At 41.0% G+C, this 45,222-nt stretch carries 32 protein-coding genes and 1 pseudogene; 15 read left to right on the top strand and 18 right to left on the bottom strand.

What is annotated here, in order from left to right; translation table 11 throughout:
• Nucleotides 1–60 precede the first annotated feature (60 nt).
• The 6 genes from IQ246_RS12095 to IQ246_RS12070 all read right to left on the bottom strand — a co-directional run bounded on the left by IQ246_RS12095 (nt 61) and on the right by IQ246_RS12070 (nt 8,925).
• Nucleotides 61–2,655: a hypothetical protein gene (locus tag IQ246_RS12095; RefSeq protein WP_194003286.1), complete on the bottom strand. Its 2,595-nt coding sequence runs from the start codon at nt 2,653–2,655 to the stop codon at nt 61–63.
• A gap of 2 nt (nt 2,656–2,657) precedes the next feature.
• Nucleotides 2,658–4,103 carry a cache domain-containing protein gene (locus IQ246_RS12090; protein ID WP_194003284.1) on the bottom strand — a complete coding sequence of 482 codons (1,446 nt, stop codon included), beginning with the start codon at nt 4,101–4,103 and terminating at the stop codon, nt 2,658–2,660.
• 172 nt (nt 4,104–4,275) lie between these two features.
• Nucleotides 4,276–5,094 carry a response regulator gene (locus IQ246_RS12085; protein ID WP_194003282.1) on the bottom strand — a complete coding sequence of 273 codons (819 nt, stop codon included), beginning with the start codon at nt 5,092–5,094 and terminating at the stop codon, nt 4,276–4,278.
• A gap of 66 nt (nt 5,095–5,160) precedes the next feature.
• Nucleotides 5,161–5,547, bottom strand: coding sequence for a response regulator transcription factor (locus IQ246_RS12080; protein WP_194003279.1), 387 nt, complete (start codon nt 5,545–5,547; stop codon nt 5,161–5,163).
• Nucleotides 5,548–5,859: 312 nt separating this feature from the next.
• Nucleotides 5,860–7,176 carry a PAS domain-containing sensor histidine kinase gene (locus tag IQ246_RS12075; protein ID WP_194003277.1) on the bottom strand — a complete coding sequence of 439 codons (1,317 nt, stop codon included), beginning with the start codon at nt 7,174–7,176 and terminating at the stop codon, nt 5,860–5,862.
• A gap of 1,452 nt (nt 7,177–8,628) precedes the next feature.
• On the bottom strand, nt 8,629–8,925 hold the full coding sequence (locus tag IQ246_RS12070; protein ID WP_194003274.1) for a hypothetical protein: 297 nt from the start codon (nt 8,923–8,925) through the stop codon (nt 8,629–8,631).
• 1,087 nt (nt 8,926–10,012) lie between these two features.
• Here IQ246_RS12070 and IQ246_RS12065 point away from each other — a divergent pair.
• The 8 genes from IQ246_RS12065 to IQ246_RS12030 all read left to right on the top strand — a co-directional run bounded on the left by IQ246_RS12065 (nt 10,013) and on the right by IQ246_RS12030 (nt 22,688).
• On the top strand, nt 10,013–10,906 hold the full coding sequence (locus IQ246_RS12065; protein ID WP_194003272.1) for a DUF2382 domain-containing protein: 894 nt from the start codon (nt 10,013–10,015) through the stop codon (nt 10,904–10,906).
• Nucleotides 10,907–11,032: 126 nt separating this feature from the next.
• A complete protein-coding gene (locus tag IQ246_RS12060) occupies nt 11,033–11,470 on the top strand; it encodes a hypothetical protein (RefSeq protein WP_194003270.1) in 438 nt (145 codons plus the stop codon).
• 64 nt (nt 11,471–11,534) lie between these two features.
• Nucleotides 11,535–12,056, top strand: a complete 522-nt coding sequence (locus tag IQ246_RS12055; RefSeq protein WP_194003268.1) for a hypothetical protein — start codon at nt 11,535–11,537, stop codon at nt 12,054–12,056.
• A 126-nt stretch (nt 12,057–12,182) separates the two neighbouring features.
• Nucleotides 12,183–15,338, top strand: a complete 3,156-nt coding sequence (locus IQ246_RS12050) for an MFS transporter (RefSeq protein ID WP_194003267.1) — start codon at nt 12,183–12,185, stop codon at nt 15,336–15,338.
• 280 nt (nt 15,339–15,618) lie between these two features.
• A complete protein-coding gene (locus IQ246_RS12045) occupies nt 15,619–16,818 on the top strand; it encodes an RNA-guided endonuclease TnpB family protein (protein WP_208492131.1) in 1,200 nt (399 codons plus the stop codon).
• 68 nt (nt 16,819–16,886) lie between these two features.
• On the top strand, nt 16,887–20,186 hold the full coding sequence (locus IQ246_RS12040) for a PAS domain-containing protein (protein ID WP_194003264.1): 3,300 nt from the start codon (nt 16,887–16,889) through the stop codon (nt 20,184–20,186).
• Between the two features lie 128 nt (nt 20,187–20,314).
• Nucleotides 20,315–20,812 (top strand): response regulator, encoded by a 498-nt coding sequence (locus IQ246_RS12035; protein ID WP_194003261.1) that lies wholly within the window; start codon nt 20,315–20,317, stop codon nt 20,810–20,812.
• Nucleotides 20,778–22,688 carry a response regulator gene (locus IQ246_RS12030; RefSeq protein ID WP_194003259.1) on the top strand — a complete coding sequence of 637 codons (1,911 nt, stop codon included), beginning with the start codon at nt 20,778–20,780 and terminating at the stop codon, nt 22,686–22,688. Before IQ246_RS12035 ends, IQ246_RS12030 begins: the two co-directional genes overlap by 35 nt.
• A 37-nt stretch (nt 22,689–22,725) precedes the next feature.
• Here the strand turns inward: IQ246_RS12030 and IQ246_RS12025 are convergent, their stop codons facing one another.
• The 4 genes from IQ246_RS12025 to IQ246_RS12010 form a co-directional block, all read right to left on the bottom strand.
• The gene (locus tag IQ246_RS12025) at nt 22,726–25,443 is read right to left on the bottom strand and encodes a tetratricopeptide repeat protein (RefSeq protein WP_339379263.1); all 2,718 of its coding nucleotides are present in this window, start codon (nt 25,441–25,443) and stop codon (nt 22,726–22,728) included.
• A 136-nt stretch (nt 25,444–25,579) separates the two neighbouring features.
• A complete protein-coding gene (gene pyrR / locus IQ246_RS12020) occupies nt 25,580–26,116 on the bottom strand; it encodes a bifunctional pyr operon transcriptional regulator/uracil phosphoribosyltransferase PyrR (RefSeq protein WP_194003257.1) in 537 nt (178 codons plus the stop codon).
• A 204-nt stretch (nt 26,117–26,320) separates the two neighbouring features.
• On the bottom strand, nt 26,321–27,292 hold the full coding sequence (gene cbiB / locus IQ246_RS12015; RefSeq protein WP_194003256.1) for an adenosylcobinamide-phosphate synthase CbiB: 972 nt from the start codon (nt 27,290–27,292) through the stop codon (nt 26,321–26,323).
• Nucleotides 27,293–27,488: 196 nt separating this feature from the next.
• Nucleotides 27,489–27,932 carry an Rrf2 family transcriptional regulator gene (locus tag IQ246_RS12010; protein ID WP_194003254.1) on the bottom strand — a complete coding sequence of 148 codons (444 nt, stop codon included), beginning with the start codon at nt 27,930–27,932 and terminating at the stop codon, nt 27,489–27,491.
• A gap of 420 nt (nt 27,933–28,352) precedes the next feature.
• Here IQ246_RS12010 and IQ246_RS12005 point away from each other — a divergent pair, with 420 nt between their 5' ends.
• Complete coding sequence (locus IQ246_RS12005) at nt 28,353–28,766, top strand: AbrB family transcriptional regulator (protein ID WP_194003252.1); 414 nt, start codon at nt 28,353–28,355, stop codon at nt 28,764–28,766.
• Between the two features lie 92 nt (nt 28,767–28,858).
• Here the strand turns inward: IQ246_RS12005 and IQ246_RS12000 are convergent, their stop codons facing one another.
• The gene (locus tag IQ246_RS12000) at nt 28,859–30,763 is read right to left on the bottom strand and encodes a chloride channel protein (RefSeq protein ID WP_194003250.1); all 1,905 of its coding nucleotides are present in this window, start codon (nt 30,761–30,763) and stop codon (nt 28,859–28,861) included.
• A 477-nt stretch (nt 30,764–31,240) separates the two neighbouring features.
• On the opposite strand from IQ246_RS12000, the gene IQ246_RS11995 reads away from it, so the two are divergent.
• Together IQ246_RS11995 and IQ246_RS11990 are read left to right on the top strand one after the other, a co-directional pair.
• Nucleotides 31,241–31,627, top strand: a complete 387-nt coding sequence (locus IQ246_RS11995; RefSeq protein WP_194003248.1) for a hypothetical protein — start codon at nt 31,241–31,243, stop codon at nt 31,625–31,627.
• Nucleotides 31,628–31,687: 60 nt separating this feature from the next.
• Nucleotides 31,688–31,846, top strand: coding sequence for a hypothetical protein (locus IQ246_RS11990; protein ID WP_194003246.1), 159 nt, complete (start codon nt 31,688–31,690; stop codon nt 31,844–31,846).
• A 259-nt stretch (nt 31,847–32,105) separates the two neighbouring features.
• Here IQ246_RS11990 and IQ246_RS11985 read toward each other — a convergent pair whose 3' ends face one another.
• Complete coding sequence (locus IQ246_RS11985; protein WP_208492130.1) at nt 32,106–33,122, bottom strand: hypothetical protein; 1,017 nt, start codon at nt 33,120–33,122, stop codon at nt 32,106–32,108.
• A 60-nt stretch (nt 33,123–33,182) separates the two neighbouring features.
• On the opposite strand from IQ246_RS11985, the gene IQ246_RS11980 reads away from it, so the two are divergent.
• Complete coding sequence (locus IQ246_RS11980; RefSeq protein ID WP_194003244.1) at nt 33,183–33,401, top strand: hypothetical protein; 219 nt, start codon at nt 33,183–33,185, stop codon at nt 33,399–33,401.
• A 64-nt stretch (nt 33,402–33,465) separates the two neighbouring features.
• Here IQ246_RS11980 and IQ246_RS11975 read toward each other — a convergent pair whose 3' ends face one another.
• Together IQ246_RS11975 and IQ246_RS11970 are read right to left on the bottom strand one after the other, a co-directional pair.
• Nucleotides 33,466–35,085 carry a glycosyltransferase family 39 protein gene (locus tag IQ246_RS11975; RefSeq protein WP_194003242.1) on the bottom strand — a complete coding sequence of 540 codons (1,620 nt, stop codon included), beginning with the start codon at nt 35,083–35,085 and terminating at the stop codon, nt 33,466–33,468.
• 538 nt (nt 35,086–35,623) lie between these two features.
• Complete coding sequence (locus IQ246_RS11970; RefSeq protein ID WP_194003240.1) at nt 35,624–36,916, bottom strand: recombinase family protein; 1,293 nt, start codon at nt 36,914–36,916, stop codon at nt 35,624–35,626.
• Nucleotides 36,917–37,035: 119 nt separating this feature from the next.
• Between IQ246_RS11970 and IQ246_RS11965 the strand changes: the two genes are divergently transcribed.
• Nucleotides 37,036–37,395: a VOC family protein gene (locus IQ246_RS11965; RefSeq protein WP_194003289.1), complete on the top strand. Its 360-nt coding sequence runs from the start codon at nt 37,036–37,038 to the stop codon at nt 37,393–37,395.
• 38 nt (nt 37,396–37,433) lie between these two features.
• Here the strand turns inward: IQ246_RS11965 and IQ246_RS30845 are convergent, their stop codons facing one another.
• Nucleotides 37,434–37,559, bottom strand: coding sequence for a hypothetical protein (locus tag IQ246_RS30845; RefSeq protein ID WP_255515527.1), 126 nt, complete (start codon nt 37,557–37,559; stop codon nt 37,434–37,436).
• A gap of 559 nt (nt 37,560–38,118) precedes the next feature.
• Here IQ246_RS30845 and IQ246_RS11960 point away from each other — a divergent pair.
• The gene (locus IQ246_RS11960) at nt 38,119–39,825 is read left to right on the top strand and encodes a PAS domain S-box protein (protein ID WP_194003238.1); all 1,707 of its coding nucleotides are present in this window, start codon (nt 38,119–38,121) and stop codon (nt 39,823–39,825) included.
• A gap of 121 nt (nt 39,826–39,946) precedes the next feature.
• On the opposite strand, the gene IQ246_RS11955 is transcribed toward IQ246_RS11960, so the two are convergent.
• The 3 genes from IQ246_RS11955 to IQ246_RS11945 all read right to left on the bottom strand — a co-directional run bounded on the left by IQ246_RS11955 (nt 39,947) and on the right by IQ246_RS11945 (nt 43,268).
• Nucleotides 39,947–40,798: an SGNH/GDSL hydrolase family protein gene (locus tag IQ246_RS11955; protein WP_339379262.1), complete on the bottom strand. Its 852-nt coding sequence runs from the start codon at nt 40,796–40,798 to the stop codon at nt 39,947–39,949.
• Nucleotides 40,799–40,937: 139 nt separating this feature from the next.
• On the bottom strand, nt 40,938–42,332 hold the full coding sequence (locus tag IQ246_RS11950; protein WP_370588490.1) for an ammonium transporter: 1,395 nt from the start codon (nt 42,330–42,332) through the stop codon (nt 40,938–40,940).
• A gap of 612 nt (nt 42,333–42,944) precedes the next feature.
• Nucleotides 42,945–43,268, bottom strand: a complete 324-nt coding sequence (locus IQ246_RS11945; protein WP_194003234.1) for a YnfA family protein — start codon at nt 43,266–43,268, stop codon at nt 42,945–42,947.
• A gap of 231 nt (nt 43,269–43,499) precedes the next feature.
• Here IQ246_RS11945 and IQ246_RS11940 point away from each other — a divergent pair.
• A pseudogene (locus tag IQ246_RS11940) lies at nt 43,500–44,514 on the top strand (transposase).
• Nucleotides 44,515–45,222 lie beyond the last annotated feature (708 nt).

Raw genomic sequence — 45,222 nt, 5'->3', positions numbered from 1 at the left:
GGCATGGGGGATGGGGCATTGGGCATGGGGTTTAGTAGTCTCAGTGATCGCCATATTCACTTATTTACTTAGCTCTGGAAAGGTAAATTTTAACCAGCAATGATCGCTAAGAAGTGGTAGCAGAATTCGTCCACTGGATAACTGCAAGTTAAACTGCATATTCTTATTTCCACTCTCGACTTCTACAAGTGCAGGCAAACTTTTAGAGTCAACCTTGAAGTTGCTTTTATGTGTCCACACTCTAAGTTCTTTTTCTTGCTTGTTTGATAAGCGGAAGGTGGCATAGTGCAGAGATGAGAGTGATGGAATTTCAACACTGGCTGCTTGGTGGTGTTGCTCACCATCGGCATATCCCAGCACTACTTCTGCGATTTTTGGTTGCCCGCCAGCAGTAATTGTGAATATGGAACTACCTCCTGGGTATTGATCTTCTCGTAGTTCTACAACTACACGAGAGGCGAAGGCTCCATACTGTTTCATCACTAAAGTTGCTCCTAAAGATAGTACGGCAATGCTCAATGCAATGATCCGCGCTAGAGAATTTTCCCAAATGAATAGGCCGTGGATGAGTAAAATGCCCAAGAATAAACTATATACACCTACACTGAACAACGGATGGTTGAGAATATTCAAGACTACTCCAGGTATAAGCTCCCCCTTACGTCGGCTAGAAACCAACAATAAAACTGGGAAAATACCTCCAACAAGGGAGTTACCAAGTACACCAGCAAAGGCGAGTACATCTGTAAAGGATTGCGTACCAGCTAGAAAAAGCCACTCTGTTAGTAAGAAGACTAATATTAACGGACTAATAGATAGGAAGAAGCGACTTTGCTTGAGTAGGGTTGTCCAAAACCTTTTTGTCTGACTCTGATACTCAAAAGCAAAATTTTCGGTATCAGCTTTTAAGCCTCCTTCGTAAACTAAGAGCATAGGTGAAATAACTTGTAGATAGACACCATCCTGGTTAGCTGACCTTACTTTGAGAACCAAACGAGTATCCCACTTGTGTAAATCGGGGAATTGATTGAATACCTCTTTAATGTCCCAATTTTCAGCTATGGCAATTTCTACAGAGTGAACTTTGCCGCTTAATTGAATATCCAGACGAAACTTAGACTGAGTGTTTAACTGTCCCAAGTAGGTCAAACCAATATGGGGAACCTGACTCGATTCACCAGAGGGGTGTAGTATTAATAGTCCTTGCTGGCGAAGCAACCTCAAAACAGGTTTGGGTCGATTTGGCAACCATTCCTTAGCTAAGTTCACTAGGAGACTGGAACTACGTAGCCAAGCCATTCCCAAAAGTAGGGTGACTAAAACTGCTCCTAAAACTGTGACGATGGAACCTACTTTTAGTGCAAGTGGTTCTAAGGCTGTACCTGATTGTCCAGCTAGTAATTGTGGGGCGATCGCTCCATTGACTGCTAATACCCAAATGCAAAATAAAACAGTTAAAAAAGCTGTTCCCGCTACACTACCCCAAATTAAGGATGTGGCACTAGAGTCACGAGGAAGTACAATTTTACCACATTCTCCGACATAGACGTGTCCGAAGTAGAGCATGAGGCTCACACCCAGAATCCGTTGTAGTATCATCGGTTGGAAAGAATGACCATTAACAAAGGGCAAGTTCACATATAACAGGTTGTCTAGTTGAACATGACCCAATGCCAGCATTGAAATAATCAGCAGCAAACTAACGTTAATTACTGCCAGAAATACCAGCAAAGCAACGGTGAAGTTCAAGGATTTTCGCGATCGCAAGTATAATCCTCCACTAAATAGCACCACTGCCCACAATGCCGCTGGTATAGATGTGAAGCTTGCCATTGTCACCGATAAACCAATATAGCAAGCCAATGCAATCAAAAAAACACGGATGCCAACTGCAATAGAAAGTATATTGGAACCTGTATTTCCTAAATAATTAGATACTAATTGTTTGATAAAAGAATTGCCATAACGGAAGTCGCCACTGCGGCTAACAGCTTCTGCCATACAAGCCATTGTCAAAATGTTGATCGCACCGATGAGCAACAAAAAGGCAATAGTAACTAATGGCCCGACATCGGCCACTGCAATCGGTAAGGCTAAGAACGCTTGGGGAAGACCCAAAGCAACAGTGAGTATGGAGGCTAACCAGAAGGGGGGAAGAGATTCTAGACGTTGGGCAACAGCTGCACTCATCCAGCGCCACTGATCGAACAGTGGCATTTTAGATGCAAAAATAGTCAATAGTTGCCTTCTGTAGAGGCGGGAGTAAGCTACCTGTACCGCTTTCTCATCCAAACCCAAAGCTGTCCGAATCTGAGGGACTGTTTGAGCAGTGAAAGTGTATTTCTGTCCCAGAGCATGAGCAATAGCAGCTTTGAGTTTAGGGTTTTCCGGTACGAGGGATGCCCATTGACTGGCGTAGCGTTCCAAGTGCTGGATCGTGGGGTGGAGTGGTGGGGCATTTCCCAAAGCAAATGCTTCTAAAAAGGCTAAATCGCGTTCATTGGCAGCTTGTTCTGTTAGAGAAAACTCCAACAGCGATTGCGCCACTATTTGCGCCGTCCGACTCTCGATCAAAAATAGTATAGTGTTCGCTCGTCTAGCTGGTAAACCCGCTAGTACCTCTTCGCGCGATATCAGCTCATCATCTGATGACATATCTATACCTCACTGGTGAGCGATCGCTCTTTGAGAGATTGCACCTTACTCTGCAATCTCTGGTAGTACTCCGTCTCAGTTTCACTCACAGTTACTGTCTGTTCTCGGAGCTTTTGGATTTTTATTTGTAACTGCTGAAAGTGATCATTTTCCGTAATTTCCGCAACATTACTGGCTCTTTTGGTTTCATCAATTTCAATCCGAAGTTCTTGGACTTGCATTTTTAGCTTCTGGTTTCGCATTCTGACTTCTTCAGACATCTTCAAGAAAACACGTACTAATTGACCGATGTCATCTTGGCTATGAGTTGATTTCGCTAAACTCTGATGCAGTTCCAGTACATAAGAATCAAAATCATCATGTTCTAGTTCTAGTGCTTGGGCTGCACTTGTAAGGGCGTGAATCGGTCGAGAAATTTTCCGTCCTAGGAATAGTGCAATCATTCCGGTGATTCCACCTACAACCAGCACACTGCTGGCGTGCAGCCAGATCAGGTGATTTAAGGGAGCAGCAAATTGTGCTTTTGGCTTACTTATCCCTAATACCCAAGGTTGTTGTTCCAAGGGAGCAAAGCCAACTATCCTTGGCATCTGGTGCGGTGAATAGCGATAGGTAGTGTGACCTATTTGTTTGGCTTTCACCATCACCTTTAATTCTGGAATGTTCAAGCTCTGAATCTGCTCCAGACCATAACGCCTGTCGGCCACAATCTGTTTTAAAGTATCTAAGGGTAGGGAAATCAGGCTATGGTACAGAAGAGATTTATCCGCATGACTGATGATGACTCCTTGCTGGTCAATTAGAAATGCGTAGCTTTGATAGCCTACTTGTAAAGCATTGACAATCGCCCAAATATCTGCACCCCTGATTTTAAGTACCAATACTCCGACGATTTCACCACTAGGCGATCGCACTGGGTGAGAGAAAAACATTCCTGGTCGTTTGGTCGTTTCACCCACCAAGATACTAGATATGTAAGAGTTTCCCTTGATGCTGGAGCGAAAATATTCACGGAAAGCGTAATTTTGACCAACAAATGTGGGATCAGTCGCCGCAACAGCACGCCCATTTTTATCCATGACAAAAATAGCATCAAAATCTGGATTAGATCGGAAGACGTTTTGTAGCGTTTGTTGCATATCATTACGCAAACCTACTCGTTTTCCAGAGGAGTTAGCAGCGAGGAAATTTACCACATTGCGATCGCTGCTAACTTGAACCACAATACGCTGAATATCAATAATTAATTGGTCAAGTCGGCTAGCAACACTAGTAGCTAACAGTTCTAATTTGCGGTATTCTCCAGCCTCTACACTATCTAAGCTCTGTCGCAGGTTGTAATAGGTAATGAAGCTCATCGGTATCAGCGCCGCCGCAACCAATGCTGCCGAAATTTTAGCAGCGATCGGCCAAGCTGGAGGGTAAAAAAAACGATGAAAATGCTTCATTTTAAAAATGTAATACCTGTTGAGGTAGAAAAATTGTTACATAACCGTATAAATAGGAAGCTTCAATCCCAAAACTCTTTTACTGCTATTCATGCTTAGCAGCTTAGGAAAGGTAACTAACTACTTCAATGCACAATCTTTATATAAGACTCACATTTTTTTAGTTTTTACCTCATATAACTGTACTTCCGACTTCGGACTTGTTTAATAATTGAGCCTTTCTCCAAGCTTTGGGAGTAGTGTTGTAATACTGGCGAAACTGGCGGAAAAAATGACCCTCATGCTGATAACCGACTGTTTCAGCAATCTGATTCACGCACATATTACCTTCCATTAGCAAGGTACGTGCGGCTGCCATTCGGCGTTCGATAATCCAATGATTCACCGTTTTTCCTGTATGACGGCGCACTAAGTCAGTTAAATAAGCGGGACAGTAACCAACTGCAAAAGCTACATCTTGCAAGCTAATCGGTAGATAGTAATTTGCTTCAATGTACTCAAATACTTGGCTCAGATTCGAGTCAGAAGGGAATATCGAATGAGGGTTTACCGATTTAGCCTTTTCTAATAAAGGTGGTACGGAAACTTGCTGAAACTGAGTAGCGTAATACGCCTTTACATGAGCTTGTTTTTTTAGGCGAGTTGCGATCGCTCGCAATAATTCCTCTACTGTGGAGGGTTTTGTCAGATAGTCATCAGCCCCCAAATCCATACCTTGACGAATTTCAGCCTTAGTAGCCTTAGCAGTCATAAAAATGAATGGGATCATTGCTGTAGCTGGATATTGGCGTATAGTTGAGAGAACGCCATAACCATCAAGTTCTGGCATCATAATATCGCAAAGCACCAAATCTGGTAAATTTTCTAGTGCCTTCTGCACACCAACAAGGCCATTTTTTGCACCGATGGCTTCAAAACCTTCTGTCTCTAAGCTATCTAGAAAGATATCTCGGATTTCTGCTTCATCTTCAATTACTAAAACTTTTGTCATAGTTGGCTCTGATGTTAACTGAATGAATTATTAATCAGTCAAAAGCACAAAGACTATACATAAAAATCAATTTGATTTTAACGTCGTGCAAAGTCCACAAACTTTAGCGATCGCTGCAAGTAAACCCTCTACTGTACAAGGTTTAGTAACATACGCATTTGCTCCTATATCCATGCCATAATAACGTTCCAAATTGGTAGTTCTAGCAGTCAAAAAAATCACCGGAATTTTCTCGGTCAAAAAATTTTGGCGCAGTGTAGTTAGAACACCGTAACCATCTAATTCTGGCATCAGAATATCGCAAATTACTAAGTCAGGTAAGTACTCTTGTGCTTTCTTGACACCAACACGACCGTTTTCTGCACAAATGGTATCAAATCCTTCTACTTCCAGACTTTCTACTAATATGTCTCGCGTTTGTGCCTCATCTTCAATTACTAAAATCTTTGTCATTATTTCTCTGGCTATCAATCTTTTTTAGATTAGCTAATGCCAAACTCAATAACAATCCCTTTTCTTTAAACGAGACTACCTCTTTTTTAGCTTTCCTGTTAAAAGTCTCGTCTGATTTGGTGTTAGTCCACACAGGTGGTGAGACAGCGCTACGGGAGGGTTAGCCCAACCCAGGCGACTGCGAACCCGAAGGGACTAAGCTTTGTGTAGTAGCGAATTATATTCGCCTAGGACTTTTCAAACAACCTCTTAACGAATTATTGCATAACCAAATACGTTATAGACAGGAACAAAACTGCAAAACATTTTTATTCATAGTGGTTGTTTTAAAAATAATGTAATTGTAAAAGTAGTACCTTTGCCAACTTCACTTACCACGTCAATTTTACTGTAATGCAAGTCTAAAAGCTTTTTTACAATTGCTAACCCCAATCCATTACCTGGTATGTCACCTACATTTTCACCTCGGTAAAATGGCTTGAATAACTGTTCTTGATCTCTTGGCGTAATGCCAATTCCCTGATCCTTAATTTGGAATATAACTTTTTCATCTTGGTAAGACAGTATTAAATCAACTTTAGTATTTTTGGGAGAATATTTGATAGCATTTGAAATTAAATTGGTCAGAACTGGCTGGAGCAGTTTTTTATCTACCCATATTGGTTTACAATTACCTTGGCTAACAAAGTTAACTGTACTTAAGCTATTTGTTTGCAAGTTCATCTCTGCCAATATCTCACGACAAAATAAGTTTAAATCAAGTGGTTTTAACTCACACTGGAGCTTGCCAGCCTCCGCACTCCCAATCATAAGAACTTCATCCATTAATTGACTAATCTGTTCAGTTGCTGTTTGAAGACGCTGTAAATACAGTAGTTTCTTTTCATCACTCCAGTGGTGACTATGACGTTTTAATAAACTAGTAGAATATGAAATGATGTTCAGGGGGCTGCGGAATTCATGAGAAACCATAGAGACAAACTGCGCTCTATCTTCAGCAAGTTGTTTTTCTTGTTCTAGAACTCGGCGAATTTTTTCTTTTGCTTGTTGGCATTCAGTAATGTCCCGGAAGCTCCATACTACCCCAATAATTTCTTCACCGAGCCGCAGAGGTTTACTGTATCGTTCAAAAACTCTCCCATCTTTCAATTCTAAAGTATCACAGCTTTCAAAATCCTTTTGACTATCGAGTTGGTAGACATCTGTGCAAAATTTTTCTTGGTCTTTAATTTGGTTTTTATAAAAAGTCAGATATTGATTATGGTTGCGTGAAGTAATAATAGAATCTGGAATCTGCCACATCTGCAAAAACTTCTGATTAAGACTAACAATATCTCCATCGCATCCGATCGCAACAACACCGTCAGTGATAGATTCTAGGGTTGCTTGAAGTAAGGAAATAGAATTATCCAGTTTTGTTTTTACCAACTTGCACTCTGCCCTTTCATGAGATAATTGCCGATTGACATAATTTGATTCAATTAGATCATCTGGTGTTATCCAGAAAACTGCATCTGTTAAGCGTTCCATTAAAAATTTGGTAAGCTGCAACTCTTCTTCTAATCGCAACAATCGCAACGTACTGACTTGAGAAGTTTGTAGCTCAGAAAACTTGTTCTTGAAAATCATAAGTTTCAATACTAATAATTTACGAGGAACGTCAGTTATTCTATGGCATGGGAAAATTATTGGCGGTAGGAATAGCCTGGGATACTTAAATTGATTGTTTTATTTAAATCACAAAGAAATGATCCAGCTCTGCCGAGTTAGTTCAATAGAACAATACTTTTTTCAACAAGCTGAGAATGTATTTTGCCTAGGTTTTATAAAAATCCACTCATAAACATACAGCTATTTGACTGTTAATGCAATAATTTTACAGTAATATTACGGTTTGCAAACAATATGTATAGTACGATTTGATTCGTGAACTGACTCGTAGAGACACCGAATGGAGAATGGGGCATGGAGAAGAAGTAATAAAGATGTACTGAATTTTTTTCCCAAATCAAATACTAGCCCTATAGTACGATTTGATTCGTGAACTGACTCGTATAGACAGGGAATGGGGAAGGTGGGGCCCCCTCTGGGGATAAGAGGCAATGGGCAACAGGAAGAAAGGGAGTTAGAGGTGTACGCAGTTTTTTCAAAAATCAAATAGGAATACTATAGTCTTTTCGGAAAATACTTAACCTGAACTTATTTGGGTACTAATGTACTAAAAAAATTTTAATTTTTATTATGCAATTAATCTAGCTCCATTAGCCAATTACAGCAGTTAGCATTTTCATGAATCATAAGTAGAGACGTTACATGTAGAGACGTTACATGTAACGTCTCTACAGGGTTTTGGGTTTTATTTATGTACTTCATATACCTGAAATCTGCTGTATTTGAAGAATTGACAACTATCTATGCAGTAGCATCCTACATTGATCAGAATTTACTCTGGAAGCAAATTATTATGGATTAATTTTTGCTCGCTAAATAAAAACTGGGATACTCCCATTGCACAAAAACTACAAGTATTGTTTATGGTCTATGTTTTAATAGAGTTGGCGACAGCTATAACTCAGCAATACTGGGTAGCGTTACGTTGCATAGTCTAAACTCCAGACTTTAGACAGGTACAAAACAATGCTGACGATGCTATCATCGAAGCGCATTAGTTCGGGTGTGAACTCATTAACTCCCAATAAACTTGTCCCTAGTTCTGGCTTAAATTCTGACTGAGGTTCATCGTTGCTTGAGTGAGCCAGTGCGCTTTATAGCGGCTCATCAGCTAAGTTGCTATGGACAAGAAATTACATTCCTCGGCTTCATCGACAACTGACTCATAGAAACATTATGTCGTACTCATTTATTATTTATCTGGGGATAACAGTTTACTTAGTGATGGCTTACTTTATCTTCACTGAATGGCTATTTTTTTTACTGAACGATAAAGAAATGAATCTAGAACAGCGCTTTTGGTCTCGAATCATTTTGGTTATGGCCACTATTGCCTGGCCTATAATAGTTCCCTTTGCTTATTTAGAATTATTAAGATTTCATAAAAAATATAAAAAAGATATTGATTTACTAATATCCCAAACAGACAAACAGATATAACAATCCGATTTGATTCGTGAACTGACTCGTAGAGACAGGGAATGGGGGAAAGGGAACTTGTACTGAGCGTAGTCGTTGGCGTAGCCTCCCGTAGGGAAGGGCAAAGCCGTAAGAGTTGCTGCCAACGTCTGAAGCTTCGTTATGAACTGGAACAATCACGCAGATTTCACAATATTGTGATGGTGGTGTTTGAACTAAATGGGAAAAGTATTTTTGGAGTTGTGCAGCCGGAAAGTCAGCAGCAAAAATCAAGTGCTTACTTTCCATAAAAACCATTTTTCCAACTCCAGGAAATTAAACACAAAATACTCATTCAATACTTAAAAACTATTAATACTTATGAATCTATTATAAGTATTTTATCCTTTGGTTTAAATCTACCTACAGCATGACTCGATGCTAATTCAAACTCTGTCAATAGATACAACCAAATTTTCAGGATAAATTTAGCGCATTTCTGCTTCCAGACTGTTGCCAATTGGCTATTATCCAAGCGATGTTAGAAGATTCAATTACATCCCTACTGAATCTACTTATGCAAGATTGATGCTATTGCATGTTGCAAAAACGAATGTACGCTCTATCATTAACAATGTTGTAGAAACTATGCAGCCTTTAGCAGATAAGCAAGGACTAAAGCTACTGCTGCTGAATTGTGAAGACGCACCAATGTAAGCATTTTTAGAGGATGTTTTAAAAGTTATCGGCGAATATAATTCGCTACTACACAAAGCTTAGTCCCTTCGGGTTCGCAGTCGCCTGGATCGGGCTAACCCTCCCACAGCGCTGTCTCACCACCTCCGTGGACTAATAACCAAATCAAGGGTTTGTCAAGGGTTCTCCAACTTGTAGCAAGTGGCGCGCGATTTCTAATCGCCAGGATACATGAAAACTGACTTTTCAAACATGCTCTAAGATTAAATTCTCATCAATCTCTTGGAATAAATTATGTCTTTCTCAAGATTGATCAAAGAATGATTGTAAGTAAAAAAAACAAAGCTAAAAAATGAAGTGATTTTTCAATTAAATGTAAGGTTATTATTAAAAGATTTAATTAGCATAAAGTCCGGCAAATATATAGGTTTGCTTAACTTAAAACCTTACATTTATCACTAGTAGCTGGTCATAAAAATGCTAGAAACTAGTCACAAAAATAGTAAAATCAATTCTTATCGCCCTAAGTACATAGGTACTATATAATAGCTTTAAATATTTTTTTACTTATTCAATTACGCGTAATTCATACCTTTGATTAAACATCAAAGTCATTGAAGTCAATCTTCAGAGAGAAGCTTTATCTTAACTAATTTCTTAGTCTAGATATGAACAGCAAAAGTTTTTAGGGGATAAGATAATGCCACTCCATAGAATAAGTGAATTCGACCCAGACTACCACAACACTATTCAGGGTAAGGACATCAAAGGAATGGGTGTCTATGTCCAAGGAACTGATGAGAAGATTGGCACAATAAGTGATGCTGTAGTAGATGACCAAGGAGCATTCCGCTATTTAATTGTTGACATAGGCTTTTGGATTTTTGGCAAGAAGGTATTGCTACCAATAGGTAAAGCGCGTATTGACTCTACAGTAGACCGTGTATATGTTGTTGGTATTACAAGAGAGCAAGCAGAAAATTTACCTGAATATCAAGAGCATACATCGCTAGACTACGACTATGAAGAACAGGTGCGCGGAGGATATCGCACACAGTCATTAGAAAGCTCAGCGCCTCTGGACGCAACATCTACGGCTGCGGTAGCATCAACAGTTGGGCAAAGTGCTCCTAGTTACGATCGCAACAATTATACCTACGAGCAAGAGCCAGATCTATATGATGTCAGCGCTCACGAAGACCAAACCTTCAAACTCTACGGGGAAAGACTGGTTGCTAGCAAACAGCGTCGTAAAACTGGAGAAGTAGCCATTGGTAAGCATGTTGAAACTGAAACTGCAAGAGTTGCTGTTCCAGTGGAAAAAGAGCGAATTGTAATTGAGCGAGTCACTCCTCAAGATGCAGGTAAAGTTGTGTCTGCTGAAACAGCTAACTTCCGTGAGGGCGAAGTAGCTCGTATGGAAATTCATGAAGAAGTTGCTGATATCCACAAAGAAGCTTTTTTACGCGAAGAAGTCAGAGTGCAAAAAGTTGTAGAAAAAGAAACCGTCGAAGCTCAGGAAACTATTCGACGCGAAGAATTAGATGTTGACACGGATGGAACTCCAATAGTCAATAAAACTGATCGGATTTAACTTACCTAAACCAGGTTAAGTCTATTACGGTTTGAGTTAGTAGGATCAGGTTATCTATCTGTTTCTACGCCAAATATTTTGAGTAAATTGATGTTGTAAAAGATAGCGTTAGATGAGGAGGTCAAAGTGAAGATAATTCAACAGTTGCGCCGAATTGTAACAGCTTTAGTATTGACTTTAGTACTAACAACCACTGTTGCTTGTAGCGCTGGAGTTCAAGCTAAACAACCCACTCAATTACCACCGGGAATCAGTCGTAGTGGTGATTATGCCCTATTAGAACGGGGTAACAGTGTACAAGGTCAGGATTTTGGTAATTGGGTTATCGGTACAGCAAAGGGAATTGTTCAAGATGCTTATGTACGTGATAACAACAAATTAGGTGTTGTGATTACGCCTCAAGTTCGTCCAACAGAAGTACGACCATTAGCAAAATCGTTACTTCAAGGTTTTCACAAGAATTTCCCCAATCAAGACTTAACAGTTTTGATGTATGCACCAGATAAAAAACTGATTTTGACGGCTCAATATGATACGCAAACCAATCAGATTGAGTACAAGTAATTACTCAGTTTTCAAAAGTCAAAGAAGATTCAGTTGATTGGAAATAAAACAGGAGACAATTAAAATGAGCAGCAGTGATAAATATAAACGCGAAATCATGAACGATTTAGCTCATGGTAATACAGAATCTTTAGATGATGTTTCATCTGACCCAAGCAAGGATTACCAAAGCTTTGATGATTTTGCTCAACGTTCATCCCATGAAGAACGTCGTCAATTATTTGGTCGGTCTTTCAACCACAACAGCATTCCTCCCAGCCAGATGGAGCCAGAATTGCAGAAAGCGATCGCCCAGATTAAGCCTAACGAGCGGGATGATGTTGCACGGGCATTTTTCAAGCACTTAAAGCAAAGAGGTTTGGATGAGCGCCATCTAGAGCGAGATTTGGGACTTTCTACCCACAATCCGAACCGGATGAATGCAGATGATCTGAGCAAACTAGCATCTTTCACATATCATAGCCATCCTGACATCTTTCAAGAAGTGATGGCTGAGCAACCAGCGCTGATTAAGTTTCTCAGTAATCCAGTGGTAGGTGCAGCTTTGGGAGCGATCGCAGCTAAGTGGTTTGGTGGTCGTAAATAAGCGATCGCTCTAGATATATGCATTCCTAATTTTAGAAAAACTTAACACTAATTTAAGTGACTTTAATTAGGAATGCGAGAGATTGTAGCCACAAATTGTAAAAAAACTCCAAGTGAGAGAAATATTATGTTTCATAATGTGATTACTGCAATTAAATGGAATTTCCCGGAAATAGCACAAATTCCAGTAACGAGTGATGTTTTAACTCCAGAACAAGCATCACTTGTTTTTTCTGGGCCGAAATTTTTGGTAGCATTACTTGCTGGTGTCTTGATGGCATTTGCCTTTCAATTACTATTAACAAACTTCTCAGTAGCTGTAGGAATTTCAGCTTTGGGCGGTAGCTCCAATTCTGATGAATCTGAAAGCTTGGGCGGAACGATTCGCAAAGTTGAAACAGCTGCTGGTCTTTGGGTGCTTGTTACCGCAACCATTGCATTATTCAGTGCTAGCTTCTTAGCGGTTAAACTTAGCTTAATTGAAAGTGCGCTCTTAGGGGCAATTATTGGTGTAGTTATCTGGTCTGCCTTTTTCACAGTCATCATGTGGCTAGGTTCAAGTGCAGTCGGCTCTTTAATTGGTTCTGTTGCTAGTACCGTTACAAGTGGTATGCAAGGAATCATGGGTACAGCAACTGCGGCTTTGGGTGCTAATGCTGCTAAAAATCAAATGGTTTCGACTGCTGAGGAAATCACCGCCGCCGTTCGTCGAGAACTCACATCGGGTTTTGACCCAGATAGTATCAAAAATACATTACAAAGTTCTTTATCTGCTGTACAGTTACCTCAACTCGATACCAAACAAATTCGCTCTCAGTTTGAGAAGCTGCTCAAAGAAGGAGACTTACAATCGATTGCTGATAGCGACCTCCTCAAAAATGTTAATCGACAAACTTTTGTCGATTTAATTAGCTCTCGCACAGACTTTTCCAAGTCAGATATCAATGGGATTGCAGACCAATTACAAGGGGCTTGGAACCAAGTTGTCAAAGGACAAAATTCCACCGACCAAGTAATTAATTTACTTCAGCAAGCCTCTCCCGAAGAACTGCAACCGGAAAAATTAGTTGAAAAAATTCAACAACTGGCGACAGTCGGTGGTGGAAATGGTAAGCAAAGAAATGGAATAGTTAAGCAAGCTATTGAAGCTGGCTTAGGTGTGGCTTTACCTACGGTGTTGAAGCGGCTAGACTTTTCAGAAATAGATGTAGAAAAAGTTACCCAACAGTTACAACAACTGAAAGGAAAAGCTCAGGAAGTAGATGTTGATAAAATTACACAGCAGTTGCAACAATTTAAAGATCAAGCAACCCAGCAAGCAAGAAAACTTGGTAGTTCTGTAGCTCATAAATTGCCTGCAATTCCGAATAATACCGTCAAGGCAGATGTTGAAGAATACATCCTGAATTCCTTTCCTTGGCACTTTAATCGCATCACCATCAAAGATGAATTTAAAGAAGTTATCTATGACCAGAATGCTAACCCAGGAACTGTAATCCGGCAATTGGAGGAACTAACAAGAGAAGATTTCACTAACTTGCTCAAGCAACGGGGAGATATTAGTGAAGCAAAAGTTAAAGATATTTCCGAGCAGATGGAAAGCATTCGCACCGAAGTTTTACAAACTGTCAAGCAAGCGAACGCAACAGAAAAATCACAAGACCTCCGCACCCGTTTAGAAGATTACCTGCGTTCAACTGGAAAAGCAGAACTTAACCCAGAAGGTATTGAGCGAGATTTGACAAAGTTGCTGGAAGATCCAGAAGCTGGCGTTGAAGATTTGAGTCAGCGATTTTCGGAAGTTGACCGCGATACTTTAGTTAAGCTATTAGCCTCCCGCGAAGATATCTCAGAAGAGGAAGCTAATAATATTGTTGGTCAATTTGAACGTACTCGCGATCATGTTATAAACCGAGCACAAGAGCTACAAGAGCAAGCAAGAGCAAAAGCTGATGAACTGCGCCAAAGGGTAGAAGAATATCTGCGGAATACCAACAAAGAAGAACTCAATCCTGAAGGTATCAAGCGCGATTTTGGAACGCTGTTAGCAGACCCACAAGCAGGACTTTCCGCCTTAAAAGGAAGATTATCACAAGTTAATCGCGATACTTTGGTTAAATTACTGAGTCAGCGTCAAGATTTAAGCGAGGAACAGGTAAACCAAACCATCGACCAGCTACTAAGCGTACGAGATAACGTTTTGCAAGCTCCGCAAAAAGCCGCCGAAACAGCAAAACAGCAGTACGAGAAAACCACGAGCGCGATTAGTGAATATCTCCGCAATACTAACCTGGAAGAACTCAATCCAGAAGGTATTCAACAAGATTTGCAAAAATTACTAGCTGATCCTAAAGAGGGTGCTGATGCACTCAGAGAGCGTCTTTCGCAGGTAGATAGGGAAACTTTAGTCAAGCTGCTGACACAACGGGGAGACTTGAGCGAGGAGCAAATCAATCGCATCATTGACTCAACACAACAAGCCATTAATAACATAGTCAAAGCACCGCAACGCTTAGCAAACCGCGCTACTCAAAAAGCGCAGGAGTTTGAAGCTTATCTAGAAAACTATCTGCGGAACACCAATAAAGAAGAACTTAACCCGGATAGTATCAAACGCGATTTGCAATTGTTGCTGTCTTCTCCCCGTGCTGGCGTGTCTTCTTTAGGTGAGCGCGTCTCTAAATTTGACCGTTCTACAGCTGTGGCTTTGTTGTCCCAGCGTGAGGATATCTCAGAAGAGGAAGCTAACCGCATTGTGGATCAAATCGATTCTGTGCGTAACTCAATTGTCGAACAATATCAGCAGATTCAGCAAAGAGTGCAATCAGTGCTTGATGGTGTTTTCGGTTCTGTTCGCAACTACCTCAACTCATTAGAGCGTCCCGAACTCAACTACGAAGGTATCCAGCAAGACTTTGGCAAATTGTTTGATGATCCACAAACAGGATTTGAGGCTTTGCGCGATCGCCTATCTTCAGTAGACCGTGATACCATAGTTGCTGTCCTTAGCTCTCGTGAGGATATTTCCGAAGCGCAAGCTAACAAGATTATCGACAAAATCGAAGGTGCACGGGATACCGTACTGCACCGAGCCGAACGCATCCAGCAAGAAACTCAAAAGCGCCTGAATGCAATCAAAGAGCAAGCACAAAAACAAGGAGTTGAAACCAAAAAAGCAGTTGCAGGTGCTGCTTGGTGGTTGTTTAATACAGCTTTTGTTTCTTTGGCGGCTTCAGCGATCGCCGGAGCTTTAGCAGTAACTGGCCCTAACCTATTCGGTTAAGTATTTTACGAGTTCATAAAAAAGCCTCTCTTAGAGAGAGGCTTTTTTATGAACTGATAAGCGTAAGTTGACGACTTTCCTAGATTTTATGTGCGTAGCACGAGAATCTAGGACATGGAGGAAACGAGCAATTTCTAAGTTTTTTTTTGGCGTCTCTTGAGCTTCGATTACTAAGTGAACTTTTAGGTCACTTACAGACCTTCCAATAGACAACAAAATCATTTTTAATGTTTCTGTAATTGATCTACAAATCAGTATATACTCAAACAGTAACACTGAAATGTTCAAACAAGTGAGAACATCTTACCAGTACCGCTTAAAGCCTACCAAAGAACAAATAAAAATAATTGACAACACACTAGACATGTTGTGTTGTCAGTATAATTATCAGCTTGGGCAAAGGTTTGAGTGGTTAGAGCAAAATCGCTGTTCTGTTGATAAATGCTCACTAGTTGTTTGCCACCTTCCAGAGTTAAAAGAAAAGCCTAATCGCTTTAGCCAGCAAGCATCTCTAATTCAACTAAAAAAAGACCGAAGTTGGTACAAAGATATTCACTCTCAAGTCTTACAAGAAGTGCCAAAAAAGGTTGAGATAGCTTTTGACCGCTGGCTCAAAGGTGATAGTAATGGCAGACGTAGCGGTAAACCTAGATTCAAAGCTTTTGGTCAATACAAAACTTTCACCTATCCACAATTCCAAAGGAAACATTTTCAAAATGATCAAATCACGCTGTCTAAAATTGGTACTGTAAAAGTTATTGTTCATCGTCAGATACCAGATGGTTTTGAGATAAAAACGGTTTCCATTACCAAAAAAGCAGACGGTTTTTATGTAACTCTAAGCCTTGACGATCAAACAGTTCCAATAATTCAGCCTGATTTCAAATATGATAAGATTGTTGGCATTGATATAGGTTTGATTGATTTTATTGTCACTTCCGATGATGACCGGATAGAAGCGCCTAAGTTTTTACGCAAAGCCGAACGTCAGCTAAAATCAGCACAGCGTCGTGTTGATCGTAGAAAAAAAGGCTCTAAGCGTCGCCAAAAAGCAATCAAAAAGCTGGGTATTCAGCACAAGAAAGTAGCTGATACTAGAAAGGATTTCCATTTTAAAACTGCTAATAATCTACTGAAAAAGTATGATGTTATCTCAGTAGAAAAACTGAATATCAAAGGATTAGCTAAATCAAGATTGGCTAAAAGTGTAAATGATGCTGGATGGGGACAATTTATTTCAATACTTACTGTCAAAGCCGAAAATGCTGGACTGAAAGTAGTTGCTATAAATCCAAATGGCACTAGTCAAGAATGTTCTAGCTGTGGACAAAAAGTTAAAAAGCCGCTATCTCAAAGAATGCACAATTGTCCTAATTGTAAAGCAAATTTGTGCAGAGATTTGAACGCGGCTAGAAACATAAAGGCGCGTGGGACGCACGCCCTAAAAGCTCAAATTATGTCCTCATCGAGGAGTCTTTGAGAAGCCTACACTTACTCGTCAGAGAAGTGTAGGTACGTCACGAACTATTGACTCATGACTCTTAACTCATGACTAAAAAAAATTCTCCCCTCATTCTGGTTGTAGACGACGACGATTTAACCCGCATACATCTGTGTAAGCTAATAGAAGAAGCGGGGTATGAAGTGGCACAAGCAAGTGATGGTTCAGAGGCCCTAGCTATCTACACTTGCCTACAACCAGATATAGTACTGCTTGATGCCATAATCCCTGTGATCGACGGTTTTCGTTGCTGTGCTCGATTGCAAGAACTCCCCAATGGCAAAGACACACCCGTGTTGATGATTAGCGCACTTTATGATCCAGCATCTGTGGAGCAAGCTTTTGCTGTGGGTGCAACTGATTTTATTACTAAGCCAATTCAATGGCCAGTTTTACGTCAAAGATTGCGTCGTCTTTTAGAAGCTCATTGTGCTATGAAAGAATTGCGACGGCAAACGGCACAGGCACAACTGCGAGAAACACAACTCAGGATGGCATTAGACGCTGCTCGCATGAGCGTTTGGAACTGGGATCTCCTGAGTCACAAAATTACTTGGTCAGATAACCTGGAAGCGCTTTTTGGATTAGATAAAGGCGTTTTCATTGACACTTACGAAGCTTTCATTAACTTGGTTCATCCCCAAGATCGCGATTTCGTCAACCGATCGCATCAGCAAGCGATTCGAGACGGAGTAGAATGTGATATCGAATTTCGAGTTATTTTACCTAGTGGTAGTATTCGCACTTTAGCAAGCAAAGGAATAGTTTTTCGGGACACATCTGGGGTAGCTGTGCGAATGTCTGGGGTAGACATGGATATCACCAAACGCAAGCAAACAGAGGAGTCTTTGGAAATTCATGCCAGCCAGCAGGCGATTGTAGCAGAACTCAGTCAAATGGCATTAGCTGGTACAGATTTAACCAGGTTGATGAACTCGTGTGTGACAATCGTTGCCCAATGCCTAAAAGTTCAGTCTTGCAAAGTTTTGGAATTGCTACCAAACGATAAAGGATTAACCCTACGTGCTGGTATAAGTTTTCAACAAGACCTAGCAGGACAACAAACCCCCACCACTGGAATATATTCGCCAATCAAGTGTACCGCGCTTTCCCCTGAGCCAGTTATTACCGCTCATCCCAGCCAAGTAGTTAGTGGTATGAGTGTAGTGATTCATGGCAAAGAGCGCCCTTTTGGCGTCTTAGGAGCACACACAACCAAACAGCGTACCTTTACCAGAGATGATATTTATTTTCTCCAAGCTGTAGCTAATGTCTTAGCTACAGCTATTGAGCGCCACCGGGTGGAAGATGCACTTAAAAAAAGTGAAGAACGCTGGCAATTAGCAGTACAAGGTAGTAATGATGGCATTTGGGACTGGAACATTAAAAATAATGAAGTGTTTTTCTCAATTCGCTGGAAGGAGATGCTTGGTTACGAAGACCATGAGATTTCTAATCAATTAGATGAATGGTCAACACGAGTGCATCCAGATGATATGGACTCGGTGACACAAGCCATTTCTGACCACTTTGCAAAAAAAACCTCATTTTACATCAACGAACATCGAGTCCAGTGTAAGGATGGCACATACAAATGGATTTTGCATCGCGGTCAGGCAGTGTGGAATGAAGATGGTAATGTAGTGCGGATGGCAAGTTCTCATACTGATATCACTAAACGTAAATTGGCAGAAGAACAACTGCGCCAGAGTGAAGAACGTTTCCAAATAGCTGCTCGCGCTACCAGTGATGTTTTATGGGACTGGGATTTGCTAAGAGATGAAGTATGGTGGAATCAATCTTTACAGACACTCTTTGGATACTCCAAAGAGCAAGCAAATTCTAATGCAGCTTGGTGGAGCGAACGCATACATCCAAACGATAGGCATAAAGTCGTTTCTAGTGTAGGCGCTGTGATCAATAGCGGTAGACAATTCTGGTCAAATGAATACCGTTTTCGCTGTAACGACGGTTCTTATGCTTACATCCTTGATCGCGGTTATGTTGTCCATGACAAGACAGGTAAACCAATACGGATGATTGGCGCGATGATGGACATGAGCGATCGCAAGCGTACACAAGCAGAATTAGAACGGCAAAACTTGCGATCGCAATTATTCGCCGATATCACTCTAAAAATTCGTCAGTCTTTACAAATCGATGAAATTCTTAAAACCAGTGTTACAGAAGTGCAAAAGCTGCTGCACGCAGACCGTGTATTAATCTTGCGCTTACGATCAAACGACTCTTTTATCGCGGTTCAAGAGGCAGTAGTTCCCGGTTTACCCGTTATTCTAGGGCAGCAGATTACGGACTCTTGTTTTGACAAAGATTACATCCAGCAGTACTGCAAAGGGCGAATTAGCGCTATTGCCAACATAGAACAAGCTAACATTCAACCTTGGCACGTCGAATTTCTGCAACGATTTGCCGTCAAAGCCAACCTCGTCGTCCCGATTTTCCTGAAAAATCAACTGTGGGGGCTGCTAATTACCCATCAGTGTGCTCATCCCCGCCACTGGACTGATTGGGAAACTGAACTTTTGCGTCAGTTGGCGGATCAAATCGGCATTGCCGTAGCTCAGAGTCTGATCTTAGAGCAAGAGACTCGTCAGCGGCAAGAACTCAGCCGTTCCAATGAAGAACTGCAACAATTTGCATTTGTCGCTTCTCACGATTTGCAAGAGCCATTGCGTAAGATTAAGACCTTTGGCGAACGACTCAAAGCTAGCTGTGGTAACAACTTAAGCGAACAAGAGCATGATTACCTAGAACGGATGCAGAATGCAACCTTGAGAATGCAGACATTAATTGAAGATTTGTTGAGACTTTCACGAGTTACTACTAGGGCACAGCCTTTTGTATCAGTGAATCTGGTACAGATCGTCCAAGAGGTACTGTCTGATTTAGAAGTGCGTATCCAGCAAACCGGAGCACAGGTGCATGTAGGGGAGTTACCCACAATTACAGCCGATCCTCTACAAATGCGTCAATTATTACAAAATTTAATCGGCAATGCCCTCAAATTTCACCGCCCACAAGTACCGCCTGTCATCAAAATTTTTAGTCAATCCTCAGAAAATTCATCAGATAAAGCCTGTAATTGTTGTGAACTCTGTCAAATTATTGTTGAAGATAATGGCATTGGTTTTGAAGAAAAGTATCTTGATCGCATTTTCAATGTTTTTCAACGTTTGCATAGTCGCAGAGAATACGAAGGCACTGGCATAGGCTTGGCTATCTGCCGGAAAATAATTGAACGTCATCATGGTAATATCACAGCACAAAGCAAATCAGGTCAAGGAGCAAGATTTATTGTTACATTACCCATCACTTACCACACCTAATTTTTATTCCTGGAGAGGGATTACTATTAGACCTAAATAGAAGGTTAATTATACAATTGTGTCTGATAATTCATAACAGGTTAAAAATTAATTCATACTAATAAAAACCACAAAGGAGACTATTCAGCGTGCAGGGTCGGCAAAAAACCGTCACTATTTTAATGGCTGATGATGATGAAGACGATAGTATGTTGGTTAGTGAGGCATTAGCAGAAAGTCAATTGCCAATCGAAGCATATATTGTCAGGAATGGTGAGGAGTTGATGGATTTTCTGTATAATCGTGGTCGGTACGTTGACAAAAGCAGTGCGCCGCGACCGGACTTGATCTTATTAGATTTAAATATGCCCAAAAAAGACGGTATTGAAGCACTCAGAGATATTAAAAATGACCCAAAATTGCGGCGGATTCCTGTTGTCGTACTGACAACTTCCGGGGCACAGGAAGATATAGATAATGCCTACGATTTAGGTGCGAACTCCTTCATCATTAAGCCAGTGACTTTTGATTCTTTCGTTGACGTGATGAAGACCCTAGAAAAATACTGGTTTGAAATTGTAAAACTGCCGTTAGAAGGAGTGGGAGACGAAAATGGACAACAGCCCAATCAAAGTTCTTTTGATTGATGATGATGAAGATGATTATATATTAACTCGTGATTGGTTCTGTGAATTTCAGGTGGCCGGCTGTGAATTGGAATGGGTGTATAGTTATGAAGCGGCAAGAGATGCGATGTCTAAGACGGGCTACGCCTACGCTCACCTCCAACATGATATTTATCTTGTAGACTATCGTTTGGGCGAACACAATGGACTGGAACTATTGCGTGAAGCAATTGCCAACGGCTGTTCTTCTCCAATTATTTTACTCACAGGTCAGGGAGATCGAGAAATAGATTTGGAGGCAATGAAAGCCGGAGCCGCCGATTATCTCGAAAAAAGCCAGTTGACTGCACCTTTACTAGAGCGCTCGATTCGTTACGCCATAGAGCGCAAACAAACAGAACATAAAATCCGCGAACAAGCTGCTTTACTAGATATCGCCACCGATGCAATTCTGGTACATGATTTAGACGATAAAATCTTATTTTGGAACAAAGCATCTGAGCGTCTGTACGGTTGGAAAAAGGAAGAAGCGATCGCTAGAAAGACACAGAAGCTTTGGCAAGAAAAAAATTTGTCTCAATTACAAGAGGCACTCGTCACATTAACAAAAAATGGCTCTTGGGAGGGTGAGTTACATCAAATAACAAAATCTGGCAAAGAAATTATTGTTGAAAGCCGTTGGACACTAGTACGTGAATTCAGTCACAAAGCGCAATCAATTCTGGTCGTTAACACTGATATCACACAAAAAAAACAACTAGAAGCGCAATTTCTCCGTGCTCAGCGATTGGAGAGTATTGGCACTCTAGCAAGTGGTATTGCCCATGATCTCAATAATGTTCTTGCTCCTATTCTAATGACAGCGCAACTTTTGGAGGCACAAGTACATGATGAGCGTTCTCGGCGACTACTACCAATATTAATCACTAACGCTAAACGTGGAGCCAATTTAGTCAAGCAAGTACTCTCTTTTACGCGAGGGCTTGAAGGCGAGCGTACTATTTTACAGATCAAACATTTGATAGTCGAAATTAAGCAAATTATTAAAGAAACTTTTCCCAAATCAATTGAAGTTTTCACCCAAATTCCGCAAAATCTTTGTACTGTATCTGGTGATGCTACTCAACTGCATCAAGTATTGATGAATCTTTGTGTTAATGCTCGTGATGCTATGCTTAATGGTGGAACTTTGAACATCACTGCGGAAAATCTCTTAGTTGATGAAAATTACGCCAAAATGCATATTGATGCTAAAGTTGGTTCCTATGTTGTCATTACTATTACCGACAGCGGAATTGGCATTAAACCAGAAATATTAGATCGAATTTTTGAGCCATTTTTTACCACCAAAGAACTCGGTAAAGGCACAGGTCTTGGTCTTTCTACAGTACTTGGTATTATTAAAAGCCACGGTGGTTTTATCAACGTACATAGCGAACAACGTAGAGGCAGCCAATTTAAGGTGTATTTGCCAGCACAACAAGCAACCGAAACTATAGAAGAACAAGAACAGGAATTACCTAAAGGGAATGGAGAACTGATTTTGGTTGTGGATGACGAAGCTGCAATTCGAGATGTTACAAAAACATCCCTGGAAAGCCATAACTACAAAGCAATTACAGCCAGTGATGGCATTGAAGCAATAGCTTTATACGCAGAACACCGAGATAAAATATTTCTTGTATTAACTGATATGGTAATGCCTTCTATGGATGGGCTAACTACCATCCGCACTCTGCGAAAGATTAACCCAGATGTCAAAATTATTGCTGTTAGCGGACTGGCTTCAAGGGAGAAAGTGAATGTAGCTTATGATATGGGTATCAAAGCTTTTCTCTCCAAACCTTACACAGCTAGCCAATTATTACAAACTATTAGCACAGTTAAAAGATGTTAGTAGATAAGAGTTATTAGTGATTACTTTTGACCAATGACTAATGACCAATCAAATCTTGAAAGTGTTTATCTTGCCTAATTTGGTCAAAATCAGTGTCAGATTTAGCCATTTTTCGACATTCTTGAGGATTAAGCTTGATAGCTTGTTGTAAGTTTTTGATTGCCAGTTCTAAATTACCCAGCAATCCATAGCAGCAAGCCTTGTTATACCAAGTGCAGTCATCATTGGGTTTAATTAACAGTGCTTGCTCATAAGATGCGATCGCGTCGTTATATCTTACTAAAGATGTCAGCGCTAATCCCCGGTTGTTCCAGGCTTCGTGTTTATCAGGTTTGATAGAGAGTGCTTGATCATAAGATATTATAGCATCATCATATTTTCTTAAATTAAATAGAGCATTGCCTCGGTTGTACCAAGCTTCATGTTTATCAGGTTTGATTGAGAGTGCTTGGTCATAAGATATTATGGCATCATCATATTTTCTTAAATTAAATAGAGCATTGCCTCGGTTTTTCCAGGCTTCGTGTTTGTCAGGTTGAAGTTTGAGCGCTTGGTCGTAAGATGCGATCGCTTCGGTGTATTTTTCTAAATTAAACAGAGCGTTGCCTCGATTATTCCAGGCTTCGTGTTTATCAGGCTGAAGTTCGAGTGCTCGGTCGTAAGATGCGATCGCTTCTGTATAATTTCCCAAATTAAATAAGATATTGCCCCGATTGTACCAAGCTTCATGTTTGTCGGCTTTGATGGCAAGTGCTCGGTCGTAAGAGGCGATCGCTTCTGTATAATTTCCCAAATCACCCAAAGCGTGACCCCGATTATACCAGGCTTCATCATCTTCAGATTGAATGGCGATCGCTTGATCGTAGGATGCAACAGCATCTTCAAATCGACCCAAGTTCTTGAGCAGATTACCCCGACTGTACCAGGTATAATAATCCTCGCGTTTCATTAAAACTGCTTGATCGTAAGAAGCAACAGCGTCTTCAAATCGACCCAAGTTTTTGAGCGCATTACCGCGATTAATCCAAGCTTGGTGTAAATCAGGTTTAATAGAAATTGCTTGGTCATAAGATGCAAACGCCTCTTCATGTCGCCCTAAATTTCGCAGTGCAATACCCCGGTTGTTCCAAGCTTGGTGTAAATCAGGTTTAATAGCAATTGCTTGGTCGTAAGATGCGATCGCCTCTTCATGTCGCCCGGCTTCATCTAGGGCATTACCCCGGTAATACCAAGCTAAATAATCATCAGGTTTGAATTCCAGTACTTTGTTGTATGATGCGATCGCCTCTGCCCAAAGTCCTAAGTTACCTAGTGCAATGCCCCGGTTCCCCCAAGCATGGTAGTAGTCGGGTTGAATTTGTATCGCTTTATCCCAACAAGTAATAGCTTGCTGATAGTAACTTAATTGCGCCATTTGTACACCAAAATTTAGTAATATACGGTGTATTTCTTTGGGATGTTGATCTGCCAGTTGTAAAATTAGTTGGGTGAAAGGCAAAATGTATTCCCCAACTTCTACATAGCTACCCTTGGCTTCAATTTGCCCATCGCGGGGTTCAAGGATGCGTTCAGTGTGAATTAAAAAGTTGGTAACAGTGCTAATTTGCCAGCGATGCCATAACCTTTGCCAGCAATTTCCACCCGCCAACATCCTTGCTGTCGCCTCCACTGTGAAGCGATAAAGGGGAATGTCGAATTGCTGCAACAAATCCACCGCATCGTAAATATAGGGACTAACTGGGTATCTCTGGACTGACTCTTGATAGCGCTTTTCCCAAGTTTTGCCAAGACTTTCCCGGTAATTTTTGGGGTTCAAAGGCAAACCATCATTTCGCAGGTGCTGGAGATTTTCCACCACATTTCTAAATGTGGCATCGTTACGCCTTGCCAGTTCGGGATACTGTTCCGGTTGCGCGGCAATGTTGGTTTTGGGAACAGTTGCTGTTAATATCTCAACAATTGCCCGATCTTCCGGTTCCGGCAATTCATAAATTTGGAATTTTTGCCAGAGTTTGGGGTATTTCTCCCATTGCAGTTTTTCCCAGGCGCTAGCTTCCCCAGAAAAATCTGGTTGCTGTTCGTTCCGCGCCGTAGCAATCACACGGATTTCGGCTTTGCCACAGAAAAACTCGTATCTTGTTAAAGCATCCAGGAGGCGCTGTTGCAAAGGCACTGTAAAGCGTTCCACCTGACTTTTTTCAGCTTCTGGAGAGATTTCCTGATGACTGCGATACATTTTCTGGTTGAGATCATCCAAGAAAAACAGCAATTTGCGATCGCCGCCGATTTCCGTTGGCATTCGTGCTGGAATATCCAACCATTCATTTGGCTTCTGATAAAGCACTGTCCAGCCTGCTTGGTTGAGATGCTGAGCTAATTCCGCTGCTTCCCGCGTTTTCCCCAGTCCGTTACGTCCCACAATTAACAACCAGCGGTATTCTTCTAACTGTTGTTGGAGTTCTCGGCGGATGCTGCGATTTGCCACCCGGTTTTGGTAGGCAATATTGCGATCTGCCAAAGGGTCTTTATCATTCCCGCCAAGAATCCGTTGCATCAGACTTGGGCTTTGAGGTTTAATCACCTCAAAAGCAAAAGTGGGATGGGGAATGCGCCGTAGGCGATCGCGCCACGCCAGCCACCAAAAAAAGCTGACAATGGCAGGTAAAACAGCAGGCAACCCACCAGAGAGCAGGTTGTCAATAAATTCCTTGTTATCTGTATAAAATTTGGGAATTGGCTGAAGAATGTTGAACACGAGGTTTACTCGGAGTTACCACGGCCTCTTGATTTGAGAGTGCTGAGTGGAGGAGTGGAGGAGTGGGAAAGAATAAATATTATCTCCTGTCTCCTAACTGTTGACCCTTGACTCTTGACCCTTGACTCCTCATAGCTTAATCCCCAATCAACTCCACGGCATCTCGTCCATCCGAATCATGTAAGTAAACTTTGACAATTTCTTCTTTAGCAGTAGGTAACTTTTTGCCGATAAAATCTGGATGAATTGGTAATTCACGATGTCCTCTATCTACCAACACAGCTAACCTAATTAATTCTGGTCTACCGTAGTCGTTTACTGCATTTAAGGCAGCGCGAATCGTCCGTCCTTTGAAAATCACATCATCTACCAGCACAACTGTTTTTCCTGTGAGATCAAAAGGAATATCGCTTTTTGCTGGAGTCCGCAACCCAATTTTATCGAGGTCATCACGATAAAATGTAATATCCAAAGCGCCAACCGCCACACGTATGCCTTCCAGTGTCTCTATTTGACGCGCCAACAGTTCGGCTAATAACGCACCTCTAGTATAAACACCGAGAAGCACCAGCTGGGATAAATCACGTGTCCTTTCCACAATTTGAGAAGCAAGGCGAGTCAAGGTACGACGGATTTCTTCGGATGAGAGAATTTCAACTACTTTGGTAGACATAGCTATATGCTGATACCCCTGAATGGACTGGGGATTGAGGACTGGGGACTGGGGACACTTCCCTGGGGGACGCTAGGCGTAGCTTGTTTCCCCGTAGGGGTACGACAAGCTCAGTGCATCGCTGGGGACTGGGTAAATAATCCCAATCATTTATTCCCTATCCCCTATTTCCCATTCCCTATTCCCTATTCCCTATATTTATAATTACCTGTTTAGCAGTATTAAAAATATAGCGATCGCTACCACTAACCACAGCAAAAAACTATATCGAGTCAGTTGCAAAGCATTATAAATGGAAGTTGGGGTGATGGGATAAATTGCATCTCCTAGCAGTGGTTTTTGCTTAGCTATCCCGCTATACCAATTTGTACCTCCCATCTGCACACTTAAAATAGCAGCATAGGCGCACTCACTCCAACCAGAATTAGGACTAGGATCGGTAACTGCATCCCGGTGACAAATCCGCCAAACATGTAGAGGCTTACCTGATAAAAGTGCCAGCGTCATAACTGTTAGCCGACAAGGTAGCCAAGTCAAATAATCTTCTAACCGCGCACTGAACCATCCCAAATAGGTATAAGGTGCTTCCCGATAGCCCACCATTGAATCTAGGGTACTGCTAGCTTTGTATGCTAAAGCAAAGGGCGCTGGCCCTACAACTGGCACAAAGAGGCCAACAATTGCATAAAAAAGCGGAGCCATTACCCCATCGGTAGCATTTTCTGTAACTGTTTCTAAAACGGCTCGCAAAATCTCTGGTTCAGAGAGGTTTTGTGTATCTCGCCCAACGTAATTCCTTAAAATATTACGAGCTTCCTCCAGATGTTTTGCTGTTAAAGGTTGTAAAACAGCAATTGCTGCTGCTCGCAAACTTTTAAGAGCAAAACAACTAGCTAAGAGAATACTTTCTAAAGCAATTCCCAATAGCGGATGCAGCCATCTGGCACTTTGAATTATAAAATAGCCAAAAATGCCGCTACCAATTATTAGGACAATACCTAGTACAACTCCAGCTATACGTTGTGTTAAAGAATTGTGACACAATCGCTGAGAAAGTTTGGTGAACTGAGAAATTACCCATCCCATAATTTGCACTGGATGAGGCCAACCCCAAGGATCACCGATTAAGTAATCTAAAAGTGCAGCAATGATTAAAATATAAATGTTATTAGTCATGAGTTAAGGGTCAAGGGTCAAGGGTCAAGGGTCAAGAGTTAAACTAATTCGTAATTCGTAATTCGTAATTAAGTTTTGTAATGAGGATTTAACCCCAACACAAAACTTACCGATTATATAACCGGGGGACTTTAACCCACGGAATTGAGTTAAAGGTCAATATTTGGACTCTGGACTATTGACTTTTGACCCTTGACTAAACAACAAAACTAGCTTCTTCTCCAAGAGAAGCTTGCCAACTGCGAGCATCGTAGTAAAGGTCTGCCAGAGTAATACTGTACAAAGCTTCTTTGAGTTTTTGATTGAGTCTCTGCCATAGGGTAAATGTTACCCAATCTTCAGCTTGTGCTGGTGCTGGTGTGTGATGGGGTAAATGGCTAATGGTTTCACCTACTGCTTCTAAAATTTGTCCTATAGATATTTGTGCAGGCTGTTGAGCCAATTGGTATCCACCAATGCTACCGCGAATTGATTTCACTAACCCAGCACGACGCATTTCTATTAGCAGTTTTTCTAAGTAGGGAGCAGGGATATCTTGACGTTTGGCGATCGCTCTGACAGATACAGGCCCATATTCTGGTTGTAAAGTCAAATCTAGCAATGCCTTCACACTATAGTGTCCTCTGGTAGTTAGTTTCATTTTGCTAAGCTTTGTTATTTAGTCAATAGTCAATTGATAAAAACTCTTGACTCCTGTTATAGACAAGATTAATCGCCTTTCTACTCTTGACTGTTGACTAAGGATCAGTTTTGCTTATCATTCTGTGTTCCAAGTTATCATGCTCAGCAAGTAGACTATCTTTTTAGGGTTAGTTTAAAAAACTTAAACAAATATAGTCTAGCAGTGATTCACAAACTATATATAGTTATCAGCATTGCCAGAATTCTATAAAATAGATTGTCTTAGCAATATTAGTAATCACGCAACAATTCTGCCTATGAGTGTAATATACTTGGCTAGGCTGAGATAAAAACTAAAAGACTCTGTTCTTGTTAGCTTAACGTCAGCTAAAATAAAATCGATTCCAACACTTCAAACATTCGTTTTCAACCTAAGTTGATGCCTAAACAGAAAAAAATTGAACCCCTCCTCGGTGAAGAACTGCTCAAGAAAGTTAAAGAGCTAGAGAACGAGAGCAAAGAAGACAAAGCCAAAAAATGCGGCTACTATACCGTTACCAAAAATGGTATAGAGCGTGTCAATATGATGAAGTTCTTAAACGCCCTAATTGATGCAGAAGGCATTCAGTTGGACAGTGCGCCCAATGCCAACGGGCGTGGTGGACGCAGTGCTAGCTATAGAATTAGTGTGCAATCGAATGGTAACTTACTGATAGGTTCAGCTTATACGAAACAGATGAATCTCAAACCAGGAGATGAGTTTCTCATCACTTTAGGTAAAAAGCATATTCGTTTGAGGCAGGTAGACCCAGAAGATAGAGAAGGTATTGAAGCTATAGAAGCTACAGCTTAATAAATAGTCATTAGTCCAAAGTTTAAAGTCCAGAGTCAAGAGTCCAAAGTCCAAAATCAAAGATTTTTTGACTCTTGACTATTGACTCTTGACTATTGACTAATAACTATATCTGCTGTCGGTAAAACTGGTAAATAGTAACGAAGCGCCTTGCGCGTAACTGCTAAATTGCAGGTTAATGCAATTTGCTCTTTTTCTAGTAAACCTAAAATCAGATCAGGATTGTCTCGTGCTATGACTGGTAATTGATGCAAACCTCTAAGAGACATGCGGTCTAAAGCTTCAGATAAGAGTTCATCTTGCCAAGCATAAAGGATTTCAGTGGTACAAATGTCTATAAGTGTCTGACTAAATAAATTATCAGGAATTTCTGTTGGCGAATTTGAGGAAGTTTGCCAAACAGAAAGAGCGCGGTTAATATCTTCTAAAGAAAGGATGCCAACTAATTGCTCGGCTTCATCAATTACTAAAGCACTCCTTATGCGATCGCTGATCATTTCTACAGCCGCATCCAACACTCCCAAGGTTGCAAGTAATTTTTTCGGACAAGAGTGCATGGCATCTTCTACTAAAACGTGCTGCACAATTTCCGCCTGTTCATCTTTCAACTCAGAAAGACCAATCTGCTGTAAATTGGAGTTAGAGTTGAAAATTGGCTTAATGCGCTCCACTAGCCAAACACTCAAACCCACAGCTGCCATCAACGGTAAAACAATGCGGTAGTCACGAGTTAATTCAAACAGCATTAAAATTGCTGTTAATGGCGCTCTAACGCTGGCAGCTAGAACTGCTGCCATTCCCACCATTGCATAAGCTGGGGGAGCCGCCATCTGCTCACCAATTACTGGAAATACCACAGCCAAAATTTTGGCGTAAGCCGATCCAAAAGAAGCACCCAGAAACATTGCTGGTGCAAACAAACCGCCAACAAAACCACTACCCGCGCTAATAGCAGTCATCAGCAGTTTCAGCACCAACAACTCAACCAACAACAAGAGTGAAAATTGCACATCTTGAAGCATTGCTTCGACAGTTTCATAACCAACACCCAAAATTTGTGGGAAAAGCAAAGCAACTGCACCAACAATGACGCCGCCAATAATTGGATGAATCGGCTGAGGAATTCGTCCCAAAAAGTCGAAACCCGGAACTTTGCCAGCAAAGCAGGCCTTTGCCAAACGAATTGATTCTGTATAAGCTAGAGAAACTAGACTGGCCCCTAAACCCAAGCCAAGATAAAGGGGTAATTCCAAAGAACTGCGAACTTGGTAAGCAGGTAGAGTAAAAGCAGGTTGTGTCCCCAAACCAATTTGGGCAATTAATGCTGCCACCACAGCCGCTAGCAGCACCACACTCACAGCAGAAGTAGCGAAGGATGTAGCTCCCATCACCACCTCTAGAGCAAAGAATACTCCAGCTATCGGCGCATTAAATCCAGCAGCTAATCCCGCAGCAGCACCAGCACCTAAAAGCAAACGCCTCCGCTCTTGAGATACTTGTAGTATTAGAGACAGCAACATCCCAAAATTGGCACCAATTTCTACGCTTGGCCCCTCTGGCCCCAAAGAAGCACCGCTTCCCAAGGAAACAGATGCAGCCAGCATCTTGGTTACTGGTCGTAGTGGTCGCTTTATTTCTGTTCCTTGAGAGGCGGCGATAAGAGATGAAAGTCCAGGCCCAAAGTCTTGAGTACGCCAGCGCATCAAGCCAACGATGAGTCCGCCAAGGATAGGAACGCAGGCTAAAGTCCAAGCACCCCAACCACCAATCTGGCCCATCAAAGTTTCCAGCATCAGATGATGAGTCAGCTGGATCAAATAGTGAAAAGTAACTATACCCATACCAGTACCGCCGCCAATTAGCATGGCTAAAAACAGTACTACTGTTTCTGGGGAGGGTTGAAAACGGTTAATTAGCTGAGCTAAATGTGCAGAAGGTGTAGGAAAGGCAGGTTGTTCCGTTACCTTCCTCAGTTGAGTGGGAGGCAAGAGAGTCATTGATAGGCAGGGGAAATGTCAGAAAAAATTTAGATATTTATCTGTTACTTCTCATTGTGAGCCATTGTTTAGTAACCAGACAAGTAGACTTTATTTACTTAATTTACAAAGCTTGAGCAAAAAAATGTCACTGTGCAAAATTTTTGTGATGAGAACCTTTAAATGGGAGAGAATTAATAATCAAGGGTTAGCGATCGCTCTTAAGGGGCAACTGAGCTTCTACTCTATTGTCTGTACACAAAATACTATATTTGCAGGTTGAGTGGACACACCATACACAAGCATTCAAGGGGAGTCATCCTCAGCTAAATCTAGCTATACTCGTGTTGTAACCCTTAAGCTATCCTTAATTAGGGATGCAAATTTATGTGTTATTTATCACTGAATATCACATACTTGGGAATCTACTAAATATTGATTTGATTTCAATATAGCTATTGTTATAGAGCGAATAAATGGACTAGGCGGACAAGGTAGATGAATACACACACCTTTGATAATCATTATGTTACTTGCCCAATTTGCCAAAGAAATGCTACGCCCAAACCAGTCAAGACGTGCATTGGCTTGTTTACCTGTCCGTATTGCCAGGAACGTCTAGTAGTTTGTCAAAGCGGTCATTACGTGCGCGATCCATTTACCTGGAGACAGATGATGATTGCTTCGGCGCTACGTCGTCAAAGCCGACCTCTATCTAGGATTATAAGAGATTTTGTCTTGCTGAAGCATCCTATGATGGCTTTGGCTGTGGGAAGTGCCATTTTTTTTAGTATGATTGCTATTACCCAGGAAAGCACAAACTCTGATCGCCAAGTATTTCCGACAACAGAGCAAATTAAAGAACTGGGGGAAAAATCTCCCTAAGTTTGTACTATGTTATAAATTAAAGCCCACTATACTGTCAGTATTATTATAACAAAGGGCATGGGGCATGGGAAAGAAGCTACCAATGCCCTGCACTTCTCTACGGGAGGCTACGCCAACGACTATACTCATGACAAGCTCAGTACAAGTGCCCAAAGCGGCGGGGCGACTATCCCTCTACAGACACCTGGAGATGGACTTTACCGTCGCTTTCAATAAACAAATAGAGCATGGTTTTAGTAGAGACGTTACATGTAACGTCTCTACTACAAGGTTTCGGGTTTTATTTATGTACTTCATATACCTGAAATCTGCTGTATGTATCGCTGTATTCTCTGATAGAGTTTTTCTTTTATCCAAATAGACTAAAGGGTGAGCATTACAATGCCCACCCTACAAGCAAGGAACTATTTGCTCTAGTCTACTTAACCATTTTCCAAAAGTCTTATGCAATTGCAAGATTGTTACACAAGGGCATCTAAAACGTACTATCCGGAAATACTTGGGGTGAAAACATTCCCCACAGCGACTCATAGTAAGGGACAAAATAAGCAGCCTGTTGCGGTTCCAAACGAGAGCGAATCTCAGCGCCGAGCAAGTGAATTAATTGCCGTACTAATTCCCAGCGTACTTTCAATTTTGGATACAGCATGACACATAGCGGAAATAGCTCTTGTTGTACGGCGCTAATGTTGTTCTCTAAAACACAAACCCACAGATAAACCTGAAACATCTCCGTATCACGGATACTCGAAATCTTAATGTTAGTGTCACTTAAACGACCTGTATAGCAGTGATAGGCGGGATACAACTCCGTCACCCGTTCTACGATCTTGGTCGCAATTTCACTGCACAGCGGCAAGAGTTGCTGGACTGCTTTTAACGCTGGCGCGTTGTAAGCATGTTGAGCTGCTGCCTGGTAAGCACGCTGGAGTGGCATATAAAGGTGGTCATCAATCACCTTGAAATAAGCACTCAGCAATGGTTGCTGTGTTGGCGGTGTTAAGTTGAGCAGCATTTGCCCACTGTAGTGAAATTGCATACTGATAAACCCGATTACTCTGGGATCGTCTGCCATGTACTTCTGCCGAATTTTTCCCAAGTCTGCTGCAATCCAGGTAGAAAATTTCGGTGGGGGAATCTGTTGAGCATAAGCTGAGAGGGCTGTTTGATAAATATGGTGAGCATCTTTTGTTACTGCCCACGGATCAATCAATTTAGGGTCAATTTGATGCCGAATGACCTCTTTAGACAGGAGTGCTTCTGTTCTTGCCCACGCTTGAACACTTGTGGTTCGGAGTGTCTGCATTAAAGTTTTTGCAATCTCATTTGCTATTTCACTTCGGTTGAGCACTTCAGTCAGATCATCCTGTTCAGCTAGCTTTCGCAAATACTTCTTCGCCCACGCTTCTGAAAACGTCTGATTTGCTCCCGTCTCAGCAAGTTCTTCTCGCTTTTCTGGAAATAATGAAATATCTTGTAAATTTATCAGCACCTGATTTTTGTATCCAATGAAATATTTATTAATCTTTCCTAGCATAGAAGAATAAATCTGATGATAAAAACCGCAAGATTACCAGGTTTATTATTTCTTCAAACTAAGCTATTGGAGCTTTTACAAACCAGTAAAAAAGAATCCAATTTTCTGGAGAAAAGTGATGTCTGTCTTGAAAAGTATAGAGACGCTCGTCAACTCGCTACCGCTTCTCTACCAGACGCTGCGCGAACCCTAACAGCTCAAACCGCCCTCCGCGCCAGAAGATTCCGACGCTAGGTGCTCTCATGAGCACTAGCTCGACTTTTATACTACGGGCTGTTCGGTGATGCAACTTGACTTTCTACAGACGATTAGTATCTTTTGTAACTAGTTTCCAACCTTCAGCTTGATCAACTAGCTTCATCGACTCTAGTTGGAGATTTTTGGCAGTAGATGTATTAAGCAGGAAGTAGGGTTGTCCGCTGTAATGCCAGTAATATTTTAGTTCACCTGGAGAAGCGGGAATGATGGTGCGATCGCTATAAAAATCCAACGATGGACGATGATAGGGAAACGATGTGTAAATCTTCTTCACGGCTGGATTTGCCTGCACTATCATAGCGGCGACTGGTTTAACTGGATAGGCTTTACTTAATTCCCAAATCCAGTAATTAGATTTCATCAACAGCAGCAGTGAAATATAACTTCCCCAAAATAAAATCTTCAGAAATTGTCCGTCGCCTCGCTCTGCCAAAATAGCCGCTAAGGTCATAGTTAAAGCTATTGCTGCAAAAATTAACTGTAAGTCGGTTTTTGGCGCTGTACCCCAACTGAAATACATGCTACCAGCAGAAGCGGCTACAGCAAGTATTGCTAAACCAGCTACCCAAGTACGCGGATATGATGACAGTAAAGGCGAATTTTCCGTGTCTGTTAACTGGATACCAAAAGCTAAGGCTAAGCTAGGGTAAATCGGAAATATGTACCAAGGGAATTTGGTACTCATCAAAGAAATCGCCAGCAGATAAACACCACTCCACACTAGTACGAGTTTTGCCCAGCTAAGGTTCCGATTTTCCCAGGTTAAACGTATAGTTTGCGGTAAAAACACTAGCCAGGGCCATGTCCACTTGAGAAGCTCGATGACATAGTACCAGGGTGGTTCAGAATTCCTTTCGACAAGTGTGCCAATGCGGTTTAAGGATTGATTCACAATGCCATCTTGGGCAAAAGTGTAACCATAGTGGATCAGTTGGATGCTATACCAAGAAGCCACAGGTAGAACACCGATGAGGATTGCTAGCCAAAAATAGTAACTGGTAAGTAGTCGTGGTGTGTCCCAAAACAAGAATACGATCGCGATCGCGCCGAGCAATACACCTAACAGTCCTTGTGTCAAGCAAATTAATCCGAAACTAAGCCCAACACCTAAGCAATAACGCAAATCTCGGCGCGATCGCAATACACACAACATCATCAACATCAAAAAACTTACCACCGCCCCATCTAACATTGCTAAACGCCCATGACGCACGACAGGTAGCATTGTTAGGTAAATCAAGGCGCTATAAATAGCCGCCCAACGTTGGCGAAATATCTCTCTACCAATACAATACAGTAAAGGTACGGAGATTGCTGTTAAAACTGCTCCAGGTAAGCGGGTTGTCCACTCATTCATACCTCCTAGAGAATAAGCCCAAGCAATTAGCAAATGCATCAGGGGCGGCTTGTTGTGATACGGTTCACCTCCTAGGGTTGGGTAAAGCCAACGCATTGAACCTGCTGGAGCACGCCAAATTTCCCGAGCAACCTGTGCCACAGTACCTTCATCCCAATCTCGCAGCGGTAATCCACCAAGATTGATGCTAAACAGTAACACTGCTGCCAAAAGCAGTACTACTAGCCATACCCAATCAATCCATTTATCAACCGTGCGATGCTGTCTCTCTAGATGACCCCAAACAAAGCTTCCTTCTTGCATATTCTATGATAATCATTTTGCTTGCTGGTTTAATTACAAGAGACTAGAGCGAATCTCCAATATTGCCACCCAGTAACAACCTGTGTTCTTAACAATTGCTAGTTTCCAAGATTAGCTCAATTTTGTCTAATTAGTGCTAACTTTTTGAGAAATTCATCTTAGTTATTTTGCCAATTATTTAACCAATTTTTACGGTTGTTTGATAAAAATAATACAGATAAACACTATTTTATTACCTATTAATTAGTCCGTAAATAACCCTATATACATTCTAATTTTGATGCCTGATTAAATTAAGCGATAACCTCTGTATAAACGTTGCATCGCTCTGTATAGACGTTATGTTCAACGTTTATACATTAAATTTTCACTGTCTTTCATTAGATTAATTATTCCAAAGTTAACCTTGTGCATCGCATCCTAGGAAAATAAAAAGCCTTTTTGGTGATAGCAGATATAGTATTTTCTATTACAGTTTTGTTAAACCTTTTGCTACCGCTATTAAGGAAATATACAAATACCGACGCTAATGTAAAATTTAAAAAATAAAAATAACTTGTAAACCCCACTCTTTATCCTGGCGAATGATTTCAATTTGTCTGATGAATTCTCGAAAGTAAAATCGCCGCTCTGCTTCCGACAAATCTAACCAAAATTGTGAGATAGAAACAGCTTGAGCAACAGAACGCAAATTCACAGGTGGGAGAGTTGCTAGTTTAGCTTGCATTGCAGAAATTTCTGTGCGGAGTTTGTAAGCCCTTAACTTTGCTGTTTCAGTATCTAAAATTCCAGTTTCGATTAAAGCGGGTAACTGAGCAAGTATTTCTTGCTGACGGGCGATCGCTTCACTTAAACTATTCTTGACTGCATCCAACTGAGGAAAATTCATTCCCGCTACTGCTAAGGGTAAGTCACGGCAAACCGTTTCAATTGTATGTTCCAAAACTTTCTGGTAAGGAATGGCGCGACACTTAGGATTTTTGGGACAGCTCATTGAACGCAAATAAAGATACTCTTTATCTTGATTTCGTTGAGTGACACTGGTAACTACTAAATGTGACTGACACTCATCACAGATAACCAACCCAGCCAGAGAACGTGGCGCACTAGCAGTCCGAGACGGTAAACGACTGTTACGACGCAAAAGCCGATCAATTTGGGCTGCTTCTTCTTTGGAAATTATTGGAACATGGGTATTGGAGAGAATTTCACCATTGTGATAGGCTGTATCACCCCGATAGACTGGATTCGTCAGCCAGCGTCGCCCAGTAGTAACAGAGATTTTCTTGCCGTATTTTTTCGCCAGATAACGGACTGAACCCCGCAAGGAACCATAAAGTAAAAAGTGTTCAAAAAAATCTTTGATCACTGGTGAAGTACTGCGATCAATAGTATATTTTCCTTTACCTCTGCGGTAGCCGTAGGGCATTTTACCCGGTGGAGGCGCAGCATCAAGACGATTGCGGGCGTGTCCTTGGCGGATGCGGCGACTGCGTTGCTGACGTTGAACTTCGTGTAGCAAATTCAGTAATTCACTACGGAGATTGGAGTTTTCAGACGTGTATGGTTGTTCAGTGACAATTACCATCACTCCCATTGCTTCAAGTTCATTTAAGCGATCGCTCACTTCCTCTACAGTATCCCCCAATTCTTCCAAGCGCCGAATCAACAGATAATCTGCTGGTTCAGTTTGATAGTCTGTGAATAATTGTTGTAATTGCGTTCTTTTACCCAAATCTTGATAAACCCCGTCCACCTCCCATCCCCAATTAGCTTCATCGGGAGAAGATTCTAGTAGAGGATCTGTGTAAGTGTAGGCAATAATTTTCATTAGTCAAGGGTCAAGGGTCAAGCGTCAAGAGTTAGGAGATAATATTTATTCTCCCCCACTCTGCGTTAGTGGTTCAAATCGGTCAAAATCTAAATAAACCCGATCGCATCTTACTAACAATGCAGATTACCCACAGTCTCCATACAGCCATTCTCGTTACTGATTTAGAGCGCTCAGAACACTTTTACGGCAAAGTATTGGGACTATCCAAAATAGATCGCTCCTTAAAATACTCTGGTGCATGGTATCAAGTTGGCAACTATCAAATTCACCTGGTAGTCGCAACCACCGTACCCACCGAAAACCTAAATGAAAAATGGGGACGCAACCCCCACATCGCTTTCTCAGTTGCTGACTTGGACGCCGCCAAATTAGAGTTACTCAATCACCATTATCGCATTCAAGCTAGTGCCTCCGGTCGCGCTGCTCTCTTCACTCAAGACCCTGATGGGAATATTATCGAATTGAGTCAGCAGTGAGGGGGAGTAGGGGAGTGGGGGACAAGGCAGAGTAAATATTAATTATCCCCAATGCCCCATGCCCCATGCCCAAAGCTGGGGATTGATCCACAGTAAGTATAAGATGCGATCGCATTCATGTGATATTCTACTGATGAAGCTCGTTTAGATGGAAAACTTAACACCTACATTGTTGGTAAATACTTAGATACAGTCAAACTAACCTACTTGTATATTATGTAGAATTTTAGAGATGCGATCGCTTACTCCTAATAATTATATAAATTTGTAAAATTCAAGTTAAATATTTTGAGCATCACTTTTAACTAGAAATTGCTGACTGAATGTAACAATATAATAAATTGTCAAAAATAAATATAAAATACTGATTTTATTAAATTAACTTAATCAACTTATATCAAACAAATTTCTTAAATTATTTATACTCATTTTTATTTTTCATCAAACATACTAAATTAATCATAAAAGATGACACATCAATTAATATTAATCAAAGTCAGAAAACTGAGGATTAGCAAATACTGGTCAGATAGGCTTGTATTTTAATAAAATCTTTGAAATAATCATCAATAGTGTTGAATTATTAATCGTTAGTTATAACTCGCTAATTTTTACTTTTCAATTGAGTGATGCCGTCATAGGGCAATAGGTTAAACTTTTCTCATCCTCTATCCTCTGATAATTAATTTTAAAGCCAAATCTAAAGCTGATTCCCACATCACAATGAAATACCAAGTACTAGATCGGATTTTTAACAAACCTTCCTTTCCACGTAAATTTGAACGTTTGGAACTGGATGATAATTTTTGCATTATAGATACATCCGATCAAGTACAACGGTTTGCTGATTCCCCTAAGGAAGTGATGCGAGGAAAAGATGTCCGACTAAGTTTTCCTGAGTTTATAGGAATTGAAGATATTCTGAAATCTATTTTACAAGGGAACCAGGAACTATTTGAACTACAAGGCATTGAGCGATGTGCTGATAATAAATTCGATATATACATGGATATATATATTATCGGTGAACAGCATACACAGGAATCTGGCAACAAATTAATCATTCTGATTGAGGATGTCACTGACAGGATGGCCTTACAACAGAAGTTAGCACAGCGAGCTAATGAAGCGCGTATGCTATCAAATGCCTTAATGTCATACAAAAACTATATGGATAAAGTTATCATTTCAATGGCAGATGCCTTGTTGGTAACAAATAGTTTAGGAAAAATAAAGAAAGTAAATAATGCTGCCCAAAAATTATTTGGTTTTCATGAAGAGGAATTAATTAATCAATCAATATCACTGCTAATCGATGATGAGCAAGGATTAATCAAGGTAACTCAACAACATACTTCATTTAAGAAAAACTTTCAGAATTTAGAGCTAGTTTGTAGAACCAAAACAAAAGAAAAATTATTAGTTGCTTTTTCTTGTTCAGTAATTCCCAAAAAAATTGAAGGTTTAGAAGATATTGTCTACATCGGTCGAGATATTACTACTCGCTTAAATCGGGAACAGCGCACTTATGCTCAATATAGCATAACCCGTATATTATCAGAATCTCAAAGTATAAAGCAGGCGATTCCGCAAATTTTACAATCTATTTGTCAAAGCCTAGGATGGGATTTAGGAGAACTTTGGACACCAAATCAATACATCGGCAAATCAGTTAAAGCACCCAGTATTAATGCAGTATTGAGATGTGTAGAAATTTGGTCAAGCCGAGTAATTTCTGTGCGAGAGTTTAAAGCAATAACCTGGCAAACTACCTATACTCCTGGTATTGGTTTACCTGGTCGAATTTGGACACGACGTTCCCCCCTTTGGATTAGCGATATCACCGCAGATAATGACTTGCAGCGATCGCAATCCGCAGCCGAAGCTGGATTGCATACAGCATTTGGCTTCCCCATTTTAGACGATCATGAAATCTTAGGGTTGATGGTTTTCTTTAAGCGAGAGGTACAACAAAAAGATACAGACTTATTACAAATGATGGCTTCTGCTGGTAGCCAAATAGCCCAATTTATCAAACGCAAACAAGCAGAAGATGCGCTTGTAGAAAGTGAAAAACGATATCGAGATTTATTTGAGAATGCTAACGATCTGATTCAATGTGTTAATGCTTATGGTCGTTTTTTGTATGTCAATCGTGCGTGGCGGGAAACTTTGGGATATAGCGAAGCTGAAATTGCTCAGATGAATTTTTTTGAGATTATACATCCAAATTTTCAAAAATACTGTCGTCAACAGTTTTATCGCTTGCTTTCAGGAGAAAAGTTAGAACAAGTTCAAACTGCATTCCTTACCAAAGGTGGTCAAACAATCTTCCTAGAAGGTAATATTAACTGTAAATTTTTAGAAGGTCATCCGATTGTTACTCGTGGCATTTTTCGCAATATCACTCAGCGACTTGCAGCAGAATAAGTACTACCTGATCAATAGAATTTGCCAGCAGCAATTTCTGATCGCCTGAAAGAACAACCAGGTAGAATGGCTGAAAACGTGGGAAGAAAATAATAACTTTTGATTTTTGACTCTTGACTCCTTACTCCTTCTTCTGTTCTTGAAGTTGGGGTTCTAATTCGATTTTGCTATAAATCTGCAATGCAGAACGCCAAACTATATAACCTTCAGGGCTTAAGTGTAAGCCATCAGTAGTAAATTCACGGCGGAGATTGCCTTGCTTGCTGATAAACAAAGGATACAAGTCAAGATATTTGACACCTTCGTTAGCAGCTACGCTTTGCAGTTGCTGATTCAACTGGCGAATGCGACTATTAGCAACAGCCAGCAGTTGCGCCCGTCCTTGCCAGGTTGCTTCCTTTGCTCCATGGGGCAAAATTGACTGGACAACAATTTGCGCTGTCGGATGTACCTTTCGCAGGTAACTCATAATTTGTCGCTGATTATCCAAAATTACCTCATCGCTCACCCCTCGAATTAGGTCATTAATGCCAATCATCACAAAAATCACCTCTGGCTGGGTGCGCTCAAATAGATCCAATCTTTTTAACAGTCCATTGCTGGTTTCGCCAGAAATTCCCTGATTGAGCCAATTTTTGTCTTCGGGTAATAACTCAGTAGGAAACCACAGACTCAGAGAATCTCCCACCAGTATGGTTAAATGCGGAGGACGTTTGTCAGCAACTACCTTAGCTTCTTTCTTAAGGATGTCTATCCACTGCTGGTAATTGAGTTTTAGATGGGAACCCAAAATAGGTGTAACAGATTGGGTTTCATTGTTCAGGTTGACTTGAGCGAAGGAAGTTGTAGTTCCAAAAAAAGCGGTCAATTTCTGCTGTTGCAAAATCAGTAGAATGACAGCCAGCATCAATATGCCGTTGGTTAACAGCGATAAAAATGCCCAGATAGGAAAGGTTTTTGCAGAAGTAGACACGACTAGCGAAATTTACCAATTGTTTGAATCAGATTTTAACTGATTCGTCGTCAGTACTCCGCCGATTATTGAGGACTTTACAAAAAAGGGTCAAGGGTCGAGAGTCCTGAGTTATAGCAGTCGCCTGCTCCCCCTCCCCCTATTTGGGACGATCGCCAAACTCGGAGTTATAACCTTCTTCACCGTGTTCGTTAATATCTAGACCTTGGTATTCGGCTTCTTCTTTGACTCGCAGACCGATTGTGGCATCGATAATCTTCAGAATGAGCCACGTGCCAACACCTGCGATCGCATAGGCAATGGCGATCGCTACTATTTCGATTACCAGTTCCCCAAAATTACCGCGCAGCACACCGTTTTTACCTGCTCCATTGACTTGAGTGGTGGCAAAGATGGCTGTTAAAATTGCACCCACGGTACCACCAACGCCATGCACAGGATATGTATCTAAAGCATCGTCAATTTGCAGCTTGTGCTTGAAACTCACAGCGTAGAAGCAAACAAAAGCGGTGATGAAACCAATTAAAATCGCTGATAGCGGTGTGACAAATCCGGCGGCTGGAGTAATGCCTACTAGACCGGCAACGGCTCCTGTTGCTGCTCCCACTGCGGTTGGTTTACCACGTAAAACTGCTTCTAAAATCAGCCACATTAGAGCACCCGCAGCAGCCGCTGTATTGGTGGCAACAAATGCTGTTGTCGCTACATTTGTTACCAAGTTGCCAGAAGTTCCACTAGCAATGGACAAGGCACTCCCAGCGTTGAAGCCGAACCAGCCAAACCAGAGCAAAGCAGCACCTAATAAAATGAAAGGAACGTTGTGCGGAGGGCTAAGGCGGTCAGGATAAGTTTTCCGGGGGCCAAGGACGATCGCAGCTACAAGGGCAGAGACACCAGAACTAATGTGAACTACTGTGCCACCTGCAAAGTCGAGAGCGCCCAAACCACCATACAAACCCAAAAATCCACCTTTAGCCCATACCATGTGGGCTAGGGGCGTGTAAATAAAAGTTGACCATAATAGCACAAAAAGGGAATAGGCGCGGAAACTCATCCGTTCAGCGATCGCTCCTGAAATTAAAGCTGGGGTAATGATCGCAAACATGGCTTGATAAATCATGAATGCCTGGTGGGGAATTGTCGCAGCATAAGAAACGACTTCCACCGGGTTTGCCCCTTTGAGATAATCAGTTGTCTCTAACCCGACACCATTTAAACCAAGCCACTGTAATCCACCGATAAATGGCAGTCCTGGAGCAAAGGCAAGACTATAGCCCCAGAGAATCCAGGTAACGCCGACGATTGCCATCAATACAAAGCTCATCATCAACGTGTTTAAGATGTTGCGCGATCGCACGAATCCACCATAGAAGAATGCCAATCCTGGTGTCATTAGCAGAACAAGTGCTGATGAAATCAGCATAAATGCTGTGTCCCCAGTATCAGCAGCAGGCGGAGTAGCCGCTGGTGTTTGGGCTAAAGCATTGCCCATCAACGGTATTCCCAAAATAAATAGGGTTATGACCCCAATCATGACAACTTTCTTCAACACTTCTTTTTGTCCCTAAACACCAACAATTTTTTATTAGCTAAATACATTGCAGTACTGTTTGATACTGCTTTTTGTCTTGTAAGTTACTCTACTTTATTTTTTCTCGAAAATTAATAAAAATGTAATCCTAATTGGTGATGCCAAAAATTAAATAAAGGTGTGTCAATGCAACAACTGCATCTTATTTTTTCAAGTAATAGCATTTTGTTTAAACGATACAAAATTCTCAGCTTTTAGTTAACTAATGCTACAAACGAAGATATTGGTGAGGCTTTTTAAGTGTTGTGAATCCTCAGCACTTTTCTTTGGAAAGTTGAACGAATATATAATAATTTCTCTTTCCATAGCACGCATAAACGCATTGCTATGGCTAGAGTTGTTTATCACAGCGTAGGTGCTAACAAAACCTTTGTACTTTAGCACCTAAGTGCAAAGTTATTATCTGTTCAAAGTCTGACGTGGCGACAAAGATATAGAATTTTAGGCGTTGCTGATTATTAGTGTAGAGACGCTTCAAACAGTGCGTCTCTACAAGAGTTTTGAAATCACGCAAAATTATTTTTATACCGAAATTCAGCAACGCCGAATTTTTACTTAGCTTCTGGGCGAGAACATGATAATTAACACACTTACCAAAGCTAGACAGGTTCCGATGAAGTCGTAGCGGTCTGGAGTCACTCCGTCTACCTTCCAACCCCAAAGCATTGCCATTGCAATAAACACACCTCCGTAAGCAGCATATACTCTGCCAAAGTTTGCTGTTTGGAGAGTAGCCAGTACCCCATAAATAGCTAAAGCAATTCCACCCAATATCCCCCACCAGAACGACTTACCTTCCCTCAACCATAACCAAATCAGGTAGCCGCCTCCGATTTCAAACAAACCAGCCCAGATGAAATAAAGCAGCGACTTAATCATTTGAGTAATTTCAAAATATGCAGGACTTACGCAACTGGCACAGGCGATCGCTAAATTTTAGTACGGATGTATTGAATAACGACGCCACTAGTACAGAGCGATCGCCAATAAATAGTACTTTGGTACTATAAAAATGCACATGAAATGAACTAGAGTACAAATGTAAAGTGTCCCTTTTTACGCCAAACTTTTGGGCTGCGGCTCAGGCTACTGCAACGAATACTTTTGAATATGAAGTTTACTAAATTAGATTATTGCCAGTACCTACTTAGTAGTCAAATTAATTATACAATGACCAATTTGGCAGAGCATTTAGAGAGTATTAGCCATGATGCAATTAACTACTCTTTTGTTGAGGAAAAAGTTAACACCTCGGTTACTCTGGGATAATGTAAAAGATGTAGTAGAACCTGATGAGAATGGTTACATCATCTTTGATGATAGTGTTTTAGACAAAAGGTATTCTGAAGAAATAGAAATAGTCAGGAGACAATATAGTGGTAATGAGCATGGTGTAGTCAAAGGAATTGGTGTAGTCAGCTGTGTATATGTGAATCCTAAAGTTCAAATATTTTGGGTAATAGACTACCGCATTTTTAATCCAGACGTGGATGGTAAAACCAAGATAGACCATGTGAAAGATATGCTGCAAAACCTTGTGTATCATAAGCTTTTACCATTTGATACGGTTTTGATGGATACATGGTATGCGGTACAAAGTTTAATGCTATATATTGATAGTCTAGACAAAATATATTATTGTCCTTTAAAAAATAATCGTTTAGTTGATGATACATTTGGTCAGGAAAAATATAAACGTATTGAATTATTATCATGGAGCAAAGAAGAGTTAGACTGTGGTAAAATTATAAAAAGTAAAGGGTTCCCAGCTAATAAAAAAGTGAAACTATTCCGGGTTATTGTTTCTACCAACAGAACGGATTACGTCGCCACTAACGATTTATCTCAAAGTTCCACGGATGTTGTACAACAGGTGTGTAAAATTCGTTGGAAAATAGAGGAGTTTCACAGGGAGATTAAACAATTAACTGGCATTGAATCTTGTCAGTGCCGTAAAGCTAGGCTCCAAAGAAATCATATTGCTTGTGCAATGTTAGTTTGGGTTAGGTTAAAGAATTTAGCCTATACCACTGGTAAAACTATTTATCAAATCAAGCATAACTTGCTTTCTAATTATTTAATTCAGCAACTAAAACGCCCAAGTATTCTTATGTGCTTGGTTTGATTGAAATTGTCCCGTGGCAGGGCGCAGCCCTGCCCGCTATTTGTGCCAGTTGCGTAAGTCCTGATATAATCTAGATCATGTTCACTATCAGTCCAAATTTTTCCGTTAAATTCACCTGTACTCTCGCCTTTAACATTGAATCCAGCAAGTGCGAAAGCGTGTAAAACCATTCTTTCACCATGAAGACCTAAAGAATTTGTAAAACTAAAGTGACTATATTCGTTAACCAGCCCAATTACCCGTTTTACATCCGTGAGAGGTTAAGGTAGAGTGCATTTTGTCAATCAGCTAAAATACTCAAAAAAATCTAAATGAAAATGATAATCGCTCATGGGGAGAGGGGGGATGAGGCAAGCCTCATCCCCCCTCTATTTGATTATCATTATCAAAGAAGTTTTGAATAGCTAAAATGTCCAATGAAAAAGTATTGTAACGATGGAATACTTTTGTAAAAAGTGGGCAACATTGTTATGTAAACCTCATCCATCTTGAGAACTGGAGTTTTGCCAGAAGAAATATTACTCTGAAGAAGTAGGTGTAGTAGAGAACAAAACGAGGATGCTTAAAGTAGAGTGCGCTCATTGGAATCAAAGTAGCTCAATATTGAGACAAGAGGCGTTAAAAGCAAATCATGCTCGTACCCGCGAACGTTTGATGGCACTGTATGAGATATGTAATGGAAAAAGCGCAACACAGGTAGGTCGGGAA

This window comes from aff. Roholtiella sp. LEGE 12411, assembly GCF_015206995.1.
Lineage (GTDB): Bacteria > Cyanobacteriota > Cyanobacteriia > Cyanobacteriales > Nostocaceae > Komarekiella.
Note: the sequence above shows the minus strand (reverse complement) of the source record. Positions and strands in the feature narration are given on the sequence as shown.

Coding starts and splice junctions, on each gene's coding strand:
- IQ246_RS11990 (WP_194003246.1), top strand. CDS start 31,688: ATGGGGCATGGGAAAGAAGCTACCAATGCCCTGCACTTCTCTACGGGA.
- pyrR (WP_194003257.1), bottom strand. CDS start 26,116: ATGTCTACCAAAGTAGTTGAAATTCTCTCATCCGAAGAAATCCGTCGT.
- IQ246_RS12055 (WP_194003268.1), top strand. CDS start 11,535: ATGAGCAGCAGTGATAAATATAAACGCGAAATCATGAACGATTTAGCT.
- IQ246_RS11970 (WP_194003240.1), bottom strand. CDS start 36,916: ATGAAAATTATTGCCTACACTTACACAGATCCTCTACTAGAATCTTCT.
- IQ246_RS11945 (WP_194003234.1), bottom strand. CDS start 43,268: ATGATTAAGTCGCTGCTTTATTTCATCTGGGCTGGTTTGTTTGAAATC.
- IQ246_RS12075 (WP_194003277.1), bottom strand. CDS start 7,176: ATGATTTTCAAGAACAAGTTTTCTGAGCTACAAACTTCTCAAGTCAGT.
- IQ246_RS11960 (WP_194003238.1), top strand. CDS start 38,119: ATGAAATACCAAGTACTAGATCGGATTTTTAACAAACCTTCCTTTCCA.
- IQ246_RS12095 (WP_194003286.1), bottom strand. CDS start 2,655: ATGTCATCAGATGATGAGCTGATATCGCGCGAAGAGGTACTAGCGGGT.
- IQ246_RS12090 (WP_194003284.1), bottom strand. CDS start 4,103: ATGAAGCATTTTCATCGTTTTTTTTACCCTCCAGCTTGGCCGATCGCT.
- IQ246_RS12010 (WP_194003254.1), bottom strand. CDS start 27,932: ATGAAACTAACTACCAGAGGACACTATAGTGTGAAGGCATTGCTAGAT.
- IQ246_RS12085 (WP_194003282.1), bottom strand. CDS start 5,094: ATGACAAAAGTTTTAGTAATTGAAGATGAAGCAGAAATCCGAGATATC.
- cbiB (WP_194003256.1), bottom strand. CDS start 27,292: ATGACTAATAACATTTATATTTTAATCATTGCTGCACTTTTAGATTAC.
- IQ246_RS12080 (WP_194003279.1), bottom strand. CDS start 5,547: ATGACAAAGATTTTAGTAATTGAAGATGAGGCACAAACGCGAGACATA.
- IQ246_RS12045 (WP_208492131.1), top strand. CDS start 15,619: ATGTTCAAACAAGTGAGAACATCTTACCAGTACCGCTTAAAGCCTACC.
- IQ246_RS12050 (WP_194003267.1), top strand. CDS start 12,183: ATGTTTCATAATGTGATTACTGCAATTAAATGGAATTTCCCGGAAATA.
- IQ246_RS12040 (WP_194003264.1), top strand. CDS start 16,887: ATGACTAAAAAAAATTCTCCCCTCATTCTGGTTGTAGACGACGACGAT.
- IQ246_RS12000 (WP_194003250.1), bottom strand. CDS start 30,763: ATGACTCTCTTGCCTCCCACTCAACTGAGGAAGGTAACGGAACAACCT.
- IQ246_RS11965 (WP_194003289.1), top strand. CDS start 37,036: ATGCAGATTACCCACAGTCTCCATACAGCCATTCTCGTTACTGATTTA.
- IQ246_RS12065 (WP_194003272.1), top strand. CDS start 10,013: ATGCCACTCCATAGAATAAGTGAATTCGACCCAGACTACCACAACACT.
- IQ246_RS12070 (WP_194003274.1), bottom strand. CDS start 8,925: ATGGAAAGTAAGCACTTGATTTTTGCTGCTGACTTTCCGGCTGCACAA.
- IQ246_RS12030 (WP_194003259.1), top strand. CDS start 20,778: ATGGACAACAGCCCAATCAAAGTTCTTTTGATTGATGATGATGAAGAT.
- IQ246_RS11980 (WP_194003244.1), top strand. CDS start 33,183: ATGATAAAAACCGCAAGATTACCAGGTTTATTATTTCTTCAAACTAAG.
- IQ246_RS11995 (WP_194003248.1), top strand. CDS start 31,241: ATGAATACACACACCTTTGATAATCATTATGTTACTTGCCCAATTTGC.
- IQ246_RS11975 (WP_194003242.1), bottom strand. CDS start 35,085: ATGCAAGAAGGAAGCTTTGTTTGGGGTCATCTAGAGAGACAGCATCGC.
- IQ246_RS11950 (WP_370588490.1), bottom strand. CDS start 42,332: ATGATTGGGGTCATAACCCTATTTATTTTGGGAATACCGTTGATGGGC.
- IQ246_RS12005 (WP_194003252.1), top strand. CDS start 28,353: ATGCCTAAACAGAAAAAAATTGAACCCCTCCTCGGTGAAGAACTGCTC.